Below are 56230 nucleotides of genomic sequence, written 5' to 3'. Positions count from 1 at the left end.
CGCCCTTCGCGGATCACCAGTTCCAGCCAATGGGTCGGCACGCTCTTGCGAAACCGCACCGGCGGGTTGCGCGGCCACAGTTCGGGCTCCTCGAGCAATCGCGCCTCAGCCGGCAATGTCGGCCCGTCATTGAGCTGCACACCGTCACGTAAACGCTGCAACTGCGCCTCGCTCGGCTCCCCCTCCACCTGCACCCAATAGGTCTTGGGCAGCTTGTGCCTGGGGTCGGCGATGCGCGCCTGCAATCGGCCATCGTTGGTCAACAGCAACAGCCCTTCGCTGTCGCGGTCCAGGCGGCCTGCTGGGTAGATGCCGGGAATGTCGATGTAGTCCTTGAGCGTCGCGCGCCCCTCGCCATCGCTGAACTGGGTCAGCACGTCGAATGGCTTGTTGAACAGGATCAGGCGGGGCTCGGCCGGCGGCGCCTTGGGCTGGCGACGCGGGCCGGCTGGCCGCGCCGAAGGGCGGCGCGGCTTGGAACGGGGAGGCAGGGGCATGGATCCTCAGCGGAACGGCGGCTCATCGAAGCTGCGTAGTTTACGCGAGTGCAACGAGTTGAGCTCGGTGCGCAGCAGGTCGAGAGCGGCGATGCCGATCTTCAGATGCTGGCTGACCGCGCGGTTATAGAACGCATTGGCCGAGCCCGGCAGCTTGATCTCGCTGTGCAGCGGTTTGTCCGACACGCACAGCAAGGTGCCGTACGGCACCCGCAGGCGATAACCCTGGGCGGCGATGGTGCCGCTTTCCATGTCCACCGCCACAGCACGCGACAGGTTGATCAGCGGGCGCTCCTGGGCCCAGCGCAGCTCCCAGTTGCGGTCGTCGTAGGTCAGCACGGTGCCGGTACGCAGGCGCTTCTTGAGTTGCTCGCCACGCTCGCCGGTCACCTGCGCCGCCGCCTCCTGCAAGGCCAACTGCACTTCGGCCAGGGCCGGGATCGGGATGTTCGGCGGTACCACCCGGTCGAGGATGCCGTCGCGGCGCATGTAGGCGTGGGCCAGCACGTAGTCGCCGATGGTCTGCGACTGGCGCAGGCCACCGCAGTGGCCGATCATCAGCCAGCAGTGCGGGCGCAGCACGGCCAGGTGGTCGGTGATGTTCTTGGCGTTGGATGGGCCAACGCCGATGTTCACCAAGGTGATGCCATCGCCGTCGTCGGCGATCAGGTGGTAGGCCGGCATCTGGTAGCGGTGCCAGACCACTCCGGCCACCAGTGCCTGAGCGACACCTTCGTCCATGCCTTTTTCGATGATCACGTTGCCGGGCAGGACCATGCGCACGAAGCGCGGGTCTTGCTGCAGCTGCTCCAGGCCATGGGCGATGAACTGGTCGACGTAGCGATGGTAGTTGGTCAGCAGGATCCAGGGCTGCACGTGATGCCAGTCGCTACCGGTGTAGTGCACCAGGCGCCGCAACGAGAAATCCACCCGGGCGGCATCGAACAGCGCCAGGGGCAACGTTTCGGCGTTGCCCCAGTCGTACAGGCCGTCGGCGATGTTGTCGGTGGCCGCCGACAGGTCGGTGCTGGGGAATACACGCGCCAGCTCAGCGGCAGTGATGCCGCTGCCGGCCAGCTCATCGCCCTGGTCGACCACATAGGGATACGGGATGTTCTGCTCGCTGACACCGACTTCCAGGGTCACGGTGTAGTCATGCATCAACGGACGCAACTGCTCCAGCAGATAACCGCGAAACGCAGCCGGCTGAGTGATGGTGACGCTGTAGGTGCCGGCGACCTGGACCTTGGCATAGGCACGGGTGGTGGCCGCGACTTCGCCATGGCTGTAGTAGGTCAGGCGCAGGGCCGGGTAGCGGAACAGTGCACGCTGGTCATCGTCCGGCTCGGTGCGGTCCTTGAGGTAGCGCTTGAGGGCCTGGCTGAGGGCGCCAGTGGCTTGTTCATGCAAGGCCGCCAGACGATCGACGGCCTGTTCGGGGGTATCAACGACTACAAACGCTTGGCTCACGCTGGGCTTCCTGTCTTCTGGCATGCATGACGTCCATCTTGCCTGCCTTCTGTTGCAATTACACCCCCACCGATCACCGCCCCTACAGGTGGACGGGTGAGGCGCGTGCGACCAGCGCCTGCACATCGACACCACGAGGCAAAGCGCCATAGACCCGACCGCCAGCCCCCAGCCGGCTGGCGATGAAGGCATCGCTGACTGTCGCATTGCCCGCCTCGAGCAGCAGCTTGGCCTGCAAGGCTACGGCGATGTCTTCGGTCAGTTGCCGCGCACGGTACTGGATATCGCCGGTATCGCTGAACGCCCCCTTGAGGTTGCCGATATGCGCCGCCAGACGCGGGTCGCCGTGGCCGTCGCCAAGTTCGGCGAACAGCGCATCGAGCACACCCGGCTCCTTGGACAGGGCGCGCAGCACATCCAGGCACTGCACGTTGCCCGAACCCTCCCAGGTGGAATTCACCGGTGCCTCGCGGTACAGCCGCGGCAGGATGCTGTCCTCCACGTACCCCGCGCCCCCCAGGCATTCGGCGGCTTCGTTGATCATGGCCGGCGCGCGCTTGCAGATCCAGTACTTGCCCACCGCGGTGACCAGGCGGGCGAAATGCGCCTGCTGCGGGTCGTCCAGCTGGTCCAGGGCCTGCCCCATGCGCAAGCTCAGGGCCAGCGCCGCCTCGCTTTCCAGGGCCAGGTCGGCCAGCACGTTCTGCATCAAGGGCTGTTCGTTCAGCACCCGGCCGCCGACCTTGCGATGGGCACAGTGGTGCGCCGCCTGGGTCAGTGCCTGGCGCATCAGGGCGCTGGAGCCGACCATGCAATCGAAACGGGTCATGGCCACCATCTCGATGATGGTCGGCACGCCCCGCCCCTCCTCGCCGACCATCCATGCCAGCGCGCCTCGGAACTCCACTTCGCTGGAGGCATTGGAGCAGTTGCCGAGCTTGTTCTTCAGGCGCTGGATGTAGAACTGGTTGCGGTTGTCGTCCGGTCGATGCCGCGGCAGCAGGAAGCAGCTCAGGCCCTTGTCGGTCTGGGCCAGGGTGAGAAACGCGTCGCACATCGGCGCCGAACAGAACCACTTGTGGCCGACCAGTTCGTAGGCCTTGCCAGGCCCAGGGGTACCGACCGGGTAGGCCCGGGTGGTATTGGCGCGCACATCGGTGCCCCCCTGTTTTTCGGTCATGGCCATGCCGAGGGTCACGCCCACCTTGTGCCGGTCACCGATGTTGCGCGGGTCGTATTCACGCGCAAGCACCTTGGGCAACCAATATTCGGCCAATTCCGGTTGCAGGCGCAGGGCCGGCACCGCAGCGAAGGTCATGGTCAACGGGCACCCCGTGCCGGCCTCCGCCTGGCTGTGCAGGTAGGTCATCGACGCCCTCGCCACGTGGGCGCCCGGGCGAGGTTCGGCCCAAGGCAAGGATGGCAGGCCATGCTCGACCGCCGTACGCATCAGCTCGTGATACGCCGGGTGGAACTCCACCAGGTCGATACGATGGCCATAACGGTCATGACTGCTGAATTCGGGCTTGTGGGCGTTGGCCAGAAACCCCGCCGCCATCAGAGGGCCACCGGCCAAAGCACCGTAGGCATCGATCCGCGACTCGGCCCAGCCGGCACCGAAGTACCGGGACCACTCCTGCAGCGGCAGATCGAGGCGGTACAGGTTGGCGCCATCGAGCGACGGCGGCTGGTTGGTGACTTCGTGGGTTTCAGCGAACTGGTGCAGGTTCATTGGGGGCTCCCTGGATCCGGTCATGCCTGAAAGCCCCAGTGAAGCACTCCTTCCCCATGAGTCAAAGTGGCAAAAACGCCTAACTCGACGTCCGGGGGAAACCCTAACGGCTTGACGCTTGGTTGGACGGCCGCTGCGCCTGGGCCACGGCCAGATTCAGCGACAGTTCGAAGCGGCTGCCCAGGCCCCGGTTCGACTCATGCACCAAACGAGCGCCGATCAGCTCGCCCAGTTGTCGACAAATCGACAAGCCAATGCCCAGGCCACCATAGCGACGGGTCATGGAACCATCGACCTGGAAGAAGCGCTGGTAGAGGATGGCTTGGTCCAGGTCATCGAAGCCGATGCCGCTGTCAATGACCGTGAAGCTCAACGCCACGCTGTCAGGTGCCAGCCAACGGCCTCGCACCTGGATCATCACGCCGCCCTGATGGGTGAACTTAAGGCCGTTGTCCACCAGGCAAGAAAGGCAACGCTGCAGCTTTGACGCATCGCCCATCAGCTCGTCGGGCAGATCGGCCGGGATATCCAGGCTTAGGTACAGCCCCTTGCCCAACGCTCGCCCAGCAAAACTGGCACGCAACGCCTGGAGTTGCTGGCGCAGGCTGAACGGCGCGGCCTGGGCGCGCAGGCGGCCGGCCTGCAATTCGGTGAGCACGAGAATATCGTCGACCATGGCCATCATGTCCTGCGCGGACCCGGTTGCCGTGCGATGGTACTGGGCTTGCTCGGCACCCATGGGCAGCGTGTGCATCAGCTCCAGCGAGCCGATCACGCCGTTCATCGGGGTGCGTAGTTCGTGGGTCACGGTGGCGAGGAATTCATCCTTCAGCTGATTGCTGCGGGCCAGTTGCTGGTTGAGCTGCTCCAGGGCACGGCCCGTCTCGCGCAAGGCCTGGGCCTGCTGCTCGCGCATGCTGTTGATGCGATCGGCCAGGGCCAGCGACAGCAGCGCCACTTCCAGCGCTGAGCCCAGTTGGCTGGCGTACATGGTCAGGAACATGTTCGGCAGATAGCCCAGCACCATCAGGGTGTTGACCAGCCCGCCCACGAGGAAGGCGGTCCAGGCGATGATGAACCAGCGCGCGACCCGCACCCCTCGCCACCAGGCGTACACCCCAGCGGCAAAGATGCTCACGGTGAACAGCAGCGCCAACAACGTAGCCATGCGCAGGGCAATACCATAGGGGGTCGTCACGGCCAGCGCCATGACCAACGCGCCACCGGCCATCAGTGCCAGCAGCAGCCAGTCGAAGCCACGGCTAAGTCGGCCAAGCTGCAGGAAATGCCGCGCGAACTGGCAGCCGAACAACCCTGCAGCGCCGATGAACAGCGGGGTGGCGGCATTGGCCCACCAAGGATTGTCCGGCCAGAAATAGGCGACCCCGGCGCCGTTGACCGACACCTGGTAGAGCCCGAACGAGGCGATATAGCAGATGTAGTACAGGTAGCTGACATCGCGCACGCCCAGGTAGATGAACAGGTTGTACACCAGCATCACCAGCAGCACGCCGTAGATCATGCCCAGCACATAAAGGCGCGTGGGCTGGTCTTCCAGGTAGGCCTCGAGCGACCACAACGCGACCGGTGCCTGCATCGAACCCTGGCTCTGCAGACGCAGGTAGGCCGTGGTCGCCTGGCCCGGTTGCAACGGGAGTTCGAACAGGTAGTCGTTCTGCCGGATCTGCCGGCTGGCATAGGGCCAAGCATCGCCGGTGCGCCGGACCAGGCGATAGACACCCTGGTCATCGGGCAGGTAGAGGTCCAGGTGGTCCAACGGGGGGTAGGCCAATTCCAGCAGCCATTGGCGGGGCGAAGCGGTCTCGGGGCTGGTGTTGCGCAGGTCGATCTTCAGCCAGAACACCGAGCTGGAATAGCCGGCATTGAGCACCGCCTCATGATGCTGGCGGAAATGGTGGGCGAAGGCCGGCGAGCTGACCTGGACGATGCTGGCGCTGCCATCAGGGTCTTCGTAGACCTGCATGGCCTTGCCCAAGGGAAGGTGACGCGTGGAATCGTCGAAATCGACCGCTCCGGCAAACAGGGGCAAGCAGCCCAGCAGCATTATCAGCAAATAGCGCATACAGCCCCAGCATGGCGTGTCCGGTCACGTCGTGGTGGTCTCCCTTCCCTTTGAGACGACGGCTTCCGACAGCGACCGTTTATCGAGTTATCCGAGCACTCTAGCATAGCCTTCCGCATGCCCCACGAGCCACTTTCGATTTCAAAGAAAAGGCTCTACATCAATACTTCCAGGCAATGCTGACATCGTTTTCTGACCATTCGATCAACAAAACCCCCATGCAGGGCGCTTCGCCCCAACAGGTTTGGTGGTAAGCTCGCCGACCATGAATACCTACAGCTCCCGCCCCGTTGTCCTCTGTCTCTCCGGCCACGACCCCAGTGGCGGCGCCGGCCTGCAGGCAGATATCGAAGCCCTGATCGCCCAAGGCTGTCACGCCGCACCTGCGGTGACCACCCTGACCGTGCAGGATACCGTCAACGTTTCCGATTTCCGGGTGCTCGACCGCGAGTGGGTCCTAGCCCAGGCCAATGCCGTGCTGGCCGACTCCACGGTGGCAGCGGTCAAGCTCGGCATGCTCGGCTCGATCGAAATGGTCGATACCGTCGCCGAACTGCTCGCCGCCCACCCGCACCTGCCGCTGGTCTGCGACCCGGTCCTGCGTGCTGGCGGCGGTGGCCGCCTGGGCAAGGACGAGGTCGGCTATGCGCTGCGTGAGCGCCTGCTGCCGCTGGCCCTGATCGCCACGCCGAACCTGCCCGAAGCCCGCATCCTCGCCGAGCTGCCCGAAGGCACCGCTGACGAATGCGCCGAGAAGCTTTTGCCGTTCTGTAGACATCTGCTGATTACCGGCGGTCACGGCGACGAAGCGCAAATCCACAACCGGCTCTATAGCCGCGATGGCCAGCAGCACACCTGGACCTGCGAGCGCCTGCCAGGCAGCTACCATGGTTCGGGCTGTACGTTGGCCAGCGCCCTGGCCGGTCGCCTCGCCCTCGGCGAACAGCTGGAAAGTGCCGTACGCAGCGCGCTGGACTATACCTGGCGCACCCTGCGCGATGCCGAGCAGCTGGGCAAGGGGCAGTTCGTCCCACGCCGGCTGCCCCTGGATTTCTGCTTCTGATCCACGAGGTCTTGCGATGAAGTTACGCGGTCTGTATGCGATCACCGACAGCCAACTGCTCGCCGGTCGCTTCCTGTCCTATGTCGAGGCGGCCCTGGCCGGCGGCGTGTGCCTGCTGCAGTACCGCGACAAGAGCGATGACGCAGCCCGCCGCCTGCGCGAAGCCGAAGCGCTGGCCAAGCTCTGCGAGCGCTACGGCACCCAACTGGTCATCAATGACGACGCCGAGCTGGCCGCACGCCTGGGCGTCGGCGTACACCTGGGCCAGACCGATGGCCCGCTGACCCCGGCCCGCGCCCTGCTCGGCCGTGACGCCATCATCGGCTCCACCTGCCACGCCCAGCTCGAACTGGCCGAGCAGGCTGCCGCCGAAGGCGCCAGCTACGTGGCCTTCGGCCGATTTTTCAATTCCGTGACCAAGCCCGGTGCACCGGCCGCCGACCTCGCCCTGCTGGGCCAGGCCCGCGCCCGCGTACAACTGCCGATCGCCGTGATCGGCGGCATCACCCTCGACAACGCCGCCCCGCTGGTCGCCCAAGGTGCCGACCTGCTGGCGGTGATCCATGGCCTGTTCGGTGCCGACAGCGCGCAGGAAGTCACCCGCCGCGCCCGCGCCTTCAACGCCCTGTTCGCTTCCTGATTCGAGAGAAACCCCATGTCCCGTTCCGAATCCCTGTTCGCCCAAGCCCAGAAGCACATCCCTGGCGGCGTGAACTCGCCTGTGCGCGCGTTCCGCAGCGTCGGCGGCACCCCGCTGTTCTTCAAACATGCCGAAGGCGCCTATGTCATCGATGAAGACGACAAGCGCTACGTCGACTACGTCGGCTCCTGGGGCCCGATGATCCTCGGCCACAGCCACCCGGACGTCCTGGCTTCGGTGCGCAAGCAGCTGGAGCACGGCCTGTCTTACGGCGCCCCGACCGCCATGGAAACCGAGATGGCCGACCTGGTCTGCTCGATCGTGCCGTCCATGGAAATGGTGCGCATGGTCAGCTCCGGCACCGAGGCGACCATGAGCGCCATCCGCCTGGCCCGTGGCTACACCGGCCGCGATGCGATCATCAAGTTCGAAGGCTGCTACCACGGCCATTCCGACAGCCTGCTGGTCAAAGCCGGCTCCGGCCTGCTGACCCAGGGCGTGCCGAGCTCGGCCGGCGTACCGGCGGACTTCGCCAAACACACCCTGACGTTGCCGTTCAACGACATTGCGGCGGTGGAGAAGACCTTGTCGGACGTCGGCCAGACGGTAGCCTGCATCATCGTCGAGCCGGTGGCCGGCAACATGAACTGCGTGCCGCCGGCACCGGGCTTCCTCGAAGGTCTGCGCGAGCAGTGCGACAAGCATGGTGTGGTGCTGATCTTCGACGAAGTGATGACCGGTTTCCGCGTGTCCCTCGGCGGCGCCCAAGGCCATTACGGCATCAAGCCGGACCTGTCGACCTTCGGCAAGATCGTCGGTGGCGGCATGCCGGTCGGCTGCTTCGGCGGCAAGCGCGAGATCATGGAGTGCATCGCCCCGCTCGGCCCGGTCTACCAGGCCGGTACCCTGTCGGGCAACCCACTGGCCATGGCCGCGGGCCTGACCACGCTCAAGCTGATCAGCCGCCCGGGCTTCCATGATGAAGTGACTGCCTACACCAGCCGCATGCTCGACGGCCTGCAACAGCGCGCCGATGCCGCTGGCGTACCGTTCGTCACCACCCAGGCGGGCGCCATGTTCGGCCTGTACTTCAGCGGCGCCGACGACATCGTCACCTTCGACGACGTGATGGCCAGCGACGTGGAACGCTTCAAGCGCTTCTTCCACCTGATGCTCGAAGGCGGCGTGTACCTGGCGCCGAGCGCGTTCGAAGCAGGCTTCACCTCCATCGCCCATGGCGACAAAGAGCTGCAGATCACCCTGGATGCCGCCGAACGCGCGTTCGCAGCCCTGAAATAAAGGGATGACCGAATCGCGGGACAAGTCGGACCGCCGCACCGCCGCTCCCACAGGGGGGGCGGCGCTAGCCGCTTGTTCTTTGTGCGACAGCGCAGCCCGGAGGGATGGGTGATCTCCCACAGGATCACGCCTCACGTGTGGGAGCGGGCTTGCCCCGCGATCGGTCGGTTCAGGCTGCCAGTCCCCGGGCGTGTGAACCTCGTCACAATCAAAGGCGCTGTCCCGCAGATGTAGAAAATCGAGTAAAACTTTGTAAGGTAGGCGCTGCTTATCCCATAATGTGCCACCAGAGACATTGGCCGCAGCTTTGCAGAGGTAAGTCGATCCCCATGAACCGCACCGGCCGCGCCCTCACCCTGGGCTGCCTGCTGCTACTTCAGCCCCTGCTGGCCCTGGCAGAGGGCGGCAACTCGTTGCTCATTCCAGCGACGGGACGCTGCACCCTCAACACCCAGCCAGAGGACCTGGAGAACGCCCTGAAGGCCTGCGAGCAGACGGCGGAGTCGGGGGATGCCCAGGCACAGTACGAGCTGGGCGAGTTCTACTACAGTGGCAACCAGGCCCCCAAGGACCTGAAAAAAGCCGTCAACTGGTTCGAGAAAGCCTCGCTGCAAGGCCAGGCCCAGGCCCAATACCGCCTGGGCGCCATGTTCTTCCATGGCGAAGGGGTCCCGGCCAACAACGTGCAGGCCTACATCTTGCTGAAGATGGCCGCGGTCAACGGTGACGAAGACGCCCTGGACATGGCCGACGAAGTCACCGAGCAGATGCCCCGCGACGAACTCGAGCATGCCACCCAAGTACTGGGCCAGATCTTCCGCAAATACCTCCTGGAACTGCAGAACGCCGAAGGGCGTACGCCGTTTTCCCCCCTGCCCTGACGGGCCGCCTACTTCTCCGGCATCGGCATCGGGAACGGCATCACGTTGCCACCCCCCTTGGCCTCGCTGATTTTCGCGGTGCCCAGGCGCTCCACCTCATCGATACGCACGATCGAATGCATCGGCACGAAGCTGCGCACCACGCCTTCGAACTGCGCCTTGAGCTTCTCTTCGCTGGGGTCGACCACCACCTGCGTGCGTTCGCCGAAGACGAATTCCTCGATCTCCAGGAACCCCCACAGGTCACTCTGGTAGATCTGCTTGGCGTACATCTCGAAAACCTGACCCTGGTTCAGGAAGATCACTTTGTAGATGGCGGGTTCGCGTTTGCTCATGATCGAAAGAAACGACACAAAGATAGGAAAAGGCCGGCATCATAGCAGACCGCCTGGCCTGTTAAGCACCCGGCGCGGTCTCTATAATGTGCGGCCCTTTAAGCACCCGCAGCAGATGATTCGCCATGGCCAAGAAGCTCTACATTGAAACCCACGGTTGCCAGATGAACGAGTACGACAGCTCGCGCATGGTAGACCTGCTGGGCGAATACCAGGCCCTGGAAGTGACCGAGCACCCCGATGACGCCGACGTCATCCTGCTCAACACCTGCTCGATCCGCGAAAAGGCCCAGGACCAGGTGTATTCCAAGCTCGGCCGCTGGCGCGCCCTGAAGGACCGCAACCCGGACATGGTCATCGCCGTGGGTGGCTGCGTCGCCAGCCAGGAAGGCGAGGCGCTGCGCAAGCGTGCGCCCTATGTCGACGTGGTGTTCGGCCCGCAGACCTTGCACCGCCTGCCCGAGATGATCGACGCAGCCCGCAGCACCCGCCTGCCGCAGGTCGATGTGTCATTCCCGGAAATCGAGAAATTCGACCACCTGCCCGAGCCCCGCATCGACGGCCCGACCGCGTTCGTCTCGGTCATGGAGGGCTGCAGCAAGTACTGCACCTTCTGCGTGGTGCCCTACACCCGCGGCACCGAAGTCAGCCGGCCGTTCGACGACGTGCTGGCCGAGGTCATCCACCTGGCCGAGAACGGCGTGCGCGAGATCACCTTGCTGGGCCAGAACGTCAACGGCTATCGCGGCCTGACCCACGACGGGCGCCTGGCCGACCTTGCCGAGCTGATCCGCGTCGTGGCAGCGGTGGAGGGTATCGAGCGGATCCGCTACACCACCTCGCACCCGCTGGAGTTCTCCGACAGCCTGATCCAGGCACATGCCGAGGTCCCGCAGCTGGTCAAGCACTTGCACCTGCCGGTGCAGGCCGGCTCCGACCGCGTGCTGGCGGCCATGAAACGCAACCACACGATCCTCGAATACAAGTCCAAGCTGCGCAAGCTCAAGGCCGCGGTTCCGGACATCTGCATCAGCTCGGACTTCATCGTCGGCTTCCCCGGCGAGACCGAAAAGGACTTCGAGCAGACCATGAAGCTGGTGGCAGAGGTCGGCTTCGATTTCTCCTTCTCGTTCGTCTACAGCGCCCGCCCAGGCACGCCGGCGGCGGAGCTGGCGGACGACACCCCCGAAGAGGTGAAGAAACAGCGCCTGCAACTGCTGCAACACCGCATCGACCAGCAGGGGTTCGAGATCAGCCGACGCATGGTCGGCAGCATCCAGCGCATCCTGGTCACCGACTTCTCCAAGCGTGACCCGGGCAAGTTGCAGGGCCGCACCGAGAATAATCGAATCGTCAACTTCCACTGCGATAATCCAGCGCTGATCGGCCAGTTGGTGGACGTACGCATCGAAGAGGCCAAGCCGCATTCGCTGGTCGGCTCGTTGATCCAATGACCCTTGTTGCTATTTGAAGGGCTGGGTGATCTCCCACAAGGTTCGACCAGCTCGACATGATCGATACCAGACCCTTGATCGTTTCAGTGCTTTCGCCACTGCCCTTCAAGGGTTATTCTTGAGTTCACATCCATTGCCGTCGAGCGGCTAAAAACGACCTTGAACGCACCCATACAACCCCATCGCTTCATCCTCGAACCCTTTGAGGCCCACCGCTTCGCCAACCTGTGCGGCCAGTTCGACGAGCACCTGCGCCTGATCGAACAGCGCCTGGCCATCGAAATCCGCAACCGTGGCAATCAGTTCGAACTGATCGGCGAGCCCAAGACCACCTCGGCTGCCGAACAGCTGCTGCGTCGCCTCTATCGCGAAGCCAAAGCCTCCGAGTTGTCGCCGGAAACCGTTCACCTGTACCTGCAGGAGTCGACCGTCGAGACCCTCGACAACCCGGCCGTCAACGAAGTCAGCGTCTCGCTGCGCACCCGCAAGGGCAACATCCGCCCGCGCGGTGTCAACCAGCAGCGCTACGTGAAGGAGATCCTGGCCAACGACATCAACTTCGGCATCGGCCCCGCCGGTACCGGCAAGACGTACCTGGCCGTGGCCTGCGCCGTTGACGCCCTGGAGCGCGAACAGGTGCGCCGTATCCTGCTGGTACGCCCGGCCGTCGAGGCGGGCGAGAAGCTCGGCTTCCTGCCTGGCGACCTGGCCCAGAAGATCGACCCGTACCTGCGCCCGCTGTACGACGCCCTCTACGAGATGCTCGGCTTCGAGCACGTAGCCAAGCTGATCGAGCGCCAGGTGATCGAGATCGCCCCGCTGGCCTACATGCGTGGCCGCACCCTGAATAACAGCTTCATCATCCTCGACGAAAGCCAGAACACCACCCTCGAGCAGATGAAGATGTTCCTCACCCGCATCGGTTTCGGCTCGACTGCGGTGATCACCGGCGACATCACCCAGGTCGACCTGCCACGTGGCACCAAGTCGGGCCTGGCCCATGTGATCGAGGTGCTCAAGGACGTGCCGGGCATCAGCTTCACCCATTTCCAGCCCAAGGACGTGGTGCGCCACCCCTTGGTGCAACGCATCGTCGAAGCCTACGACCGCTTCGACGCCCGCCAGGCCAAGCCCGAGGCACCTGCCAAAGATGCTTGAACTCGACCTGCAACGGGCCACCGATGCTGCCGCCCCCGATGACGCCGCCTTCCGCCGCTGGTGCGAGCTGGCCCTGCGCCAGCGCAGCGCCGACTCGGAAATGACCATTCGCCTGGTCGACGAGGCCGAAGGCCGCGAGCTCAACCACACCTACCGGCACAAAGACTACGCCACCAACGTGCTGTCGTTCCCGGCCGATGTCCCGGACGAACTGCTCGACATCCCGCTGTTGGGCGACCTGGTCATCTGCGTGCCGGTGGTCGAGCGCGAAGCCGCCGAACAGGGCAAGGCCCTCGAGGCGCACTGGGCGCACCTGGTCATCCACGGCTGCCTGCACCTGCTCGGTTACGACCACATCGAAGATGACGAAGCCGAGGAAATGGAAGCCCTGGAACGAACCTTGCTGGCGGAACTGGGTCATCCCGACCCGTACGCCGATGACGAAATCACTCCCCCCGCGACAAAGGATCACGAGTAACCGCCATGAGCGAAGACCGATCGAGCAATGGGCAGAAGTCCTGGCTGGGTAAACTGACCCAGGCTTTTGCCCATGAGCCGAAGAACCGCCAGGAGCTTCTCGAGCTGCTGCGCGAAGCCCATCAGAACAAGCTGCTCGACAGCGAAGCGCTGACCATCGTCGAAGGCGCCATCCAGGTCGCCGACCTGCAGGTGCGCGACATCATGGTGCCGCGCTCGCAGATGATCAGCATCAAGGCCAGCCAGTCGCCACGCGAATTCCTGCCGGCGGTGATCGACGCCGCGCACTCGCGCTACCCGGTGATCGGCGAGAGCCATGACGATGTGCTCGGGATCCTCCTGGCCAAGGACCTGCTGCCGTTGATCCTCAAGGAGAACGGCGACAGCTTCAACATCAAGGACCTGCTGCGCCCCGCCACCTTCGTGCCGGAGTCCAAGCGCCTGAACGTGCTGCTGCGCGAGTTTCGCGCCAACCACAACCACATGGCCGTGGTCATCGACGAATACGGCGGCGTGGCAGGCTTGGTCACCATCGAGGACGTGCTGGAGCAGATCGTCGGCGACATCGAGGACGAACACGACGTCGAGGAAGACAGCTACATCAAGCCGCTGCCCAGCGGTGACTTCCTGATCAAGGCCCTGACGCCGATCGAGAACTTCAACGAGTTCTTCGACTGCGAATTCTCCGACGACGAATTCGACACCGTCGGCGGCCTGGTGATGAGTGCCTTCGGCCACCTGCCCAAGCGCAACGAGACCACCGAGATCGGCGCCTACAAGTTCCGTATTCTCAATGCCGACAGCCGGCGGATACACTTGCTGCGCCTGACACCGATCACCCGTTAAGGACAAACATGCGTTGGATCACCCGCCCCGGCTGGCCCGGTAACCTGCTGGCCCTGGCGGCTGGCGCATCGACCCTCCTGGCGCTGGCGCCGTTCGACATCTGGCCGCTGGCGCTGCTGTCCATTGCCCTGCTCTACCTCGGCCTGCGTGAGCTCAGCCCACGCCAGGCCATGTGGCGTGGCTGGTGGTTCGGCTTCGGCCTGTACGGCGCCGGCACCTGGTGGATCTATGTCAGCATGAACACCTACGGTGGCGCCTCGCCGCTGCTGGCGGTGGCCCTGCTGGTGGCGTTCTTCGCCGCCCTGGCCTGGTTCTTCGCCCTGCCCACCTGGCTGTGGGCGCGCTGGCTGAGGCGCAACGAGGCCCCCCTGGCCGACGCCCTGTGCTTCGCGGCCCTGTGGCTGCTGCAAGAGGCCTTCCGCGGCTGGTTCCTGACCGGTTTCCCTTGGTTGTACGCCGGCTACAGCCAGCTCGACGGCCCGCTCGCAGGCCTGGCGCCGCTAGGTGGCGTGTGGCTGGTTTCCTTCGTCCTGGCGTTGAGCGCGGCGCTGCTGTGCAACCTGCCTCGCTTGCGGGCACGCCCATCGTTCCTGGCGGCGGGCGTGATACTGCTGGTGGCACCCTGGGGCGTCGGCATGGCCCTCAAAGGCCACGCCTGGACCATACCCTCCGGCGATCCACTGAAGGTCGCGGCCTTGCAGGGCAACGTCGAACAGGACCTGAAATGGGACCCGGCGCACATCGACGCGCAACTGACGCTGTACCGCGACATGAGCTTCACCTCCAAACCCGTGGATCTACTGGTGTGGCCGGAAACCGCCGTGCCGGTGCTCAAGGACCAGGCCCAGGGCTATATCGATGTGATGGGGCGCTTCGCCGCCGACCGCCATTCGGCGCTGATCACCGGTGTGCCGGTGCGTGAAGTGGTGCATCACCAGCGCCGCTACTACAACGGCATCACCGTGGCCGGCGAAGGCGACGGCACCTACCTCAAGCAGAAACTGGTGCCGTTCGGCGAGTACGTACCGCTGCAGGACATGCTTCGTGGGTTGATCGAGTTCTTCAACCTGCCGATGTCGGACTTCGCCCGCGGCCCGTCGGACCAGCCCTTGCTGCAGGCAAAGGGCTACCAGGTGGCGCCGTTCATCTGCTACGAGGTGGTGTACCCCGAGTTCGCCGCCGGCCTGGCAGCGCGTAGCGACCTGCTGCTGACCATCAGCAACGACACCTGGTTCGGCACTTCGATCGGCCCGCTGCAACACCTGCAGATGGCCCAGATGCGCGCCTTGGAAGCAGGCCGCTGGATGATCCGCGCCACCAACAACGGCGTGACCGCGTTGATCGACCCGTTCGGCAAGATCACGGCGCAGGTTCCGCAGTTCCAGCAGGCGGTCCTCTATGGAGAAGTGATACCGATGCAGCAGCTGACGCCCTATCTGCAATGGCGCTCATGGCCGCTGGCGATTGTCTGCGCCCTGTTGCTGGGCTGGGCGCTGCTGGCGGGGCGAATTGCCAGGACGGTGTGATTTTCGCGGCACAAGGCCGCGCCTTCAGAAAGGCGCAACCCCTGTAGGAGCGGCCTTGTGCCGCGAAAGGGCTGCACCGCAGCCCCCTACTCAATTCAATAAAACAACCGATAGCCCACCAACCCCACCGCCTCGTTGAGCAACTGCCCACTGCGCCAAACCGCCCGGCTATCGGGCAGCAAGCCGGCGAACGGCTGGGCATGGTCGCCCCCGAGGAACCCCACCGGCGCCGTTATCACCTCGAACCCTGCCCGCTCGAAGCTCCAGCGCGCACGCGGCATATGCCAGGCCTGGGTCACCAGCACCACCCGGCGAATACCCTGGGGCTGTAGGAGCCGCGCACTGAACTGGGCATTCTCCCAAGTGGTGCGGCTGGCCTCTTCCTTCCAGCGCACAGCAACGCCGAAGTCTGCCTGCAGCCGGTCAGTCATCAATTGCGCCTCACTCGGCGGCGTCCCATAGTGCAGCCCGCCACTGATCGCCAACGGCAGCCCCGAGGCCTTGGCCAACTGCGCGGCATAGCGCATGCGCTCCAGGGCCGTGCCGGTCGGCTGGTCCTGGCCGCCCCAGGCCGAGTCGCCACGCTCACGGCCAGCCCCCAACACCACGATGGCCTCGGCACGCCCGGCCAGGGCTGCCCATTGCCCCGGCGGCAATGGCGCTTCGGTTTCCAGCTGCCGGGCGGCCTGCTCCACCACCAGCGGCAGGCTCATCAACCACAGGCCACCCAGGCCCAGAACGAAGCAGGCCGCCGCCAGGCGCGGGCGCCGCGTGCGCAGCCACCAGGCAGCCAGCAGCAACAGGAACAGCACGCCAGGCGGCAGCAACCATTGTTTGATGAAGTAGCGAAGCGGCATGCACAGACCTCCAATGAAGGCGTGCAGCCTAAGAGGATCGACGCCGGGCAACAAGTGCGCGTCCGACGCCGATCATGAGCAGTTGTAAGAAAGAACCGGCGCAAGACGGTCTGCGCCTGGAACCCAGAACGGCTAGCGGGGCAGCGCCCGGGATCTTGCCATGCTGGCAGGGCGTTTCTTGTCCTTGAGCCAGACGATCTTCGCCAAAGTCGGCTCCGGTGGCGGGTAAGCTCCGGTGCTGGCAAAGCGACCTTCCGGGAGGGTTTCCAGGTAGGCCTTGATCACTTCGAACTCGGCGTGGCTCAAGCCACGCAGTTCCAGTTCGGCTGGCATCTCGTCGCGTAATCGTACGGAGGTCCTGGCCACTTCCAGAGCCAGGCCCAGGCGGTCGATCAAGCGTTCGTATAGCTCCGGTTTGATTGCGGGTAGCTGCGACTCTCCCATCCGTTCACCTCATTGAAGATAAGAATATCTCCCCCACAAATGAGCTTAGCGTCACTGCAAAAAGCAGCCGGATGCCGCGACCAACGGCCCGTGGGCCGCATTCAGGGTTTCCCACGATACACGACGCTCATGTATGCTACGGCGTTCACTCTACCGACACCGGAGTGCCGGACGCAGCGAGGTTCCGCTGCGGAAAACAGGGTCCCTATCTCTCTCAGCACAAAGTAGCCATGCACGAACAATACACGCCCCGTGATATAGAAGCCGCCGCCCAGACCTTCTGGGACGAGCAACAATCGTTCGCTGTCACCGAACAGCCAGGCAAGGACACCTACTACTGCCTGTCGATGTTCCCGTACCCGAGCGGCAAGCTACACATGGGTCACGTGCGCAACTACACCATCGGCGACGTGATCGCCCGCTACCAGCGCATGCAAGGCAAGAACGTGCTCCAGCCGATGGGTTGGGACGCCTTCGGCATGCCGGCGGAAAACGCCGCGATGAAGAACAACGTCGCCCCGGCCAAGTGGACGTACGAGAACATCGACTACATGAAGTCCCAGCTCAAGAGCCTGGGCCTGGCGATCGACTGGTCCCGTGAAGTCACCACCTGCAAGCCGGACTACTACCGTTGGGAGCAGTGGCTGTTCACCCGCCTGTTCGAAAAGGGTGTCATCTACCGCAAGAACGGCACCGTCAACTGGGACCCGGTCGACCAGACCGTCCTGGCCAACGAGCAGGTCATCGACGGCCGTGGCTGGCGTTCGGGCGCGCTGATCGAGAAGCGCGAAATCCCGATGTACTACTTCCGCATTACCGACTACGCCGACGAGCTGCTGGAAAGCCTCGACGAGCTGCCGGGCTGGCCTGAGCAGGTCAAGACCATGCAGCGCAACTGGATCGGCAAGTCGCGCGGCATGGAAGTGCAGTTCCCCTACGACCAGGCGAGCATCGGCCACGAAGGCGCCCTGAAGGTCTTCACCACCCGCCCGGACACCCTGATGGGCGCGACCTACGTCGCCGTCGCCGCCGAGCACCCGCTGGCCACCCAGGCTGCCCAGGGCAACCCGGCGCTGCAGGCGTTCATCGACGAATGCAAGAGCGGCAGCGTCGCCGAGGCCGACATGGCGACCCAGGAGAAGAAGGGCATGCCCACTTCCCTGTTCGTCCAGCACCCACTGACCGGTGAGAAACTGCCGGTTTGGGTCGCCAACTACGTACTGATGCACTACGGCGACGGCGCGGTGATGGCGGTCCCGGCCCACGACGAGCGCGACTTCGAGTTCGCCCACAAGTACAACCTGCCGCTCAAGGCGGTGGTACGCACCAGCGCCGGCGACGAAGTCGGCAGCGAGTGGCAGGCCGCCTACGGCGAGCATGGCCAGCTGATCAACTCCGGCGAGTTCGACGGCCTGGACTTCCAGGGTGCTTTCGACGCCATCGAGGCCGCGCTGATCCGCAAGGAACTCGGCAAGTCGCGCACCCAGTTCCGCCTGCGCGACTGGGGCATCAGCCGCCAGCGCTACTGGGGCTGCCCGATTCCGATCATCCACTGCCCGTCCTGCGGCGACGTGCCGGTGCCGGAAGACCAACTGCCGGTCACCCTGCCCGAGAACGTGGTACCGGACGGCGCCGGCTCGCCCCTGGCGCGCATGCCCGAATTCTACGAATGCACCTGCCCGAAATGTGGCACGGCGGCCAAACGCGAAACCGACACCATGGACACCTTCGTCGAGTCGTCCTGGTACTTCGCCCGCTACGCCTCGCCGAACTACGAAGGTGGCATGGTCGACCCGAAAGCCGCCAACCACTGGCTGCCGGTGGACCAGTACATCGGCGGTATCGAGCACGCCATCCTGCACCTGCTGTACGCGCGCTTCTTCCACAAGCTGATGCGCGACGAGGGCCTGGTCACCTCCAACGAGCCGTTCAAGAACCTGCTCACCCAGGGCATGGTCGTCGCCGAGACCTACTACCGCACCGCCAGCAACGGCGGCAAGGACTGGTTCAACCCGGCCGACGTCGAGGTCGAGCGTGACGCCAAGGCCAAGATCATCGGCGCCCGCCTGAAGACCGACGGCCTGCCGGTGGAAATCGGCGGCACCGAGAAGATGTCCAAGTCCAAGAACAACGGCGTCGACCCGCAAGCCATGATCGACGCCTACGGCGCCGACACCTGCCGCCTGTTCATGATGTTCGCCTCGCCGCCCGACATGAGCCTGGAGTGGTCCGACTCCGGCGTCGAAGGTGCCAGCCGCTTCCTGCGCCGTGTCTGGCGCCTGGCCCAGGCCCACGTCGCCCAGGGCCTGCCGGGCAAGCTGGATGTCGCTTCGCTGGACGACGCGCAGAAGACCATCCGCCGCGCCATCCATGCCGCGATCAAGCAGGCCAGCACCGACGTGGGCCAGTTCCACAAGTTCAACACCGCCATTGCCCAAGTGATGACCGTGATGAACGTGCTGGAAAAAGCTCCGCAAGCCACCGAACAGGACCGCGCCCTGCTGCAGGAAGGCCTGGAGGCCGTTACCCTGCTGCTGGCCCCGATCACCCCGCACATCAGCCATGCGCTGTGGCAGCATCTGGGCCACGACCAGGCGGTGATCGACGCCACCTGGCCGAGCGTCGACGAAAGCGCCCTGGTACAGGACAGCATCACGCTGGTGGTCCAGGTCAACGGCAAGCTGCGCGGCCAGGTCGAGATGCCGGCTAGCGCCAGCCGTGAAGAGATCGAAGCCGCCGCCCGCAGCAACGAGAACGTCCTGCGCTTCATCGATGGCCTGACCATCCGCAAGGTCATCGTCGTGCCGGGCAAGCTGGTCAACATCGTCGCCAACTGATGGCAACGCCCACCCGCGCACAGCGTGGGTGGGCGGAACAGGCCCACAAGGGAGCTACAACATGATCAAACGCAATCTGCTGGTAATGGGCCTGGCCGTCGTGCTCAGCGCCTGTGGTTTCCAGCTGCGCGGCACCGGCACCACCGAGCTGACCATCAAGGAAATGGACCTGCGCGCGCGCAACGCCTACGGCGAGACCGTGACCGAGCTGCGCGAGACCCTGGACCGCAACGGCGTCAACGTTCACGCCGGCGCGCCCTATCGCCTGGTGCTGACCGACGAGAAACAGACCCAGCGCGCGGCTACCTACAGCGGCGGCAACCGCTCGGTCGAGTACGAACTCACCACCGTGCTCAGCTATAGCATGCTGGGGTTGAATGACATTCCACTGCTCAGCGACAAGGTCGAGGTCCGCAAGATCTACGTGCATGACGGTGACAACATCACCGGCTCCGACCAGGAAGCCACCCAGGCTCGCGAAGAAATGCGCCGCGACCTGATCCAGGCCATGATGGTGCGCCTGCAGATGCTGACGCCGTCCCACCTGGACGAGCTGCAACGTGAAGCCGAGGCCCGCGCCAAGGCCGAAGCCGACGCCCTGGAAGCGGCCCGCCGCCAGCAGGACGAAACGCCGCAGCAATCCCCGATGGAAGTACCGGCCAACTGACACGAGGCCGAAGGGGCACCTGCCGGTGCCCCATTCCACACCATGAAGCTCTCTCCCGCCCAACTCAACAAACACCTGCAAGGTGCCCTGGCCCCGGTCTACGTGGTCAGCGGCGACGACCCGCTGTTGTGCCAGGAAGCTGCGGATGCCATCCGCACCGCCGCCCGCCAGCAAGGCTTCGACGAACGCCAGGTGTTCAGTGCCGACGCCAACTTCGACTGGGGCACCCTGCTCCAGGCCGGTGCCAGCCTGTCATTGTTCGCCCAGCGTCGCTTGCTGGAACTGCGCCTGCCGTCCGGCAAGCCGGGCGACAAGGGCGCCGCCGCGCTCATGGAGTATTGCGCCAACCCGGCCGACGACACCCTGCTGCTGATCAGCCTGCCCAAGCTCGACGGCAGCGCGCAGAAAACCAAATGGGGCAAGGCGCTGATCGAAGGCCAGCACTGCCAGTTCATCCAGATCTGGCCGGTGGACGCCCAGCAATTGCCGCAGTGGATCAACCAGCGCCTGGCCCAGGCCGGGCTCTGCGCCCAGCGCGATGCAGTCGATCTGATCGCCGCGCGGGTCGAGGGCAACCTGCTGGCCGCCGCCCAGGAGATCGAGAAGCTCAAGCTGCTGGCCGAGGGCAACCAGATCACGGTCGACACCGTCCAGGCTGCTGTCGCCGACAGCGCACGCTTCGATGTCTTCGGCCTGGTCGATGCGATCCTCAACGGCGAGGCCGGCCATGCCCTGCGCATGCTCGAGGGTCTGCGTGGCGAGGGGGTCGAGCCACCCGTGATCCTTTGGGCTCTGGCCCGGGAGCTGCGCCTGTTGGCGGGGCTGGCCCAACAGTTCAGCCAGGGCGTGCCCCTGGACAAAGCCTTCAGCCAGGCGCGCCCGCCAGTGTGGGACAAGCGCCGGCCCTTGGTCAGCAAGGCGTTGCAGCGGCTCTCGGCGCAGCGTTGGGCGCAACTGCTACAGGATGCGCAGCGCATCGATGCGCAGATCAAGGGCCAGGCCGAAGGCTCGCCCTGGACCGGGCTGGCGCGCTTGTCGTTGCTGATGGCCGGGCAGCGTCTGGCACTTCCTCCAGAATGACAGGGGGCCGCTTCGCGGCCCTTTCGCGGCACAAGGCCCTCCTACAGAGGCCGCGCTCATCGTCCATAAACACAATCAATTGGCCCCTCCCCCACCCCAGCCTTACAGTGCGCCCCGACATCCACCCAAACGGGGTAATCGCCATGAGCAAGAAGCCGAAAAAGCACGGCCCGAACAAGGCCAAGTCCATCGTCGCCCAGCCACTGTTCCGCTGCCGCCAGGAACGACCGAACAAGGGCAAAGGCAGCTACCGCCGCGAAGCCTTCCAATCGAGAGATTGGGAGGCTTCTTGCTTTTTGGCCGCATGAAGGCAGGAAGCGCCCAGTCATGATATGGTCGGCACCTGAACCGCAATTCTGGATCTGTGCATGCCCTTCCGTCTGTCCCTGCGCTGGCACCCACGCCAGCTGATCGCAGCCTCCAGCTTCATCCTGCTCGTCGCCTGCGCGGAAAAGCCCACCGCCGCCGACGCTTTGCCGCTGGCTCCCGCCCAGCCCACTGCAAACGTGACCCTGCCAGGCACCACACCTGACACCAGCAGCGAAATCCAGCCCCTGCAGACCTTCGCCCAATGGCAGGCGGGCTTCCGCCAACAGGCCCTGCAGGCCGGTATCAGCCCCAGCACGTTCGACCGCGCCTTCCTCGGCGTCACGCCCGATATGGACGTGATCAAGGCCGACCGCAGCCAACCTGAATTCGCCCGCCCGGTATGGGAATACCTCGACGGTGCCCTGTCGCCATTGCGCGTGCGCAACGGCAAGAAGCTGCTGGCACAGCACGCCGAGCTGTTGTCGCAGATCGAGCAGCGCTATGGCGTGGATCGCCAGGTTCTGGTCTCGGTCTGGGGCATGGAGAGCAATTTCGGCCAGTTCCAGGGCAGCAAGTCGGTGATTCGCTCCCTGGCCACCCTGGCCTACGAAGGCCGTCGCCCGACCTTCGCCCAGGATCAGCTGATCGCCGCCTTGCAGATCCTGCAGAACGGCGACATCCAGCCTGAGGCCATGCGTGGCTCCTGGGCCGGCGCCATGGGCCAGACCCAGTTCATCCCCACCACCTACAACACCCACGCCGTGGACTTCGACGGCGATGGCCGCCGCGACATCTGGAACAGCACTGCCGATGCCCTGGCCTCCACCGCCCACTACCTGCAAAGCTCGGGCTGGCAGAAGGGCCAGCCCTGGGGCTTCGAGGTGCAGGTGCCCGCAGGCTTCGATTATTGGTTGGCCGATGGCGCCCAGCGCAAGACCGTCAGCGAATGGCTGCAACTGGGCGTGACGCTGCCGACCGGTACCCAGCTGCCTGCGGGCAGCAACCAGCTCTCGGCCGCCCTGCTGCTGCCCGCGGGTGCCCGCGGCCCGGCGTTCCTGGTGCTGGACAACTTCCGGGCGATCCTGAAGTACAACAATTCGTCGTCCTACGCCCTGGCGGTCAGCCTGCTGGGGGATCGTTTCTCCGGCTGGGGCTTCATCGCCGGCGGCTGGCCCAAGGACGACCTGCCGCTGAGTCGCAGCGAGCGTATCGAGCTGCAGGACCTGCTCAATGCCCGCGGCCACGAGGCAGGCAATGCCGATGGCATCATCGGCGCCAATACCCGCAAGGCCATCCGTAATGCCCAGCAAGGGCTGGGGTGGCCGGCCGATGGCTATCCGACCCACAAGCTGCTCGACAGCTTGCGTCGGCAGTAATACTTCGCGGCTCAAGGCCGCTCCTACAGTGGGCCTGTAGGAGCGGCCTTGTGCCGCGAAAGGGCGGCAAAGCAGCCCTAGCTATCTCAAGCCTTGAACAGCCCCTGCTCCAGTACCAGTACCTGCTCCTGACTGTCCAACCGTACCCTGGCCCCCAGCGGCAGGCACAGGTTCGGATCGCAGTGCCCACTGCGCCACCCCGCCAATACCGGCACGCCCAGCGGCCCGAAGATATCCTTGAGCAGCGGCACCATCGCCGCCACGCTGATTCCGGCAAAGTCGCCCACCAGCACGCCTCGCACCCCATTCAGCTTGCCCGCCAGGCGCAATTGAGTGAGTAACCGGTCGACCCGGTACAACGGCTCGTTGACGTCTTCGATGAACAGGATGCTGCCCTGGCTGTCGATCTCGGCAGGCGTCCCCAGGGTGGCGCAGAGCAGCGACAGGTTGCCGCCCAATAACCGCCCGCTCGCCACGCCAGGCTGCACGCAGGTCAGCGGGTAGGCCTCAGGATGACGCAACACGTCCCCCTCGCCCAACTCGCCCCTGAGCTGGCTGAGCAGCGACGGCACGGTCGGCTCCAGTTTCTCCCCCAACAGGTCGGCATTGAGCATCGCACCGTGGAAGGTGATGAGCCCAGCGTAACGGTTGAGTGCGGTGTGCAAGGCGGTGATGTCGCTGTAGCCAACCAACGGTTTGGGGTGGCGGCGGATCAGGTCGAAGTCGAGCCGGTCGAGCAGGCGCATGCTGCCGTAGCCGCCGCGCATGCACAGGATGGCGTCGATGTCCGGGTCGGCAAACGCCGCGTGCAGGTCATCGAGGCGTTGCTGGTCGCTGCCGGCCAGGTAGCCCTGCGCCTGGCTGACCCCCGGATACAGCCGGCATTGCATGCCTCGGCTGGTGAACCAGCGGTGAGCCTTCTGCTCGTCCAGCCGCGCCGGGCCGGCCGGGGCGACGATGGCGAAACAGGCATCGGCCGGTATGGCGGCAGGCAATTGCATGTCGAGGGGTTCGGCGCAATTCATCGAGCAACTCCTAGCAGATACGGGCCGGCACGATCACGCACGGCCATGGCCCTGTCCAGGGGGAATCCCCCCGCAAACAAAAATGCCGATGGCGCCTACCGGCGCGCATCGGCATGGGTCACACAGCCAGGTTCAGAGCTTGATCTTGGCTTCGTGGGCTTGCTGGTCGGCGTGGTACGAGGAACGAACCAGAGGCCCGGAAGCGACGTTCTTGAAGCCCATCTTGTAGCCTTCCTCGGCGAACCAGGCGAAGGTGTCCGGGTGCACGAAACGCTGTACCGGCAGGTGGTTGCGCGACGGCTGCAGGTACTGGCCCAGGGTCAGCATGTCGATGTCGTGCTCGCGCATGCGGTGCATCACTTCGATGACTTCCTCGTCCGTCTCGCCAAGCCCCAGCATCAGGCCGGACTTGGTCGGCACGTGCGGCACCATCTGCTTGAACTTCTGCAGCAGGTCCAGCGACCAGTCATAGTCCGAACCGGGGCGCGCAGCCTTGTACAGGCGCGGTACGGTTTCGAGGTTGTGGTTGAACACATCCGGCGGGGTCTGCGCAGTGATTTCCAGCGCGACGTCCATCCGCCCACGGTAGTCCGGGACCAGGGTTTCCAGTTGCACGCCAGGCGACAGCGCACGAATCTCGCGGATGCAGTCGGCGAAGTGCTGGGCGCCGCCGTCGCGCAGGTCGTCGCGGTCCACCGAAGTGATCACCACGTACTTCAGGCGCAGGTCGGCAATGGCGATGGCCAGGTTCTTCGGCTCATCGACGTCCAGCGGCTTCGGCCGGCCGTGGCCGACGTCGCAGAACGGGCAGCGGCGGGTGCAGATGTCGCCCATGATCATGAAGGTCGCGGTGCCGCCCGAGAAGCACTCACCCAGGTTCGGGCAGGAGGCTTCCTCGCAGACGCTGTGCAGCTTGTGCTTGCGCAGCAGTTGCTTGATCCGGTCGACTTCCGGGGAAACCGGGATGCGCACGCGGATCCAGTCGGGCTTCTTCGGCAGTTCTTCGGTGGGGATGATCTTGACCGGGATACGCGCGACCTTGTCGGCGCCGCGCAGCTTGACGCCCGCCTCGACTTTCTTCGGCGCGGGGCGCGCGGTAGCTTCCGGGGTTGGCACGGTTTCTTGCACAGTTGTTGTCATATTCAGTCGATTCCGCCCGTGAGGGTCGTCTGCTCAGCATAGTCGAGGTGCTTGACCAGCTGTCCGCGCAGCCTTGTCCTGACCTCGGAGAGTTCGATCGGGCCTGCCAGGTCTCGCAGCTGGGTCATGGCCAGCCCCGCATACCCACAGGGGTTGATTCGGCGGAATGGCGCAAGGTCCATGTCCACGTTCAGAGCAAGGCCGTGGAAGGAACGACCGTTGCGGATTCGAAGGCCAAGGGAAGCGATCTTCGCGCCCTCGACATAGACACCCGGCGCATCGGGCTTGGCCATGGCCTGGACACCGTAGCTGGCGAGCAGGTCGATCAGCGTCTGCTCGATACGGCTGACCAGCTCGCGCACGCCAAACCCGAGGCGACGAACATCCAGCAGCAGGTAGGCCACCAGTTGCCCGGGGCCATGGTAGGTCACCTGGCCGCCACGGTCGGTCTGCACCACCGGGATATCGCCCGGTACCAGCAGATGCTCGGCCTTGCCGGCCTGGCCCTGGGTGAAGACCGCGGGGTGCTCGACCAGCCAGACTTCGTCCTGGCTGTCCGGGCCACGCTGCTCGGTAAAGCGACGCATGGCTTCCAGCACCGGTTCATAGGGCTGCAAGCCGAGATCGCGAAAACCGAGGCAGGGCGGCATCAGAGCACCATTTTCACGATGCCGGTCGCGCGCAGGGCGCTGTTGATATCGTGCAGCTGGTTCTCGCTTTCGGCAACGATGTGCAGCTGTACCGTGGTGTACTTGCCTTCCTTGCTCTGGCGCTCGGCCAGGGTGGACAGGTCGACCTTGGCATATTTGCTCAGGATCTCGATCACGGTGTCCTTGAAACCGACCACGGTATCGCCGATTACCTTGATCGGGTAATCGTCGCAAGGGAATTCGATCTTGTGCGACTTGACGTCAGGTTCGCTCATGGCGGAAACGGCCTCGTAAGCCGTGGCAACAACAACGCCCCCGCAGGATACGCGGGGGCATGCAGGTCACGTATCAGTTGAACAACCCGTAGAAGAACAGACGGATGCTATCCCACATACGGCGGAAGAAACCACCTTCCTCGACGCCGTCGAGGGCGATGAGGTCGGCGCTGTGAACCACTTTCTCGTCCAGTTTGACTTCCACTTTGCCGATCACGTCACCTTTGGCGATCGGTGCGGTGAGCTGCGGGTTCATGGTCATCGAAGCCTGGAGACGCTTCAATTGGCCTTTAGGCATAGTCAGGGTCAGGTCATTGGCAAGGCCTGCCTTCACCTGGCTGGTGGCGCCCTTCCAGACCGGGGCCTGGGTCAGCTCGGTGCCCTTCTGGTAGAAGGTCTGGGTTTCGAAGAAGCGGAAACCGTAGGTCAGCAGCTTCTGGGTCTCGGCAGCGCGAGACTGCTCGCTGTTGGTGCCGAATACCACGGCGATCAGGCGCTGACCGTCACGAACGGCCGATGCCACCATGCAGTAGCCGGCTTCGTCGGTGTGGCCGGTCTTCAGGCCGTCGACGGTCTTGTCACGCCACAGCAGCAGGTTGCGGTTGGGCTGCTTGATGTTGTTCCAGAAGAATTCCTTCTGCGAATAGATGGCGTAGTGGGCCGGGTCTTCGTCGATGATCGCGCGCGCCAGCACGGCCATGTCGTGGGCCGAAGAGTAGTGCTCCGGGTGCGGCAGGCCGGTCGGGTTCATGAAGTGGCTGTTGGACATGCCCAGGTCGGCAGCGGTCTTGTTCATCATGTCGGCGAAGGCGTCTTCGCTGCCGGCGATGTGCTCGGCCAGGGCCACCGAGGCGTCGTTGCCCGACTGGATGATGATGCCGTGCAGCAGATCGCTGACGCTGACTTGGCTGCCGACCTTGATGAACATGCGCGAACCACCCGTGCGCCAGGCATTTTCGCTGACGGTGACCGGGTCGTTCTCGCCGATCTGGCCACGGCGAATGTCCAGGGTGGCGATGTAGGCGGTCATCAGCTTGGTCAGGCTGGCCGGCGGCAGGCGCTCGTCACCGTTGTTCTCGACCAGCACGTTGCCGCTGGACGCATCCATGAGTACGTAGGACTTGGCAGCCAGCTGGGGTGGCGATGGCATCATCTGCTCCGCCGCGAAGGCAGCGGGCGTGATCATCAGCAGAACGGGCAGGCAAAGTCGTTTGGCAAGGTTGGTGATGTTCATCCGTCTCTCGAAAATCGCTAATGGTCTGATGTTTCGCGGGCCACATCGTGTGCCCGGCGCCAGTCAGGCTAGTTTTTTAGGCCGTCGGCCAGGCCCGCAAAATGCGGCGTTATGTCGCTACGGGCAAAAGCCGACATTGTACATGGCCATGGCCGGCAATTCATGACAAAACCGACAGTTTGGCTGTACACCCTCGTTGCCGGTGCACAACCTGTAGGAGCGGCCTTGTGCCGCGAAAGGGCTGCGCAGCAGCCCCAGCCAAAGGTTGGGTAATGCCCAAACCCAGGGGCCGCGTTGCGGCCCTTTCGCGGCACAAGGCCGCCCCTACGGAAAAGCCGGCGTCAGTCAGCCGTGACCAGCTTCGCCTGCCCCAGGTTGGCCAGGCGAATGCTGTCCTGCGCCTGCTGGATCTCGCCTTGGCTGGTGATCGGCCCCAGGCGCACGCGATGCAGGGTCTGCTGGTTACGCACGATGGAGCTGATGAACACCGGCGCACTGACCATGGTGCTGAGCTTGGCGCGCAGCAACTCGGCAGCGTCCGGGTTGGCGAAGGCCCCGACCTGCAGGAAGCTGCCGCCGTTGTTGGCCGGTACATTGTTGCCACCCACCTGCACCGGCACCACCGGCGCCGCATGCTGCTGGGGGGGCGGTGTCCATTGCTCGACCTTGCCGGTATTGGCCGGAATCGCCTGGGTCTGGGCCACCTGGGGCTGCTTGAGCACCATTGGCGCCGGCTGGCCACGCTCGGCCCACCACTGCTGCGGGTCGATCCCTTCGACGCGCACGCGGGCGGTGCCGATTTCGGCATAGCCGAGCTTCTTCGCCGCCGCGTAGGACAGGTCGATGATACGGTCGGAGTAGAACGGGCCGCGGTCGTTGACCCGCAGGATCACGCTGCGGCCATTGGCCAGGTTGGTCACCCGCACGTAGGCCGGCAGCGGCAGCGTCTTGTGCGCCGCGCTCATGCCGTAGAGGTCGTAGAGCTCGCCGTTGGCCGTGTTCTGGCCATGGAACTTGGTGCCGTACCACGACGCGGTGCCTTCGGCGCGGTAGTTGCGCGAGTCCTGCATCGGGTAATAGGTCTTGCCCAGCACCGTGTAGGGGTTGGCCTTGTAGGCGCCGGTATGCACGGTCGGCGTGGCGTCGGGGATCTTGTTGACGTCCACGTCCCACCATGGCGCGCCGTCCTTGTGGGCCCGGTTGATGTCCAGCCCGGGCTGGGTACGCACGACATTGCCGCCTTGCTTGGGCGCCGTGGTGCGATTGGAGGAGCAGCTGGCCAGGGCCAGGCCGACCGCGACGCAGCCCAGCAGCTTGAGGGAATGGGTGGAGAAAATTACGCGCATTACTTGACGCCCCGTGCTTGAACCAGCTGTTCCGAAAGCTGATGCACCGCCATGGCGTACATCACGCTGCGGTTGTAACGCGTGATCGCGTAGAAGTTTTTCAGGCCCATCCAGTATTCCGGGCCCTGCTCGCCTTCGAGCCGGAAGGCCGTGACCGGCAGATCATCGCGCAGCGCATCATGACTCGACCAGCCCAGGGCCCGCAACTCTCCGACAGTCTTGACCGGCTCGATGCCAGTGGTCAGGCCCTCGTCGGCGCGCTCGCCGACCACCAGGGCGCGGCTGACCACAGGCTCGCCGGCCACCCAGCCGTGACGCTTGAAATAGCTGGCGACGCTGCCGATGGCATCATCCGGGTTGTTCCAGATATTGATGTGGCCGTCGCCGTCGAAATCCACGGCGTAGCTGCGAAAGCTGCTCGGCATGAACTGCGGCAGGCCCATCGCGCCAGCGTAGGAACCCTTGAGAGTGAGCGGGTCGAGCTGCTCTTCGCGGGCCAGCAGGAGGAATTCACGCAACTCCTTGCGGAAGAACTCGGCGCGCGGCGGGTAATCGAAGCCCAAGGTGGACAGGGCGTCGATCACGCGGAAATTACCGGTGTTACGCCCGAAGAAGGTCTCCACGCCGATGATCGAGACGATGACCTGCGCCGGCACGCCGTACTCCTGCTCGGCGCGGGCCAGGGTCGCCTCGTGCTGGCGCCAGAAGTCCACGCCACGGGCGATGCGGGCATCGGTGATGAACATCGGCCGATAGTCCTTCCAGGGCTTGACCCGCTCGGCCGGACGCGAGATGGCGTCGAGGATCGACTGCTTGCGCTGCACCTCGCGGAACACGCCCATCAACTGTTCCTGGGCGAAGCCGTAGTCGCGGGTCATCTCGCCGACGAACTCGGCCACCTGGGGCGAGCGCTCGTAATCGCCGGCATTGGCCTGCTGGACTGCGCCGAACAAGCCCATTGCGCCAATCCAGGGCGCACAACGGGCAGCCCAGCCACGCACTGCTTGCATGAAATTCTTCACCTTATTCAAACCTGTGCAATCCATTTGCGGTGCGTATGGATCGACATCAAAACGCCAAACGCTGACAGCAGCGTCACCAACGAAGTTCCGCCATAGCTGATGAAGGGCAGCGGCACGCCCACCACGGGCAGAAGGCCGCTGACCATACCGATATTGACGAATACATATACAAAGAATGTCATGGTCAGGCTGCCTGCCAGCAGCTTGCCGAACAGGGTCTGGGCCTGGGCCGTGATCACCAGGCCGCGGCCGATCAGCAGCAAGTAGGTCAGCAGCAGCAGGCAGATGCCGACCAGGCCGAATTCCTCGCCGAGCACGGCGATGATGAAGTCGGTATGGCTTTCCGGAAGAAAATCCAGGTGCGACTGGGTGCCTAGCAGCCAGCCCTTGCCGAACACCCCACCCGAACCGATCGCCGCCTTGGACTGGATGATGTTCCAGCCGGTGCCCAGGGGGTCGCTCTCCGGGTCCAGGAAGGTCAGCACCCGCTGCTTCTGGTAGTCGTGCATCACGAAGAACCACATGGCCACCGCCACCGGCACGGCGGCGGCAACCACGCTGACGATCCAGCGCCAGCGCAGGCCACCCATGAACAGCACGAACGCGCCCGAGGCCAGGATCAGCAACGCCGTGCCCAGGTCGGGCTGGCGCACGATCAGGATGAACGGCACGCCGATCAGTACCAGGCTGATCGCCACGTGCTTGAGGTCTGGCGGCAAGGTGCGCTTGGACAGGTACCAGGCGATGGTCGCCGGCATGATGATCTTGAGAAACTCCGAGGGCTGGAAGCGGATCACGCCGGGGATGTTGATCCAGCGCGTGGCGCCCATGGCGTTGTGGCCCATGACGTCCACCACCACCAGCAACAAAACCCCGACCACATACGCCAGGGGCACCCAGCGTGCCATGAAGCGCGGCTCGAGCTGGGCGATGACGAACATCGACACCAGGCCCAGGCCGAACGAGCTGGCCTGCTTCATCAGCAGGTCCCAGTTCTTGCCGCTGGCCGAATAGAGAACGAACAGGCTGCCAGCCGCCAGGGTCAGCAGGATGACCAGCAAGGGGCCGTCGATGTGGATGCGCTGCAGGAAGCTTGCGCGTCGCCGCATCACGTCCTCGCTGGAGAGCATGCGATCGAAATTGTTCTTCACGGGGCCGATTCCTGAACGACGGTGGCAGGAGCGAATTCGGGTTTGAGGCGGCCGTTCTCGTCGAGCAGCCAGGCGTCCATCACCTGGCGAACCACTGGTGCTGCGACGCCGGAGCCGGACTCGCCGTTCTCGACCATCACCGAGACCACGATCTTCGGGTCTTCGGCCGGGGCGAAGGCGACGAACAGGGCATGATCGCGATGGCGCTCCTGGAGCTTGTTGCGGTCATATTTCTCGCCTTGCTTGATCGCCACCACCTGGGCGGTGCCGCTCTTGCCGGCAATGCGGTACTGAGCACCGAGAGCGGCCTTGCGCGCAGTACCGCGGGCGCCGTGCATCACCTGCTCCATGCCATGGGTCACCTTGGCCCAATCGGACTTGTCGCGCAGGACGATATCCTCCATGGGGTTCTCGTCCACCGGCGGCTTGCCTTCGATGGTCTTGGCCAGATGCGGGCGGTTCCACTTGCCCTTGTTGGCGATCAGCGCGGTGGCCTGGGCCAGCTGCAGGGGGGTGGCCTGCATGTAGCCTTGGCCGATACCGAGGATCAGCGTCTCGCCTGGGAACCAGGCCTGACGGCGGGTAGCGCGCTTCCATTCGCGCGACGGCATCAGGCCGGCCGACTCCTCGAACATGTCGAGGGAGACCTTCTGGCCGATGCCGAACTTGTTCATGTAGGCGGACAACCGATCGATGCCCATCTTGTGGGCAAGGTCATAGAAGTAGGTGTCGTTGGAGCGCATGATCGCGGTGTCCAGGTCGACCCAGCCGTCGCCGCTGCGGTTCCAGTTGCGGTACTTGTGGTCATAGTTGGGCAACTGGTAATAGCCCGGGTCGAACACGCGACTGCTGGCGGTCACCACGCCACTGTCAAGGCCGGCGATGGCCACCGCCGGCTTGATGGTCGAACCCGGCGGGTAAAGGCCGCGCAGCACGCGGTTGAACAGTGGCCGGTCGATCGAGTCGCGCAGTTCGGCGTAGGCCTTGAAGCTGATGCCGGTGACGAACAGGTTGGGGTCGAAGCTCGGCTGGCTGACCATGGCCAGCACCTCGCCGGTACGCGGATCGAGCGCGACCAACGCGCCACGGCGCCCGCCCAGGGCCTTCTCGGCCGCTTCCTGCAGCTTGATGTCCAAGCTCAGGACGATGTCCTTGCCCGGGATCGGGTCGGTGCGCTTGAGCACCCGCAGCACCCGGCCTCGGGCGTTGGTCTCGACTTCCTCGTAGCCCACCTGGCCGTGCAGCTCGGCTTCGTAGAACCGCTCGATGCCGGTCTTGCCAATATGGTGGGTGCCGCTGTAGTTGACCGGGTCGAGGGTCTTGAGCTCTTTTTCGTTGATCCGCCCGACATACCCCACCGAGTGGGCAAAGTGCGCCCCCTGCGGGTAATGGCGCACCAGCTGCGCGGCCACATCCACGCCAGGGAGGCGGAACTGGTTCACGGCAATGCGGGCGATCTGCTCCTCGCTCAGCTCGAACAGGATCGGCACCGGCTCGAACGGCCGGCGCCCCTGCTTCATGCGTTTTTCGAACAAGGCGCGGTCGTCCGGGGTCAGCCCCAGCACTTCGACGATGGTGTCGAGCACCTGGCGCCATTCGCCGGCACGCTCGCGGGTCATGGTCAGGCTGAAGCTTGGGCGGTTGTCGGCGACGATCACGCCATTGCGGTCGAAGATCAGCCCGCGGGTCGGCGGGATCGGCTGCACATGCACCCGGTTGTTCTCCGACAGTGTGGAGTGATAGTCGTACTGGATGACCTGCAGGTAGTACAGCCGGGCGATCAGCACGCACACCAGCAGCACGACCGCCACCGCGCCGACCACGACGCGGTTGCGCACCAGGCGGGCGTCTTTCTCGTGGTCCTTCAGACGAATCGGCTGCGACATCGGGCGGGCTTACAGGCTCATTTGTGGTAAGGGTGCCCGGACAGCACGGTCCAGGCGCGATAGATCTGCTCGCCGATCAGTATCCTTACCAACGGGTGCGGCAAGGTCAACGGCGACAGCGACCAGCGCTGTTCACTGCGGGCGCAGACTTCCGGCGCCAGCCCTTCCGGGCCACCCACCATCAGGTTGACCGTCCGCGCATCCAGACGCCAGCGGTCCAGCTCGGTCGCCAATTGCTCGGTACTCCAAGGCTTGCCATGGACCTCGAGGGTGACGATGCGTTCCCCCGGTTGCACCTTGGCCAGCATGGCTTCGCCCTCCTGGCGGATCAGGCGGGCGACGTCGGCATTCTTGCCTCGGGTGTTCAGCGGGATTTCCACCAACTCGAGCGACAGCTCCGGGGGCAGGCGCTTGGCATATTCATGCCAGCCTTCCTCGACCCAGCGGGGCATGCGCGAGCCGACCGCGATCAGGCGCAGGCGCACGACGTGTCCTCAGCCCCGGTCCTTGAGGTTTTCGGAATAGCTGTGGGCGTTCTCCGGGCTGTGGTGCTTGCCATCGGCGGAGCGGCTCTGCTCGGCACCCAGCCACAGGCGCTCAAGGTCGTAGAACTGGCGCGCAGCGGCGGTCATCATGTGCACGATGACGTCGTTGAGGTCCAGCAGCACCCAGTCGCTGTCACCTTTGCCTTCCTCGCCCAGGGGCTGCACGCCCTGCAGCTTGACGATTTCGCGAACCTTCTCGGCCATGGCGTTGATCTGCCGGTTGGAGGTACCGGTGGCAATGATCATGTAGTCGGTCAGGCTGTGCTTTTCACGTACATCGATGACTTGGATGTCCTGGGCCTTGACGTCTTCCAGGGCCGATTTGGCCAGGTTGACCAATTCTTCGCCGTTGATTTTCTGCTTGCTCATAAGAAACTCGTTCAATTCATGAATGAGGCGCCTGCCGGCGCCATCAGTGCGACGCACGGTAAAGGTCGTGCGCCTCGATATAGGCCAGTACTGCGTCCGGCACCAGGAACCGTACCGACTTGCCGCTGGCCAGCAGCTGTCGGATCTGCGTGGCGGACACCGCGAGCGGTGTCTGCCAGACGAACGAAATGTGCCCCGCCGGGCCGGACATGGCGGTGGGATCGCTCTCCGAGCGCGCCGCCAGCAGGTTGCGCAGCTCGTCAGTGGGTTCGACATCAGCATCCGGGCGTTGCAGCACCAGGATGTGACAGTGTTGCAATAGCTCTTCCCAGCGATGCCAGCCGGGCAGGCCGCAGAATGCGTCCCAACCCAGCACCAGGAACAACTGGTCGTCGGCGCCCAGCTCGGCGCGGATCGACTCGAGGGTATCGATGGTGTACGACGGCTTGTCGCGCGCCAGTTCGCGCGCATCCACGCTCAGGCGTTCGACGCCCGCCACGGCGCTGCGCACCATGGCCAGGCGGTCTTCAGGCGCCACCTGCGGGGTGTCGCGGTGCGGCGGCCGGGCGTTGGGCAACAGGCGCAGCTCATCGAGCCCCATGAACTCGGCCACCTCCAGCGCGCTGCGCAGGTGGCCGATGTGCACGGGGTCGAAGGTGCCGCCTAGAATGCCGACGCGCCGGACTGCCTGGGCCTTGCTCAACTCAGCAGGACTCCTGGCCGCGCAGCTGGCCGTCGCCGATCACCACGTACTTCTCGCAGGTCAGGCCTTCCAGGCCCACCGGGCCGCGGGCGTGCAGCTTGTCGGTGGAAATGCCGATCTCCGCGCCCAGGCCATATTCGAAACCATCGGCGAAACAGGTCGGGGTGTTGAGCATGACAGACGCCGAATCGACCTCGGTCATGAAGCGCCGGGCCTGGCCCTGGTGCTCGGTGATGATCGAGTCGGTATGGTGCGAGCCGTAGCGGTTGATGTGCTCGATGGCCTGTTCCAGGCCGTCGACGACGCGGATCGACAGGATCGCGTCGAGGTATTCGGTGTGCCAGTCGTCTTCGCTGGCTGCCTTGGCCTCGATGATCGCCCGGGTGCGCTCGCAACCACGCAGCTCGACGCCTTTCTCCTGGAAGCGGCGGGCCATTTCCGGCAGGAAGGCCTCGGCGACGCTGGCGTCCACCAGCAGGGTCTCCATGGCGCCACAGATGCCGTAGCGGTAGGTCTTGGCGTTGAAGGCAACGCGCCAGGCCTTGTCCAGCTCGGCGTGCTGGTCGACGAACACATGACAGATGCCATCCAGGTGCTTGATCACCGGTACGCGGGCCTCGCGGCTGATGCGCTCGATCAGGCCGCGCCCCCCGCGCGGGACGATGACATCGACGAACTCCGGCATGCTGATCAGCGCACCCACGGCTGCGCGGTCGGTGGTCTCGACCACCTGCACCACCGCCGCCGGCAGGCCGGCCTCGGCCAGGCCGCGCTGGATGCAGGCGGCAATGGCGCGGTTGGAGTGGATGGCCTCGGAGCCGCCGCGCAGGATGGTGGCGTTGCCGGACTTCAGGCACAGGCTGGCAGCATCGATGGTCACGTTCGGGCGCGACTCGTAGATGATCCCGATCACACCGAGCGGCACGCGCATCTTGCCGACCTGGATGCCCGACGGACGGTAGCTCATGTCGCGGATCGCACCTACCGGGTCCGGCAGGCTGGCCACCTGGCGCAGGCCGGTGATCATGCCGTCGATGCGCGCCGGGGTCAGGGCCAGGCGGTCGAGCAAGGCCGGCTCCAGGCCGTTGGCACGACCGGCGGCCAGGTCCTGTTCGTTGGCTGCGGTCAGCTCGGCACGGGCGGCGTCCAGAGCATCTGCGGCGGCCTGCAGGGCGCGGTTCTTCTGCGCGGTGCTGGCACGGCCGATCACCCGCGAGGCCTCACGGGCGGCGCGACCCAGGCGGGTCATGTAGTCAAGAACGGACTCAGTCATGGGCTCGGTGTCTTGGCGAAGGGGAAATCGGCTGATTATAACTGGCACGCTCCGGTACGCCCAGCGGCGGGTAACGGATGGTCAAAAATCTCTTGTCTGGCTGGGGTTCGCGGTGCCTGTGAGATACCCAAACCCAGCCACCTCCAAGCCCCACCCCACGTTCAGCCTCGATTAAGCCATTAATTGCTATCATTCGCGCTCCACAGACCGCGAACCACCAGCATGCAAGCACCCGCCCCCTGCCCGGCCCGAGCCTTGCCCGACAGTTTCTTCGACCGCGACGCCCAGACCGTTGCCCGTGAACTGCTGGGCAAGGTCATCCGCCATCGCCATGGCGACCTGTGGCTGGCGGCACGAATCATCGAGACCGAGGCCTACTACCTCACCGACAAAGGCAGCCACGCCTCCCTCGGCTATACGGAAAAGCGCAAGGCGCTGTTCCTCGACGGCGGTCACATTTACATGTATTACGCCCGTGGCGGCGACTCGCTGAACTTCAGCGCCCATGGGCCGGGCAATGCTGTATTGATCAAGTCCGCCTACCCCTGGGTAGATGCCATCTCCGACGCCAACAGCCTGGCGCAGATGCAACTGAACAATCCCGACGCCAGCGGCAACCTGCGCCCAGCCGAGCGCCTGTGCGCCGGCCAGACCCTGCTGTGCCGAGCCCTGGGCCTGAAGGTACCGCACTGGGACGCCAAGCGCTTCGACCCCGAGCGCCTGTACGTCGAAGACTGCGCGATTAGCGTCCCGCAGGTGATCCAGACCACCCGCCTGGGCATCCCCCACGGCCGCGACGAACACCTGCCGTACCGCTTCGTCGATGCCCAATTCGCCCGCTTCTGCACGAGGAACCCGCTGCGCCGGGGCCAAGTCGAAGGGCATGATTTCTTTATCCTGGAACAAGGAAGCTGACTCATGGGCCAATGGCTCGACAGCCTGACCGGCTGGCTCAGCGCCAACCCGCAGTGGCTTGGCCTGGCAATTTTCCTGGTGGCTTGCGTGGAATGCCTGGCCATTGCCGGCATCGTCGTGCCGGGCACCGTCCTGCTGTTCGCCGTAGCCGTGCTGGCCGGCAGCGGTGCCTTCAGCCTCGGTGAGACCTTGCTGCTGGGCTTTGCCGGCGGCCTGTTGGGCGACGCTATCTCCTACAGCCTGGGCAAGAAATTCCACCAGAACATCCGGCGCCTACCGCTATTGCGCCATCACCCGGAGTGGATTGGCAGCGCCGAGGCTTATTTCCAACGCTACGGCATCGCCAGCCTGCTGGTGGGCCGCTTCATCGGCCCGCTACGGCCGATGCTGCCCATGGTGGCGGGCATGTTCGACATGCCGTTGCCACGTTTCATCGCGGTGAGCCTGGTGGCCGGCGCCGGCTGGTCGGTGGCTTACCTGTTGCCCGGCTGGGCCACGGGCGCAGCCATGCGCCTGCCGTTGCCGGAAGGTTTCTGGCTCGATGCCGGCATCATCGCGGGTACCCTGGCCGTGCTGATCGGCCTGAGCCTGCACAGCAGCATTCGCGACCAGCGCCACGGCACCCGCCTGATCGCGGGCCTGAGCTTCCTGGCCCTGACGGCGGTGTTCATCGGCTGGCCGTACCTGCATGAATTCGACCAGGGCGTGATGACACTGGTCCAGGAACATCGCAGCGAGGCCATCGACGGCCTGGTGGTGGTCATTACCCGCTTGGGCGATTTCCGCACCCAACTGTGCCTCGGCGCCCTGCTCACCGGCCTTCTGCTGCTGGCCAGGCAGTGGCGCCACGCGCTGTTCGCCGGCGGCGCCCTGATGGGCACGGCGCTCGCCAACGGCACCTTGAAATGGCTGTTTGCCCGCGCCCGCCCGGAAGTGCTGACCGACCCGCTGACCAGCTACAGCATGCCCAGCGGCCACAGCTCGGCCTCCTTTGCCTTCTTCTTGGTGCTGGCCATACTGGCCGGGCGTGGCCAGCCGCCACGCATGCGCCTGACCTGGGTATTGCTGGGGTGCTTGCCGGCCCTGGCGATCGCGCTGTCGCGGGTCTACCTCGGTGCCCACTGGCCGACGGATATCATGGCCGGCGCCCTGCTGGCCTGCTGCGTGTGCGCCGCCAGCCTGACGCTGGTGCAATACCGCACGCCGCTCAATGCCCTGCCGTTGCGGGTGTGGTGGCTGGTGTTGCCGGCGTGCGTGGCGCTACTGGCATTCTTTGCCTTGTATGCCCTGCCCCAGGCGCTGTTGCGCTATCAGTATTGATGAATGCTGCAGCGGCCCTATCGCCGGCAAGCCGGCTCCCACAGGTGAACCATCTGCGCATTTGTGGGAGCCGGCTTGCCGGCGATAGGGCCGGTACACAGAGCGAGACGGATCAAGCAAACAACTCGCCCTGGATCCGCTCCAGCAGATCCTGGATCGCCTCGAGCCGCAGTTGCGGCGAGTCGATCGCCAGCAGGTCGAGCTTGTCCTCTTCCATGAACGGCAGCAGGTAGCCCAGCTGGTTGGCCAGGGACTGGCAGCCATCCACCGCGCGCGGCATGTCCAGGGCCGCCACCATGGGGTGCTCACCCAGGGCCTGAAGCAAGGCCAACAGGTCGTCGTCCCGCTCGGACAGGGCGCTATCCGCCAGCTCTGGCAGCCACTGCACTTCGCCGACCATCAACTGGTCCTTCTGCACCTCGGTCTGTTCCACGCGAAAACGCCGCACGCCCTCGACACGGATACCCAGCAGGCCGTTGTCCTGCTGCACGAAGTCGCGGATCATCGCCTCGCAACCGACCGAGGCGACCACCGGTGGCGCCTTGCCGACCTGCTCGCCTTCGAGGATGCACACCACGCCGAACCCACCGCCCTGCTTCATGCAGCGGCCGATCATGTCCAGGTAGCGCGCCTCGAAGATCTGCAGGTCGAGCAGGCAACCGGGAAACAGCACGGTATCGAGGGGAAACAGCGGTAGCGTCATCGTCCGTCCTCAAGCCACCAGGCTGACAGCCAGCGGCAGGAACACCGCCGTGGCCACGCCCATCAAGCTCATTGCCAGCGCGGCGAAGGCGCCGCATTCGTCACTTTCCTGCAAGGCCACCGAAGTGCCCACCGCATGGGCGGTCACGCCCAGGGACATGCCGCGGGCCTCGGGGCTGTGCACGCCAAAGCGGGTCAGCAACGCCGGGCCGAAGATCGCGCCGATCACCCCGGTGATCAACACGAATACCGCCGCCAGCGCCGCCACGCCGCCGATCTGCTCGGCCACCAGCATGGCGATGGGCGATGTCACCGACTTCGGCGCCATGGTCATCAGGATCATGTGCTCGGCACCGAACCACCAGCCCAGCAACAAACAGGCCACGGTAGCGAACAGGCCTCCGACTACCAGCGTAGTAAATGTCGGCCAGAACAGCTGGCGGATGCGCCGCAGGTTCAGGTACAGCGGCACGGCCAGGGCCACGGTGGCCGGGCCCAGGAGAATGGTCATGATCTCCGTGCTCTTGCGGTATTCGACATAATCGATGCCACAGGTCACCAGCACACCGATGACCACCAACATCGACACCAGCACCGGCTGCAGGAAGATCCAGCGGGTTTTCTCGTAGGCAGCCAGCACCAGCTGGTAGGCGCCGAGGGTGATGCCGATGCCGAACAAGGGGTGGTGGATGACGGCGTCGAGCGCGCCTTGCCAATCGAACATCATGCCTGCTCCTTGCGCTTGCCCTGGCGGTGGATGAGCTTTTGCATCAGCACGCCGACGAAGACCAGCGTCACCAGGCACGAGATCAGCAGCGCGCCAGCAATGGCCCAGAAGTCCGCGGCGATGTCCTTGGCATAAACCATCACCCCCACCGCCGGTGGCACCAGCAGCAGCGGCAGGTAGCGCAGCAAGCTGCTGGACGCCTCGTTCAGGGGCTTGCCGACTTCGCCCCGGATCATCAGGGTCACCAACAGCAGGAGCAGGCCGATGATCGGCCCGGGCAGAATGGGCAGGAACAGGTGATTGATCGCCGTACCCAGCAGCTGAAACAGCACCAGCCAGGTCAAACCACGCAACAGCATAAGCATCTCCTCCGGGCAGTGCGGCCATTATAAGCACGGCCTCAGGGCGTCTATAAGGCGATTTGCGGCGAAAAGATGACAACTTGACTGTATCGCAACGGCGTGCTCATCTTGCACCTTCGTACCAAGTCCGACTCATCGACGCGCAAGACAACCTGGAGAGTCACGATGCCCTACGTACCTGTTAGCGCGTTATCGAACTATGTCGGCAAATCTTTGGGGCGATCCGAGTGGCTGAAGATCGACCAGATGCGCATCAACCAGTTCGCCGAAGCCACCGGGGACTTCCAATTCATCCATGTGGACCCTGAAAAGGCGGCACGTACGCCGTTCGGCAGCACCATTGCCCATGGCTTTCTCACGTTGTCGCTGATCCCCAAGCTGATGGAGGATATCCTCGTGCTGCCCGAGGGTCTGAAGATGGCGCTCAACTATGGACTGGACAGCGTTCGGTTCATACAGCCGGTGAAGGTCGACAGCCGGGTACGGCTGAACGTCGAGCTGGCCGAGGCCACCGAGAAGAAGCCGGGGCAATGGCTGCTCAAGGTCACCGCCACGCTGGAGATTGAGGGCGAGGAGAAACCGGCGTACATCGCCGAACCCCTTTCGCTGTGTTTCGTCTGAACCGTCGCAGCTCCTTGAGGGGGCTTGCCCCGCGATTGGGCCGGGCCCGATATCACCGTCGCCTGGCAAGGGCTTCGCCCTTGATCGCGGGACAAGTCGGACCGCCGCACCGCAGCGCCCACAAAGGGAGGCTGCGCTAGCCGCTTGTTCGCTGCGCGACAGCGCAGCCCGAAGGGCTGGGTAAACGCTCACAGCAATTCACACTGCAACCAAGTGACACCAACCCCAGCTGTCTCCGCTTAGGCTTCTGCGGCATACTCGACGCATCGTTTGCCCGGAACCTGCCATGCGTGCCCTGCTGCCCCTGACCCTGACCCTGTTGCTCGCTGCCTGCGGCGAGGGCGAACCCTTGTCGCCGCCGGACGCCCGCCTGCCTGATGGCGGCCGCTACCGGGGCGAGGTAGTGGATGGCCTACTGCAAGGCGAGGGGCGCATCGACTACCCCAACGGCAGTTGGTATGCCGGCTCTTTCCAGAACGGCCAATGGCATGGCCAGGGCGAGTGGCATGGCAGCAATGGCGAGGTCTATCGTGGCCAGTTCGCCGAGGGCCTGTTCCATGGGCTGGGCGACCTGACCACCCCTGGCAGTCATTATGCCGGTACCTTCAAGCATGGCCGACGCGACGGCGAAGGCACCCTCAAGCAGAACGACCAGACCTACCGCGGTCAGTTCAAGGACGACCTGTACGAAGGCGCCGGCGAGCTCGAACTGGCCGACGGCAGCCGTTACCAGGGCCTATTCGCCAAGGGCAAACCCAATGGGGCCGGTGTGCGCAGCGATGCCAGCGGCAACCAGTTCAGCGGCCATTTCACCGACGGCCTGCTGCAGGGCAGCGGTACTTATGACAGCGTCGAAGGCGAGCAGTACATCGGCGAGTTCAAGGACAACCGCCTCGAAGGCCGCGGCCGTTACGAAAACGCTGAAGGCGACGTGTGGATCGGCGATTTCAAGGACGGCTCCCTGGACGGCCAAGGCGAAATGCTCGGCAGCGACGGCAGCCGCTACCGGGGCGGCTTCCGCGAATGGCGCTTCCATGGCCAGGGCCGTCTGCAACTGGCTGACGGCAGCCAGTACATCGGCGGCTTCGAGAACGATGCCTACCAGGGCGAAGGCCGGCTGATACAGGCCAACGGCAAGGTGAGCAAGGGGCATTGGGCCAACGGTGTGCGCGTGCGCGATGCCAAGGGCCGCCTGCTCCCCGACCCGCTTGACCTGGCCCTGCTCAACCAGGGCCGGCTGCTGGAACAGGCATTGGCGGCGGTGCCGCCCAGTCAGGCGCCCATCGAGCTGTACAGCCTGGTGGTGGCGGGTGATGGCCAGCAAAGCGTATTCCTGCGCGAGGCCGATTATGTCAGCAACATGCTCAAGGTACGCTTCGGCGCCCATGGCCAGGTAACCCTGGTCAACCACCGTGACCACATGGCCGATCGCCCCATGGCCACCCGCGAGAACCTCACCCGCGCCGCCCGCACCCTGGCCGAGCGCAGCGGCCCCGAGGACCTGGTGTTCATCTACCTGACCAGCCACGGCAGCCACGACCACCAACTGGTGCTCGACCAGCCACGCCTGCAATTGGCCGACCTCGCCGCCGACGAACTGGCCAGCGCCCTGGCCCCGCTCAAGGACCGTGACAAGGTCATTGTCATCTCGGCCTGCTATTCCGGTGGCTACATCGCCCCGCTCAAGGATGAGCGCACTCTGATCATGACCGCGGCGCGTCCGGACCGGGTGTCCTTCGGCTGCTCGGAAGAAGCTGACTTCACCTACTTCGGCGACGCCCTGTTCGCCGAGGCGCTGAACCAGACCGACGACCTGAAACAAGCGTTCGAACTGGCCCGCGCCAGTGTTGCCGAACGAGAAAGGAGAGAAGGCTTCGAAGCCTCCGAGCCGCAGCTCTGGGCACCACCGCCGGTGCTTGCACACTGGCAGCGCCTACGCCGGCAGCAGGCCGAAGAAGCCTTGCGCAATGAAGCCCAGCCAGCGGTGGGTGAACAGGAAAAATCACCTGCCACCCACTAAGCTGTGTGTAACAAGGGAGAGACATCATGTACTTGACGCCTCAGCATGTATTACTTGCCGGAGCAACAGGCCTGACGGGTGAACACCTGCTCGACCGGCTGCTCAACGAACCCACCATCAGCCGGGTGCTGGCCCCTACCCGTCGGCCCCTGGCCGAGCATCCGCACTTGGAAAACCCCGTGGGCGACCCGGCCGTGTTTCTCCCGCAACTGGCCGGCCGCGTCGATATCGCCTTCTGCTGCCTGGGCACTACGCTCAAGCAGGCCGGATCGGAACGGGCTTTCCGCGCCGTCGACCTGGACATGGTCGTGGCCTTCAGCAAGCGCGCCCGGGAAATGGGCGCCCGTCATCTGCTGGTGGTCAGTGCGCTGGGGGCCGACCCCAAGTCGTCGATCTTCTACAACCGGGTCAAGGGCGAAATGGAAGAAGCGCTCAAGGCCCAGGACTGGCCGCAGCTGACCATCGTCCGGCCTTCGCTGCTGCTGGGCGAGCGCCTGGAGCCGCGGATGGGTGAGCGCCTGGCAGCGCCGTTCTCGCGCCTGATACCTGGCAAGTACCGGGGGATCGAGGCCTGCACCTTGGCCCGGGCCCTGTGGCGCCTGGCGCTGGAGGAAGAAGATGGGGTGCGGATCGTCGAGTCCGACGAGTTGCGCAAGCTGGGCAAGAAATAACCCATGCATACCTTCCAGCCCCAAATCGCCGGCACGCCGGCTCCCACACAGACCCAGTGGGAGCCGACTTACCGGCAATTTGGGCTCATAGCCCGCCGCTAGCCTGGAAACCAACCCCCAACGCCGTCAGCAACGACAACGGCAGCAACAGGGTATCGAGCAACGCGCTCCCCGGCAGGTCCAGGCCAGGATGCGCTGGTGCCTTGGCCCCGAAACGATCCTCTGGGCAACATCCCCCGTTCATCGCATACAGGTCCAGCCGCGTCCCGGCATACACCACCGGCGCGCCCGGTTTGTTGGCATCCAGGGTTCGCACGGTCGCGCAGCCACCGAGCAGGGCCAGCACCAACAGCCCCGTCAGTGCGCGCCTCAATCGTCTACCCCGAAGTGATGCTCGCCCCAGCGTGGCAGCATGTCCTGCGGGATGCTCATCAGATTGAGGATACGCGCCACCACGAAATCGACGAGGTCGTCGATGGTCTGGGGCTGGTGATAGAAGCCCGGCGCCGCCGGCAGGATCACAGCACCCATCTGCGACAGCTTGAGCATGTTCTCCAGGTGGATGGTCGAGAACGGCGCCTCGCGCGGTACCAGGATCAACTGGCGCCGCTCCTTCAAGGTCACGTCCGCGGCTCGTTCGATCAGGTTGTTGCAGGCACCTGTGGCGATGGCCGACAAGGTGCCGGTGGAACAGGGCACCACCACCATGGCCGCAGGCGCGCCGGAGCCCGAGGCTACCGGCGCCATCCAGTCTTCCTTGCCGTACACGCGGATCTGCCCGTCGGCAGCACCGGTGTACTCGGTCAGGAATGCCTGCATCGCCTGGGGCTTGGCCGGCAGCACTACGTCCGTCTCGGTGGCCATCACCAGCTGCGCCGCCTTGGAGATGAGGAAATGCACCTCGCGATCCTCACGCACCAGGCAGTCGAGCAGGCGCAGGCCATACTGCGCCCCGGAGGCGCCGGTCATGGCCAGGGTAATGCGTTCCGGCCCGCTCACTTGAGGGCCTCGGCCAGTTTGCCGTGCAGGCCGCCGAAGCCGCCATTGCTCATGATCACCACATGCGTGCCTGGGCGGGCCTGGCCCTTGACCCGCTCGATGATCGCCTCGAGGCTGTCGGCCACCACGGCCGGTACCTTGCATTGCGCTGCCGTGGTCGCCAGGTCCCAGCCCAGGTTGGGCGGTGCGTACCAGATCACCTGGTCGGCGTCGTCGACGCTGTCCGGCAGGCCATCGCGGTGGGCACCGAGCTTCATGGAGTTGGAACGCGGTTCGATGACCGCGATCACCGGCGCCTCGCCGACACGCTTGCGCAGGCCGTCGAGGGTGGTGGCAATGGCCGTCGGGTGGTGGGCAAAGTCGTCATAGATGGTGACGCCCTGAACTTCGGCCACTTTCTCCATGCGCCGCTTGACGCTTTTGAAGGCGCTCAGGCCTTCAATGGCCATGGCCGGGGCCACGCCTACATGGCGGGCCGCCGCCAGGGTCGCCAAGGCATTGGCCACGTTGTGCTGGCCGGTCAGCGCCCACTCGACCACACCCTGCACCGCGCCCTCGAACAGCACCTCGAAGTGCGAACCATCGGCGCTGAGCAGCCGGGCCTGCCATTGACCGCCTTCTCCGGTCGTCTGAACCGGCGTCCAGCAACCCATGCCGATCACGCGCTCCAGGGCTTGTTCGGTGGTGGGGTGGATGACCAGGCCTTCGCTGGGGATGGTTCGTACCAAATGATGGAACTGCCGCTCGATGGAGGCAAGGTCCGGGAAGATGTCCGCATGATCGAACTCAAGGTTATTGAGAATCGCTGTGCGTGGATGGTAGTGGACGAACTTGGAGCGCTTGTCGAAGAAGGCGCTGTCGTATTCATCGGCCTCGACCACGAAGAACGGAGTGTCGCCCAGGCGGGCCGACACGGAGAAATTCTGCGGCACGCCGCCGATCAGGAAGCCCGGGCTCATGCCGGCATGCTCCAGAACCCAGGCCAGCATGCTGCTGGTGGTGGTCTTGCCGTGGGTCCCGGCGACAGCCAGCACCCAGCGCCCCTGCAGCACGTGGTCCGCCAGCCACTGCGGGCCGGAGACGTAGGGCAGGCCTTTGTTCAGCACGTATTCCACCGCAGGGTTGCCCCGGGACATGGCGTTGCCGATCACCACCAGGTCGGGGGCCGGCTCCAGCTGAGCCGGATCATAACCCTGGGTCAACTGGATGCCCTGGGCTTCGAGTTGGGTGCTCATCGGGGGGTAGACGTTGGCGTCCGAGCCGGTGACCCGGTGGCCCAGCTCCTTGGCCAGCACCGCCAGCGAACCCATGAAAGTGCCGCAAATACCGAGAATGTGAATGTGCATGATCGACCTCGCAAAACGTCGAGGCAGGGTAGCCCAGGGCGAGGGAAATCGCACTCGCTGTTTCGTTCAGCCGACCTTCGAGATGCCGTGCTTGCGCAGTTTTCGATACAAGGTATTGCGGCTGATGCCCAGATGTTCAGCGACCTGAGTCATGTGCCAACGCCTTTCTTCGAGCACCGCCAGTAACGTGGCCCGTTCGGCCTCCTCGAGCGTGGCCGGCTCCCTGTGGGAGCGGGCTTGTCCCACGATTGGGCCGGGCCCGATATCACCGTCGCCTGGCAAGGGCTTCGCCCTTGATCGCGGGACAAGCCCGCAAGCCGCTTGTGCTCCGCGCGACGGGTGATCTTCCACAGGGTTGGCGACTGCTCTGACGATGGAGGGAAGGTCGGAAAACTCAATGCGATTGCCTTCGCACAGCGCTACCAGGGTTCGCAGCACATTGCGCATCTGTCGCACGTTGCCGGGCCAGGCGAAGTCCAGCAAAGCCTGACGTGCGGGCGGTGCGAGGTCGATGGCCTGGCCGTTGGCTTCCTGGCGCAGCAGGAAGTCCAGCAACTGCGCCTTGTCGCTGCGCTCACGCACCGCCGGCAAGGCCACTTCCAGGCCATTGAGCCGGTAATAGAGGTCTTCACGGAACGTGCCCTCCTGCACCCGCTCCAGCAGGTCGCGATGGGTCGCGCTGATGATGCGCACATCGACCGCCTGGGGCTCGCCTCCGATCGGCACCACCTGGCGCTCCTCCAGTACCCGCAGGAGGCGAGTCTGCAACGCCAGTGGCATGTCACCGATTTCATCGAGCAGCAAGGTGCCACCGTCGGCCTGCAACAGCTTGCCGCGCATGCCTTCTTTGCGGGCTCCGGTGAAGGTGCCGCCGCGATAGCCGAACAGCTCGCTCTCGATCAGGCTCTCGGGGATCGACGCGCAGTTGATGGCCACGAACGGCTTGTGCCGACGCTGACTGGCCTGGTGCACGGCCTGGGCGAACGCCTCCTTGCCGCAACCGGTCTCGCCGCACAACAGCAGCGGTACGTCACGCTCGAACACGCGCACGGCGCGGTGCAGATCCTGCGCCAGCGCCGGGTCCAGCAGGCAGATGCCCGCAGGCGTCTCGCGCCGGACCTCAGGCAGGCTCGCAGGCACCGCCCACGTCGAAGTACGCCCCTGGCCGCGCAGACTGGCAAAGACCTGGCGACCGTCGCGGGTATGCAACGGCCAGGCAGTACTGCCCTGGGGCGTGGCGCGGCCGAACAGCTCGTCGAGACTGCAGGCGAAGAACATTTCCACCGGCTTGCCGAGCATCCCGCCACGGATGGTGCCCAGCAAGTTAAGAGCACTCTGGTTGACCGCGCAGATCCGCCCGTTACCGTCGAAGGCCACCAGCCCTTCGCTGAACAGCCCAACCGATTCGGCCTGCAAATGGAAACGCAGCAGCCATTGATTCTCGAAATGACGCAGGAAGTAGCAGCTCTCGATCATTTTTGCCGAAAGATTGACCAGCGCCATGGTGTGGAACTGGCTCTGACGCGAGACATCCGGGCGCGCCGAAGACACATCGAGCACCGCCAGCAACTCGCCGTGCGGGTCGAACACCGGGCTGGCCGAACAGGTCAAGCCAGTGTGCCGGCCGCGAAAGTGCTCGCCCTGGTGGATGGTCAGCGCCTGGCGCTCGACCAGGCAGGTGCCGATGCCGTTGGTGCCTTCACTGGCCTCGCTCCAATCGGCGCCCAGCCACAACCCGGCACGCTCGAAGATACGCCGCTCGGTAGGGGCAGTAACGCAGTTGAGGATCACCCCGCGGGCATCGGTCAGCAACACCGCATGGCCGGCACCGGACAGCTGCTGGTGCAGGCTGTTCATTTCCGTGTCGGCGATTTGCAGCACCTGGCGCAGGCGCTCGCGGCTTTCCAGCAGGCGGCCATGCTCCAGCACGACGGGTGCCTGGGCCAGCGCCGGGTCCAGATGGTAGTCCTCCAGGCAGCGCAGCCAGGAGCGGGCGATCGACGGGTCGCTGCCCGGCCCGCTGGCCTGGCCACGGGCGACCGTGAGGACCTGGTGGGCGTGGCGGCTGAAGGCGTTGCTCTGCATCGTTCTTGTTCTCCGCAGATAGAGCGTCCCGCCAGCATCCTCCACCCATCGATGCATTGCAATGGCGCACTGACCGGCGAGTCATGGGTTGCGCCAACAGCGGTACAAACTGTCACACAGGGCGTGCCACAGTTGTCACACAAACCACTGCGCCAGCCATCGAGCACCGGCCAACCCCTTGATTTTCAAGGGTGCGACGGCACTGGCCCGACCTTTGCTCTACGCTTTTGAACTCCGCAACAAACACAATAGCCAGGAGACACACCATGCGTTACGCACATCCGGGTACCGAAGGCGCGAAAATCTCCTTCAAGAGCCGCTACGGCAACTACATCGGCGGTGAGTTCGTTCCTCCGGTCAAGGGTGAGTACTTCACCAACACCTCGCCGGTGAACGGCCAGCCGATCGCTGAATTCCCCCGTTCCACCGCCGAGGACATCGACAAGGCCCTCGACGCCGCCCACGCCGCCGCCGATGCCTGGGGCCGCACCTCGGTGCAGGACCGCTCGAACGTGCTGCTGCGCATCGCCGACCGCATCGAACAGAACCTGGAAATCCTGGCCATCACCGAAACCTGGGACAACGGCAAACCGATCCGCGAAACCCTCAACGCCGACATCCCGCTGGCCGTGGACCACTTCCGCTACTTCGCCGGCTGCATCCGCGCCCAGGAAGGCGGCGCCGCCGAGATCAACGAAAGCACTGTGGCCTACCACATCCACGAGCCGCTGGGCGTGGTTGGGCAGATCATCCCGTGGAACTTCCCGCTGCTGATGGCCGCCTGGAAGCTGGCCCCGGCCCTGGCCGCCGGCAACTGCGTGGTGCTCAAGCCTGCCGAGCAGACCCCGCTGGGCATCACCGTGCTGCTCGAGCTGATCGGCGACCTGCTGCCCAAGGGCGTGCTCAACGTGGTGCAAGGCTTCGGTCGCGAGGCCGGCGAGGCCCTGGCCACCAGCAAGCGCATCGCCAAGATCGCCTTCACCGGCTCCACCCCGGTGGGCTCGCACATCATGAAGTGCGCGGCCGAGAACATCATCCCGTCCACCGTGGAGCTGGGCGGCAAGTCGCCGAACGTGTACTTCGAGGACATCATGAAGGCCGAGCCGGCCTTCATCGACAAGGCCGCCGAGGGCATGGTGCTGGCCTTCTTCAACCAGGGCGAGGTGTGCACCTGCCCATCGCGGGCGCTGGTGCAGGAGTCGATCTACGACGAATTCATGCAGGTGGTGATGAAGAAGGTCCTGCAGATCAAGCGTGGCGACCCGCTGGACACCGACACCATGGTCGGCGCCCAGGCCTCGCAGCAGCAGTTCGAGAAGATCCTCTCTTACCTGGAGATCGCCCAGAAGGAAGGCGCCGAGCTGCTGACCGGCGGCAAGGTGGAAAAACTCGAAGGCAGCCTGGCCACCGGCTATTACATCCAGCCGACCCTGCTCAAGGGCAACAACCGCATGCGCGTGTTCCAGGAAGAGATCTTCGGCCCGGTGGTCAGCGTCACCACCTTCAAGGACGAAGCCGAGGCCCTGGCCATCGCCAACGACACCGAGTTCGGCCTCGGCGCAGGCGTATGGACCCGCGACATCAACCGCGCTTACCGCATGGGCCGCGGCATCAAGGCAGGCCGCGTGTGGACCAACTGCTACCACCTGTATCCGGCCCATGCCGCGTTCGGTGGCTACAAGAAGTCCGGCGTGGGCCGTGAAACCCACAAGATGATGCTCGACCACTACCAGCAGACCAAGAACCTGCTGGTGAGCTACGACATCAATCCATTGGGCTTCTTCTAAACGGGCCATTGGGGCTGCTTTGCAGCCCTTTCGCGGCACAAGGCCGCTCCTACAAGGGGCAGCACGATCCCTGTAGGAGCGGCCTTGTGCCGCGAAAGAGCCGCGCAGCGGCTCCAACCCATCTGGCCCATTTCATGCAAAACCGATCACCACAGACCGCCCCTGCCGGTCATCAAGAAGAAAAAAGGTGAACACCATGCCAAGCGATCATTCCGGCAGCGCGCCGGCGAGCTCCTCCGTTGACTTCGAAAAAGTCGACGCGGACTATTTCCAACACCGACAACTGAAGAAAGGCGCCGCCGGCTGGGTCCTGCTGGTGGGCCTGGGCGTGGCCTACGTCATCTCCGGCGACTACGCCGGCTGGAACTTCGGCCTAGCCCAAGGCGGCTGGGGCGGCATGTTCCTGGCCACCTTGCTGATGGCCACCATGTACCTGTGCATGTGCTTCTCGTTGGCCGAACTGTCGTCGATGATCCCGACCGCCGGCGGTGGCTACGGCTTCGCCCGTAGTGCCTTCGGGCCCTGGGGCGGATTCCTCACTGGCACGGCGATCCTCATCGAGTACGCCATCGCACCCGCAGCCATTGCCACCTTCATCGGCGCCTATTGCCAATCGTTGTTCGGCATCGGCGGCTGGATGATCTACTTGGCCTTCTATATCGTATTCATCGGCATCCACATCTTCGGCGTCGGTGAAGCCCTCAAGCTTATGTTCATCATCACCGCCATCGCCGCGATCGCCCTGGCAGTGTTCCTGGTGGCCATGGTGCCCCATTTCGATGCAGCCAACCTGTTCGACATCGCCCAGACCGATGCCGCCGGCGCCAGCAGCTTCCTGCCGTTCGGCTATGTCGGTATCTGGGCGGCGATTCCCTACGCCATCTGGTTCTTCCTGGCCGTCGAAGGTGTGCCCCTGGCCGCCGAGGAAACCAAGAACCCACGCCGCGACCTGCCGCGCGGCCTGATCGGCGCCATGCTGGTACTGGTGGCCTTCGCCCTGCTGATCCTGGTGGTCGGCCCTGGCGGCGCGGGCTCCGAAGCTCTCAAGGCCTCGGGCAATCCGCTGGTCGAGGCACTGGCCAAGGCCTACGGCGGTTCCACCTGGATGGGCAGCTTCGTCAACCTGGTGGGCCTGGCCGGCCTGATCGCCAGCTTCTTCTCGATCATCTACGCCTATTCACGGCAGATCTTCGCGCTGTCCCGTGCCGGCTACCTGCCGCGCAAGCTCTCGGAAACCAACAAGAGCAAGGCTCCCGTGCTGGCCCTGGTGATCCCTGGAATCATTGGCTTCGCCCTGTCGCTGACCGGCCAGGGCGACCTGCTGATCCTGGTCGCCGTGTTCGGTGCGACCCTCTCCTACGTGCTGATGATGGCCGCGCATATCACCCTGCGCATCCGTCGCCCCAAGATGGAACGCCCCTACCGTACGCCGGGCGGCATCTTCACCTCGGGCCTGGCCCTGGTGCTGGCTTGCGTGGCCGTGGTCGCAGGCTTCCTGGTCGACCCCCGCGTGGTGATTGGCGCTGCGGTGATCTATGGGGTATTAATTGCCTACTTTGCTTTCTACAGCCGTCATCACCTGGTGGCGGGGACGCCGGAAGAGGAATTCGCCGCGATCCAGAAGGCCGAAGAGGCCCTGCACTGATCGCCGACTTACGCCGCGGGCAGACCCGCGGCGCTCTGGAGATTCTGTATGGCAAGTTTCGTACACACGGTGGGCAACCAGGTCTACCGCTTCGACAGCCTCAAGGACGTGATGGCCAAAGCCAGCCCGGCACGTTCGGGCGACTTTCTGGCCGGTGTCGCGGCCAGCAACGACGGCGAGCGGGTCGCCGCGCAGATGGCGCTGGCCGATATCCCGCTCAAGCACTTCCTGAGCGAAGCGCTGATCCCCTACGAAAGCGATGAAGTCACCCGGCTGATCATCGATACCCACGACGCCCAGGCATTCGCCCCGGTCAGCCACCTGACCGTCGGCGGGCTGCGCGACTGGCTGCTGAGCGAACAGGCCAACGAGGACAGCCTGCGCGCCCTGGCCAAGGGCCTGACCCCGGAAATGGCCGCGGCGGTGTCGAAGATCATGCGCGTCCAGGACCTGGTGCTGGCGGCACAGAAGATCCGCGTGGTCACCCAGTTCCGTGGCACCATGGGCCTGCGCGGACGCCTGTCGACCCGCCTGCAGCCCAACCACCCCACCGACGAGCCGGCCGGCATCGCCGCCAGCATTCTCGATGGCCTGCTCTACGGCAATGGCGACGCCATGATCGGCATCAACCCGGCCACCGATAGCATCGCCTCGATCTGTGCCCTGCTGGAAATGCTCGACGCCATCATCCAGCGCTACCAGATCCCCACCCAGGCCTGCGTGCTCACCCACGTCACCACCTCGATCGAAGCGATCAATCGCGGCGTGCCGCTGGACCTGGTGTTCCAGTCCATCGCCGGAACCGAGGCGGCCAACGCCGGCTTCGGCATCAATCTCAATGTGCTCCAGGAAGGCTACGAGGCAGGCCTCTCGCTCAAGCGCGGCACCGTCGGCCAGAACCTCATGTACTTCGAGACCGGCCAGGGCAGTGCGCTGTCGGCCAATGCCCACCATGGCGTCGACCAACAGACTTGCGAAACCCGCGCCTATGCCGTGGCCCGGCATTTCAACCCGTTCCTGGTCAACACCGTGGTCGGTTTCATCGGCCCGGAGTACCTGTACAACGGCAAGCAGATCATCCGCGCGGGCCTCGAGGACCATTTCTGCGGCAAGCTGCTGGGCGTGCCCATGGGCTGCGACATCTGCTACACCAACCATGCCGAGGCCGACCAGGACGACATGGACACCCTGCTGACTTTGCTGGGCGTGGCCGGGATCAACTTCATCATGGGCATTCCGGGCTCGGACGACATCATGCTCAATTACCAGACCACCTCGTTCCACGACGCGCTCTATGCACGTCAGACCCTGGGCCTCAAGCCCGGGCCGGAATTCGAGGCGTGGCTCGAACGCACCGGCATCTTCACCCAGGCCGATGGCCGGGTACGCTTCGGCGACAATCTGCCGCCAGCCTTCCGCCAGGCCCTGGCGCAGCTTGCATAGGGATGACCATGGACCGACCTACCACCACGCCTGAAAACCCTTGGCTGGCCCTGCGCAACCTGACCCCGGCGCGCATCGCCCTGGGCCGCACCGGCATCAGCCTGCCGACCGGCGCCCAGCTGGACTTCCAGTTCGCCCACGCCCAGGCCCGCGATGCCGTGCATCTGCCGTTCGACCATGCCGGCCTGCGCCAGCAACTGGCTGACCGTGGCCGCGAAAGCCTGCTGCTGCACAGCGCCGCCAGCGATCGCAACCAATACCTGCAACGCCCCGACTTGGGCCGGCGCCTGAACGACGCATCGGCCCAGCGCCTGCGCGAGCATGCCCAGGCCAACCCGGGCGGCATCGATGTGGCGATCGTGGTCGCCGATGGCCTGTCGGCCCTGGCCGTGCACCGCCATACCCTGCCCTTCCTGGCCCGTTTCGAGGAGCAGGCCGCCGCCGACGGCTGGACCAGCGCACCGGTGGTACTGGTGGAACAAGGCCGCGTCGCGGTGGGTGACGAGGTGGGCGAACTGCTCGGCGCACGCATGACCGTGATGTTGATTGGCGAGCGCCCGGGCCTGAGCTCACCCGACAGCCTGGGCCTGTACTTCACCTACGGCCCCAAGGTCGGCCTGACCGACGCCTACCGCAACTGCATCTCCAACGTGCGCCTGGAGGGCCTGAGCTACGGCATGGCCGCCCACCGCCTGCTGTACCTGATGCGTGAGGCCTGCCGTCGGCAGCTTTCCGGGGTGAACCTCAAGGATGAAGCCGAGGTGCACAGCATCGAGACCGACGGCGCCCCCGGCAAAAGCGGCAATTTCCTGCTCGGGGAAGGGTAAGAAACCTGTAACACCCGGCGGATTGCGCTTTACGCAGGCTTTGGGGCAGCATGCAATCAACGCCGTGGCAATCCGCTGTATCCCCAAATGGACTCTGAGGGCCGCACATGCGCATCATCAAGGCAACCCTGGAACACCTCGACCTGCTGACGCCCTTGTTCGTGAAATATCGCGAGTTCTATGGGCAACTGCCTTACCCGGACAGCTCGCGCAGCTTCTTGGAAAAACGCCTCAAGCGCGATGAGTCAGTGATCTACCTGGCCCTGCCGGACGACGATGACAGCCGCATCCTTGGCTTCTGCCAGCTCTACCCGAGCTTCTCATCGCTGTCGCTCAAGCGCGTGTGGATCCTCAACGACATCTATGTGGCCGAAGACTCCCGGCGCATGCTGGTGGCCGATCACCTGATGCGCGAAGCCAAGAAGATGGCCAAGGCCACCAATGCCGTGCGCATGCGCGTCTCCACCAGTAGCGACAACGACGTGGCGCGCAAGACCTACGAGTCGATCGGCTTTCGCAAGGACACCGAGTTCGAGAACTACATACTGCCGATCACCCAGGACTGACACGCCTGTAGAAGCGGCCTTGTGCCGCGATCGGGCGCGAAGCGGCCGTAGATTCTGCCATCTCGTTTTGCCAGGTACTCCGCGATTGCCGATTTTGCGGCCGCTTCGCGCCCGATCGCGGCGCAAGGCCGCTCCTATACGAACAGGGTGTGCCACGCCGAAACCCGCCGCTACAAACTCCCCGGGCACATTCCTGACATCGCCGTATAATGCCCCCTCCTGTCATGTGTGAAAATTTACCCACCCGCAGGTAATCAAACCTACGCCCTTGGCACAGTCCGTCATCGTGCGCCCGTAGTCGCGGGTCAGAACACAGGTGTTGTACATGGAATTCAACCCGCTGGACCTTATCCTGCATCTCGATGCCTACCTCGATCTGCTGGTCACCAACTATGGCCCTTGGATCTACGCGATCCTCTTCGCAGTGATCTTCTGCGAGACTGGCTTGGTGGTCATGCCCTTCCTGCCCGGCGACTCGCTGCTGTTCATCGCTGGCGCCGTGGCCGCAGGCGGCGGCATGGACCCGGTCCTGCTGGCTGGCCTGTTGATGGCCGCCGCGATCCTCGGCGACAGCACCAACTACGTCATCGGCCGCACCACCGGCGAGCGCCTGTTCCGCAACCCGAACTCGAAGATCTTCCGCCGCGACTACCTGCAACGCACCCACGACTTCTACGAACGCCATGGCGGCAAGACCGTGACCATGGCGCGCTTCCTGCCGATCCTGCGCACCTTCGCACCGTTCGTCGCCGGCATCGCGCACATGCACTACCCGCGCTTCCTGGCCTTCAGCGTGGCCGGCTCGCTGTTGTGGGTGGGTGGTCTGGTGACCCTGGGCTACTTCTTCGGCAACGTGCCGTTCATCAAGCAGCACCTGTCGCTGATGGTGGTCGGGATCATCATCCTGTCGCTGGTGCCGATGATCCTCGGCCTGCTGCGCAGCCGCCTGGGCCGCACGGCCAAGGCCCACTGAACGGCCATGTGGTCATTGCGCGCCTGGCGGCGCCGGCGCACCCTGGCCCGCTACCCGGTCGACCCACAGCTGTGGCAGGCCGTGCGCGAGCGCCTGCCGCTGCTCGACGGCATCAGTGACGAAGAAGACCGCAGGCTACGCGAAGCCTGCGTACTGTTCCTGCACGACAAGCACCTGACGGCCCTGGACGGCGTCGAGCTGGACGACGAACAGCGCCTGTTTCTCGCCGCCCAGGCCCAACTGCCGCTGCTGCATCTGGGCGACCTGGATTGGTACCAAGGCTTTCACGAAATCATCCTCTACCCCGACGACTTCCTCAGCCCCCAGCGCCATCGCGACGCCAGCGGCGTGGAGCACACCTGGGACGCCGAGCACAGCGGCGAGGCCTGGCAACAGGGCCCGGTGATCCTGGCCTGGCCCGGGGTACTGGCCAGCGGCGGCTGGGAGGCCTACAACCTGGTGATCCATGAGCTGGCCCACAAGCTCGACATGCTCAACGGCGACGCCAACGGCCTGCCGCCGCTGCACAACGGCATGTCTGTGCAAGCCTGGGCCGATGCCATGCAGCAGGCCTTCGATGACATGAACCGGCAACTGGATGCCGACCCCGACACCGAGACGGCCATCGACCCCTACGCCGCGGAAAACCCCGCGGAGTTCTTCGCCGTCACCAGCGAGTACTTCTTCAGCGCCCCCGACCTGCTGCAGCAGGCTTATCCACAGGTGTACCGGCAACTTTCGCTGTTCTACCGGCAAGACCCGCTGGCGCGCCTGGAGCAGTTGCAGGCCGAGCACCCGCTATACCGCGAAACCCACGCCTGACGGGCCCGCACATCCGGCCGGGCGTGGCATGCCCGGTAGGAATGTGCCTATAATCGCCGCCACTTTTTGGTCAAACACGGGGGCACTGCCCAATGAGCTACAGCAAGATTCCGGCGGGCAAGGACCTGCCGAACGACATCTACGTCGCCATCGAGATCCCGGCCAACCACGCGCCGATCAAATACGAGATCGACAAGGACAGCGACGCCCTGTTCGTCGACCGTTTCATGGCCACCCCGATGTTCTATCCAGCCAACTACGGCTACATCCCGAACACCCTGGCCGACGACGGTGACCCGCTGGACGTGCTGGTCGTGACCCCTTACCCGGTCGCCCCAGGCTCGGTCATCCGCGCCCGTCCGGTCGGCATCCTGAACATGACCGACGACGGCGGCGGCGATGCCAAGGTCGTCGCAGTGCCTCACGACAAGCTGTCGCAGCTGTATGTCGACGTGAAGGAATACACCGACCTGCCGGCCCTGCTGATCCAGCAGATCGAACACTTCTTCGAGAACTACAAGGATCTCGAGAAGGGCAAGTGGGTCAAGATCGAAGGCTGGGAAGGCGCCGACGCCGCCCGCGCCGCGATCACCAAGTCGGTTGCCGCCTACAAAGGCTGATACCGAACTGAAGAAAAGCCCTGCTCCGGCAGGGTTTTTTTTGCCCGGAATTTGATCGGTGGGCATTTGCGCCCCATCGCCGGCAAGCCGGCTCCCACAAAAAAACGGAGCTACTGGTGGGAGCCGGCT

Annotated in this window: 54 protein-coding genes (1 of these 54 cut by a window edge); 27 read left to right on the top strand and 27 right to left on the bottom strand. The window is 64.8% G+C overall.

The annotated features are described in order from the left end of the window. From IRZ56_RS18315 to IRZ56_RS18300, 4 genes are all read right to left on the bottom strand, one after another. Nucleotides 1-497, bottom strand: partial view of a pseudouridine synthase gene (locus IRZ56_RS18315; RefSeq protein WP_230390443.1) — the 5' portion only. It extends 133 nt beyond the left edge of the window; only the first 497 of its 630 coding nucleotides appear in the window; it begins with the start codon at nt 495-497; its stop codon lies off the left edge, out of view. Between the two features lie 6 nt (nt 498-503). Next, nucleotides 504-1991, bottom strand: a complete 1488-nt coding sequence (gene amn, locus IRZ56_RS18310; RefSeq protein WP_172402964.1) for an AMP nucleosidase — start codon at nt 1989-1991, stop codon at nt 504-506. A 58-nt stretch (nt 1992-2049) separates the two neighbouring features. Next, entirely contained in the window at nt 2050-3699 is a 1650-nt protein-coding gene (locus IRZ56_RS18305; RefSeq protein ID WP_196146225.1) for an acyl-CoA dehydrogenase family protein, read from the bottom strand. Between the two features lie 103 nt (nt 3700-3802). Beyond that, complete coding sequence (locus IRZ56_RS18300) at nt 3803-5782, bottom strand: sensor histidine kinase (protein WP_196146224.1); 1980 nt, start codon at nt 5780-5782, stop codon at nt 3803-3805. A gap of 265 nt (nt 5783-6047) precedes the next feature. On the opposite strand from IRZ56_RS18300, the gene IRZ56_RS18295 reads away from it, so the two are divergent. The 4 genes from IRZ56_RS18295 to IRZ56_RS18280 all read left to right on the top strand — a co-directional run bounded on the left by IRZ56_RS18295 (nt 6048) and on the right by IRZ56_RS18280 (nt 9665). Beyond that, a complete protein-coding gene (locus tag IRZ56_RS18295; RefSeq protein WP_196146223.1) occupies nt 6048-6845 on the top strand; it encodes a hydroxymethylpyrimidine/phosphomethylpyrimidine kinase in 798 nt (265 codons plus the stop codon). A gap of 16 nt (nt 6846-6861) precedes the next feature. Then, nucleotides 6862-7485, top strand: a complete 624-nt coding sequence (thiE, locus tag IRZ56_RS18290; protein WP_196146222.1) for a thiamine phosphate synthase — start codon at nt 6862-6864, stop codon at nt 7483-7485. A 15-nt stretch (nt 7486-7500) separates the two neighbouring features. Continuing rightward, a complete protein-coding gene (gene hemL / locus IRZ56_RS18285; RefSeq protein ID WP_196146221.1) occupies nt 7501-8784 on the top strand; it encodes a glutamate-1-semialdehyde 2,1-aminomutase in 1284 nt (427 codons plus the stop codon). A gap of 329 nt (nt 8785-9113) precedes the next feature. Beyond that, nucleotides 9114-9665, top strand: coding sequence for a tetratricopeptide repeat protein (locus tag IRZ56_RS18280; RefSeq protein ID WP_196146220.1), 552 nt, complete (start codon nt 9114-9116; stop codon nt 9663-9665). A gap of 8 nt (nt 9666-9673) precedes the next feature. Here IRZ56_RS18280 and IRZ56_RS18275 read toward each other — a convergent pair whose 3' ends face one another. Then, nucleotides 9674-10000 (bottom strand): DUF1820 family protein, encoded by a 327-nt coding sequence (locus IRZ56_RS18275; protein WP_043211213.1) that lies wholly within the window; start codon nt 9998-10000, stop codon nt 9674-9676. A gap of 125 nt (nt 10001-10125) precedes the next feature. Here IRZ56_RS18275 and miaB point away from each other — a divergent pair, with 125 nt between their 5' ends. The 5 genes from miaB (at nt 10126) to lnt (ending at nt 15461) form a co-directional block, all read left to right on the top strand. Further along, complete coding sequence (gene miaB / locus IRZ56_RS18270) at nt 10126-11454, top strand: tRNA (N6-isopentenyl adenosine(37)-C2)-methylthiotransferase MiaB (protein WP_196146219.1); 1329 nt, start codon at nt 10126-10128, stop codon at nt 11452-11454. Nucleotides 11455-11613: 159 nt separating this feature from the next. Further along, entirely contained in the window at nt 11614-12612 is a 999-nt protein-coding gene (locus IRZ56_RS18265) for a PhoH family protein (protein ID WP_196146218.1), read from the top strand. Continuing rightward, nucleotides 12605-13090 (top strand): rRNA maturation RNase YbeY, encoded by a 486-nt coding sequence (ybeY, locus tag IRZ56_RS18260; protein ID WP_196146217.1) that lies wholly within the window; start codon nt 12605-12607, stop codon nt 13088-13090. Before IRZ56_RS18265 ends, ybeY begins: the two co-directional genes overlap by 8 nt. Nucleotides 13091-13095: 5 nt before the next feature. Next, nucleotides 13096-13935 (top strand): HlyC/CorC family transporter, encoded by an 840-nt coding sequence (locus IRZ56_RS18255; RefSeq protein WP_196146216.1) that lies wholly within the window; start codon nt 13096-13098, stop codon nt 13933-13935. Between the two features lie 8 nt (nt 13936-13943). Beyond that, a complete protein-coding gene (gene lnt, locus IRZ56_RS18250; RefSeq protein ID WP_196146215.1) occupies nt 13944-15461 on the top strand; it encodes an apolipoprotein N-acyltransferase in 1518 nt (505 codons plus the stop codon). Between the two features lie 95 nt (nt 15462-15556). On the opposite strand, the gene IRZ56_RS18245 is transcribed toward lnt, so the two are convergent. Further along, nucleotides 15557-16318 (bottom strand): YdcF family protein, encoded by a 762-nt coding sequence (locus IRZ56_RS18245; RefSeq protein WP_196146214.1) that lies wholly within the window; start codon nt 16316-16318, stop codon nt 15557-15559. A 132-nt stretch (nt 16319-16450) separates the two neighbouring features. Then, nucleotides 16451-16762 carry a hypothetical protein gene (locus IRZ56_RS18240; RefSeq protein WP_196146213.1) on the bottom strand — a complete coding sequence of 104 codons (312 nt, stop codon included), beginning with the start codon at nt 16760-16762 and terminating at the stop codon, nt 16451-16453. 230 nt (nt 16763-16992) lie between these two features. On the opposite strand from IRZ56_RS18240, the gene leuS reads away from it, so the two are divergent. From leuS to IRZ56_RS18215, 5 genes are all read left to right on the top strand, one after another. Next, nucleotides 16993-19599 carry a leucine--tRNA ligase gene (gene leuS, locus IRZ56_RS18235; protein WP_196146212.1) on the top strand — a complete coding sequence of 869 codons (2607 nt, stop codon included), beginning with the start codon at nt 16993-16995 and terminating at the stop codon, nt 19597-19599. A gap of 61 nt (nt 19600-19660) precedes the next feature. Then, entirely contained in the window at nt 19661-20266 is a 606-nt protein-coding gene (gene lptE, locus IRZ56_RS18230) for an LPS assembly lipoprotein LptE (RefSeq protein ID WP_196146211.1), read from the top strand. A gap of 42 nt (nt 20267-20308) precedes the next feature. Beyond that, nucleotides 20309-21346: a DNA polymerase III subunit delta gene (gene holA, locus IRZ56_RS18225; protein WP_196146210.1), complete on the top strand. Its 1038-nt coding sequence runs from the start codon at nt 20309-20311 to the stop codon at nt 21344-21346. 143 nt (nt 21347-21489) lie between these two features. Then, on the top strand, nt 21490-21654 hold the full coding sequence (gene arfA / locus IRZ56_RS18220; protein WP_196146209.1) for an alternative ribosome rescue factor ArfA: 165 nt from the start codon (nt 21490-21492) through the stop codon (nt 21652-21654). A gap of 60 nt (nt 21655-21714) precedes the next feature. Continuing rightward, entirely contained in the window at nt 21715-23031 is a 1317-nt protein-coding gene (locus IRZ56_RS18215; protein WP_196146208.1) for a lytic murein transglycosylase, read from the top strand. A gap of 86 nt (nt 23032-23117) precedes the next feature. Here the strand turns inward: IRZ56_RS18215 and IRZ56_RS18210 are convergent, their stop codons facing one another. The 13 genes from IRZ56_RS18210 to IRZ56_RS18150 all read right to left on the bottom strand — a co-directional run bounded on the left by IRZ56_RS18210 (nt 23118) and on the right by IRZ56_RS18150 (nt 35650). After that, complete coding sequence (locus tag IRZ56_RS18210) at nt 23118-24056, bottom strand: S66 peptidase family protein (protein WP_196146207.1); 939 nt, start codon at nt 24054-24056, stop codon at nt 23118-23120. A 132-nt stretch (nt 24057-24188) separates the two neighbouring features. Then, nucleotides 24189-25196, bottom strand: a complete 1008-nt coding sequence (lipA, locus tag IRZ56_RS18205) for a lipoyl synthase (RefSeq protein WP_230381270.1) — start codon at nt 25194-25196, stop codon at nt 24189-24191. Between the two features lie 2 nt (nt 25197-25198). Then, nucleotides 25199-25846, bottom strand: coding sequence for a lipoyl(octanoyl) transferase LipB (lipB, locus tag IRZ56_RS18200; protein WP_196146206.1), 648 nt, complete (start codon nt 25844-25846; stop codon nt 25199-25201). Beyond that, nucleotides 25846-26121, bottom strand: a complete 276-nt coding sequence (locus IRZ56_RS18195) for a DUF493 domain-containing protein (RefSeq protein ID WP_043211184.1) — start codon at nt 26119-26121, stop codon at nt 25846-25848. The genes lipB and IRZ56_RS18195 overlap by 1 nt, the downstream gene beginning before the upstream one ends. Nucleotides 26122-26194: 73 nt before the next feature. Further along, on the bottom strand, nt 26195-27355 hold the full coding sequence (locus IRZ56_RS18190; protein ID WP_084855550.1) for a D-alanyl-D-alanine carboxypeptidase family protein: 1161 nt from the start codon (nt 27353-27355) through the stop codon (nt 26195-26197). A 341-nt stretch (nt 27356-27696) separates the two neighbouring features. Then, a complete protein-coding gene (locus IRZ56_RS18185; protein ID WP_196146205.1) occupies nt 27697-28701 on the bottom strand; it encodes a septal ring lytic transglycosylase RlpA family protein in 1005 nt (334 codons plus the stop codon). Next, nucleotides 28701-29711 carry a lytic murein transglycosylase B gene (gene mltB, locus IRZ56_RS18180; RefSeq protein ID WP_196146204.1) on the bottom strand — a complete coding sequence of 337 codons (1011 nt, stop codon included), beginning with the start codon at nt 29709-29711 and terminating at the stop codon, nt 28701-28703. The genes IRZ56_RS18185 and mltB overlap by 1 nt, the downstream gene beginning before the upstream one ends. Before the next feature lie 17 nt (nt 29712-29728). Beyond that, nucleotides 29729-30832 (bottom strand): rod shape-determining protein RodA, encoded by a 1104-nt coding sequence (rodA, locus tag IRZ56_RS18175; RefSeq protein WP_196146226.1) that lies wholly within the window; start codon nt 30830-30832, stop codon nt 29729-29731. A 38-nt stretch (nt 30833-30870) separates the two neighbouring features. Then, nucleotides 30871-32760 (bottom strand): penicillin-binding protein 2, encoded by a 1890-nt coding sequence (gene mrdA, locus IRZ56_RS18170; RefSeq protein ID WP_196146203.1) that lies wholly within the window; start codon nt 32758-32760, stop codon nt 30871-30873. A 17-nt stretch (nt 32761-32777) separates the two neighbouring features. Continuing rightward, nucleotides 32778-33245 (bottom strand): 23S rRNA (pseudouridine(1915)-N(3))-methyltransferase RlmH, encoded by a 468-nt coding sequence (rlmH, locus tag IRZ56_RS18165; protein ID WP_084855554.1) that lies wholly within the window; start codon nt 33243-33245, stop codon nt 32778-32780. A gap of 9 nt (nt 33246-33254) precedes the next feature. Continuing rightward, on the bottom strand, nt 33255-33674 hold the full coding sequence (gene rsfS, locus IRZ56_RS18160; protein ID WP_043211169.1) for a ribosome silencing factor: 420 nt from the start codon (nt 33672-33674) through the stop codon (nt 33255-33257). Nucleotides 33675-33717: 43 nt separating this feature from the next. Further along, nucleotides 33718-34377, bottom strand: a complete 660-nt coding sequence (nadD, locus tag IRZ56_RS18155; RefSeq protein WP_196146202.1) for a nicotinate-nucleotide adenylyltransferase — start codon at nt 34375-34377, stop codon at nt 33718-33720. Between the two features lies 1 nt (nt 34378). After that, nucleotides 34379-35650 (bottom strand): glutamate-5-semialdehyde dehydrogenase, encoded by a 1272-nt coding sequence (locus tag IRZ56_RS18150; protein WP_196146201.1) that lies wholly within the window; start codon nt 35648-35650, stop codon nt 34379-34381. A gap of 222 nt (nt 35651-35872) precedes the next feature. Here IRZ56_RS18150 and IRZ56_RS18145 point away from each other — a divergent pair, with 222 nt between their 5' ends. Next, the gene (locus IRZ56_RS18145; RefSeq protein ID WP_196146200.1) at nt 35873-36565 is read left to right on the top strand and encodes a DNA-3-methyladenine glycosylase; all 693 of its coding nucleotides are present in this window, start codon (nt 35873-35875) and stop codon (nt 36563-36565) included. A gap of 3 nt (nt 36566-36568) precedes the next feature. Next, nucleotides 36569-37885: a bifunctional DedA family/phosphatase PAP2 family protein gene (locus IRZ56_RS18140; protein ID WP_196146199.1), complete on the top strand. Its 1317-nt coding sequence runs from the start codon at nt 36569-36571 to the stop codon at nt 37883-37885. A 112-nt stretch (nt 37886-37997) separates the two neighbouring features. Here IRZ56_RS18140 and IRZ56_RS18135 read toward each other — a convergent pair whose 3' ends face one another. The 3 genes from IRZ56_RS18135 to IRZ56_RS18125 are packed head-to-tail and all read right to left on the bottom strand — an operon-like array spanning nt 37998 to nt 39673. Further along, nucleotides 37998-38588: an LON peptidase substrate-binding domain-containing protein gene (locus IRZ56_RS18135; RefSeq protein WP_196146198.1), complete on the bottom strand. Its 591-nt coding sequence runs from the start codon at nt 38586-38588 to the stop codon at nt 37998-38000. Nucleotides 38589-38597: 9 nt separating this feature from the next. Further along, the gene (locus IRZ56_RS18130) at nt 38598-39314 is read right to left on the bottom strand and encodes an LrgB family protein (protein ID WP_196146197.1); all 717 of its coding nucleotides are present in this window, start codon (nt 39312-39314) and stop codon (nt 38598-38600) included. After that, entirely contained in the window at nt 39311-39673 is a 363-nt protein-coding gene (locus IRZ56_RS18125; RefSeq protein ID WP_084855562.1) for a CidA/LrgA family protein, read from the bottom strand. Before IRZ56_RS18125 ends, IRZ56_RS18130 begins: the two co-directional genes overlap by 4 nt. 168 nt (nt 39674-39841) lie before the next feature. Here IRZ56_RS18125 and IRZ56_RS18120 point away from each other — a divergent pair, with 168 nt between their 5' ends. The 3 genes from IRZ56_RS18120 to IRZ56_RS18110 all read left to right on the top strand — a co-directional run bounded on the left by IRZ56_RS18120 (nt 39842) and on the right by IRZ56_RS18110 (nt 42988). Then, entirely contained in the window at nt 39842-40297 is a 456-nt protein-coding gene (locus tag IRZ56_RS18120; protein ID WP_196146196.1) for a MaoC family dehydratase, read from the top strand. 286 nt (nt 40298-40583) lie between these two features. Further along, nucleotides 40584-42317, top strand: coding sequence for a C13 family peptidase (locus IRZ56_RS18115; protein ID WP_196146195.1), 1734 nt, complete (start codon nt 40584-40586; stop codon nt 42315-42317). A gap of 26 nt (nt 42318-42343) precedes the next feature. Continuing rightward, nucleotides 42344-42988 (top strand): oxidoreductase, encoded by a 645-nt coding sequence (locus tag IRZ56_RS18110; RefSeq protein ID WP_196146194.1) that lies wholly within the window; start codon nt 42344-42346, stop codon nt 42986-42988. An 85-nt stretch (nt 42989-43073) separates the two neighbouring features. On the opposite strand, the gene IRZ56_RS18105 is transcribed toward IRZ56_RS18110, so the two are convergent. From IRZ56_RS18105 to IRZ56_RS18090, 4 genes are all read right to left on the bottom strand, one after another. Beyond that, nucleotides 43074-43361, bottom strand: a complete 288-nt coding sequence (locus IRZ56_RS18105; RefSeq protein ID WP_196146193.1) for a YceK/YidQ family lipoprotein — start codon at nt 43359-43361, stop codon at nt 43074-43076. Beyond that, entirely contained in the window at nt 43358-43987 is a 630-nt protein-coding gene (ubiX, locus tag IRZ56_RS18100; protein WP_084855567.1) for a flavin prenyltransferase UbiX, read from the bottom strand. The genes IRZ56_RS18105 and ubiX overlap by 4 nt, the downstream gene beginning before the upstream one ends. Next, nucleotides 43984-45333: a UDP-N-acetylmuramate:L-alanyl-gamma-D-glutamyl-meso-diaminopimelate ligase gene (gene mpl, locus IRZ56_RS18095; protein WP_196146192.1), complete on the bottom strand. Its 1350-nt coding sequence runs from the start codon at nt 45331-45333 to the stop codon at nt 43984-43986. The genes ubiX and mpl overlap by 4 nt, the downstream gene beginning before the upstream one ends. A 66-nt stretch (nt 45334-45399) precedes the next feature. Then, nucleotides 45400-47418 carry a sigma-54-dependent Fis family transcriptional regulator gene (locus IRZ56_RS18090; protein ID WP_196146191.1) on the bottom strand — a complete coding sequence of 673 codons (2019 nt, stop codon included), beginning with the start codon at nt 47416-47418 and terminating at the stop codon, nt 45400-45402. A 266-nt stretch (nt 47419-47684) separates the two neighbouring features. Between IRZ56_RS18090 and IRZ56_RS18085 the strand changes: the two genes are divergently transcribed. The 8 genes from IRZ56_RS18085 to ppa all read left to right on the top strand — a co-directional run bounded on the left by IRZ56_RS18085 (nt 47685) and on the right by ppa (nt 56101). After that, complete coding sequence (locus IRZ56_RS18085; protein ID WP_196146190.1) at nt 47685-49205, top strand: aldehyde dehydrogenase family protein; 1521 nt, start codon at nt 47685-47687, stop codon at nt 49203-49205. Between the two features lie 196 nt (nt 49206-49401). Continuing rightward, nucleotides 49402-50850: an ethanolamine permease gene (eat, locus tag IRZ56_RS18080; RefSeq protein WP_196146189.1), complete on the top strand. Its 1449-nt coding sequence runs from the start codon at nt 49402-49404 to the stop codon at nt 50848-50850. 48 nt (nt 50851-50898) lie between these two features. Then, the gene (locus tag IRZ56_RS18075; protein ID WP_196146188.1) at nt 50899-52293 is read left to right on the top strand and encodes an ethanolamine ammonia-lyase subunit EutB; all 1395 of its coding nucleotides are present in this window, start codon (nt 50899-50901) and stop codon (nt 52291-52293) included. 8 nt (nt 52294-52301) lie between these two features. Then, complete coding sequence (eutC, locus tag IRZ56_RS18070) at nt 52302-53120, top strand: ethanolamine ammonia-lyase subunit EutC (RefSeq protein WP_196146187.1); 819 nt, start codon at nt 52302-52304, stop codon at nt 53118-53120. 107 nt (nt 53121-53227) lie between these two features. Beyond that, on the top strand, nt 53228-53686 hold the full coding sequence (locus IRZ56_RS18065; RefSeq protein ID WP_196146186.1) for a GNAT family N-acetyltransferase: 459 nt from the start codon (nt 53228-53230) through the stop codon (nt 53684-53686). A 325-nt stretch (nt 53687-54011) separates the two neighbouring features. Beyond that, the gene (locus IRZ56_RS18060) at nt 54012-54659 is read left to right on the top strand and encodes a DedA family protein (RefSeq protein WP_196146185.1); all 648 of its coding nucleotides are present in this window, start codon (nt 54012-54014) and stop codon (nt 54657-54659) included. A gap of 6 nt (nt 54660-54665) precedes the next feature. Continuing rightward, entirely contained in the window at nt 54666-55481 is an 816-nt protein-coding gene (locus IRZ56_RS18055; RefSeq protein ID WP_196146184.1) for a zinc-dependent peptidase, read from the top strand. 92 nt (nt 55482-55573) lie between these two features. After that, nucleotides 55574-56101: an inorganic diphosphatase gene (gene ppa / locus IRZ56_RS18050; RefSeq protein ID WP_084857414.1), complete on the top strand. Its 528-nt coding sequence runs from the start codon at nt 55574-55576 to the stop codon at nt 56099-56101. Nucleotides 56102-56230 lie beyond the last annotated feature (129 nt).

The organism is Pseudomonas guariconensis, from assembly GCF_015680235.1.
Taxonomy (GTDB): domain Bacteria; phylum Pseudomonadota; class Gammaproteobacteria; order Pseudomonadales; family Pseudomonadaceae; genus Aquipseudomonas; species Aquipseudomonas guariconensis_A.
This window is presented reverse-complemented; position numbering and strand designations above follow the sequence as displayed.

Coding starts and splice junctions, on each gene's coding strand:
- amn (WP_172402964.1), bottom strand. CDS start 1,991: ATGCCAGAAGACAGGAAGCCCAGCGTGAGCCAAGCGTTTGTAGTCGTT.
- IRZ56_RS18305 (WP_196146225.1), bottom strand. CDS start 3,699: ATGAACCTGCACCAGTTCGCTGAAACCCACGAAGTCACCAACCAGCCG.
- IRZ56_RS18300 (WP_196146224.1), bottom strand. CDS start 5,782: ATGCGCTATTTGCTGATAATGCTGCTGGGCTGCTTGCCCCTGTTTGCC.
- IRZ56_RS18295 (WP_196146223.1), top strand. CDS start 6,048: ATGAATACCTACAGCTCCCGCCCCGTTGTCCTCTGTCTCTCCGGCCAC.
- thiE (WP_196146222.1), top strand. CDS start 6,862: ATGAAGTTACGCGGTCTGTATGCGATCACCGACAGCCAACTGCTCGCC.
- hemL (WP_196146221.1), top strand. CDS start 7,501: ATGTCCCGTTCCGAATCCCTGTTCGCCCAAGCCCAGAAGCACATCCCT.
- IRZ56_RS18280 (WP_196146220.1), top strand. CDS start 9,114: ATGAACCGCACCGGCCGCGCCCTCACCCTGGGCTGCCTGCTGCTACTT.
- IRZ56_RS18275 (WP_043211213.1), bottom strand. CDS start 10,000: ATGAGCAAACGCGAACCCGCCATCTACAAAGTGATCTTCCTGAACCAG.
- miaB (WP_196146219.1), top strand. CDS start 10,126: ATGGCCAAGAAGCTCTACATTGAAACCCACGGTTGCCAGATGAACGAG.
- ybeY (WP_196146217.1), top strand. CDS start 12,605: ATGCTTGAACTCGACCTGCAACGGGCCACCGATGCTGCCGCCCCCGAT.
- IRZ56_RS18255 (WP_196146216.1), top strand. CDS start 13,096: ATGAGCGAAGACCGATCGAGCAATGGGCAGAAGTCCTGGCTGGGTAAA.
- lnt (WP_196146215.1), top strand. CDS start 13,944: ATGCGTTGGATCACCCGCCCCGGCTGGCCCGGTAACCTGCTGGCCCTG.
- IRZ56_RS18245 (WP_196146214.1), bottom strand. CDS start 16,318: ATGCCGCTTCGCTACTTCATCAAACAATGGTTGCTGCCGCCTGGCGTG.
- IRZ56_RS18240 (WP_196146213.1), bottom strand. CDS start 16,762: ATGGGAGAGTCGCAGCTACCCGCAATCAAACCGGAGCTATACGAACGC.
- leuS (WP_196146212.1), top strand. CDS start 16,993: ATGCACGAACAATACACGCCCCGTGATATAGAAGCCGCCGCCCAGACC.
- lptE (WP_196146211.1), top strand. CDS start 19,661: ATGATCAAACGCAATCTGCTGGTAATGGGCCTGGCCGTCGTGCTCAGC.
- holA (WP_196146210.1), top strand. CDS start 20,309: ATGAAGCTCTCTCCCGCCCAACTCAACAAACACCTGCAAGGTGCCCTG.
- arfA (WP_196146209.1), top strand. CDS start 21,490: ATGAGCAAGAAGCCGAAAAAGCACGGCCCGAACAAGGCCAAGTCCATC.
- IRZ56_RS18215 (WP_196146208.1), top strand. CDS start 21,715: ATGCCCTTCCGTCTGTCCCTGCGCTGGCACCCACGCCAGCTGATCGCA.
- IRZ56_RS18210 (WP_196146207.1), bottom strand. CDS start 24,056: ATGAATTGCGCCGAACCCCTCGACATGCAATTGCCTGCCGCCATACCG.
- lipA (WP_230381270.1), bottom strand. CDS start 25,196: ATGACAACAACTGTGCAAGAAACCGTGCCAACCCCGGAAGCTACCGCG.
- lipB (WP_196146206.1), bottom strand. CDS start 25,846: ATGCCGCCCTGCCTCGGTTTTCGCGATCTCGGCTTGCAGCCCTATGAA.
- IRZ56_RS18195 (WP_043211184.1), bottom strand. CDS start 26,121: ATGAGCGAACCTGACGTCAAGTCGCACAAGATCGAATTCCCTTGCGAC.
- IRZ56_RS18190 (WP_084855550.1), bottom strand. CDS start 27,355: ATGAACATCACCAACCTTGCCAAACGACTTTGCCTGCCCGTTCTGCTG.
- IRZ56_RS18185 (WP_196146205.1), bottom strand. CDS start 28,701: ATGCGCGTAATTTTCTCCACCCATTCCCTCAAGCTGCTGGGCTGCGTC.
- mltB (WP_196146204.1), bottom strand. CDS start 29,711: ATGCAAGCAGTGCGTGGCTGGGCTGCCCGTTGTGCGCCCTGGATTGGC.
- rodA (WP_196146226.1), bottom strand. CDS start 30,832: ATGCGGCGACGCGCAAGCTTCCTGCAGCGCATCCACATCGACGGCCCC.
- mrdA (WP_196146203.1), bottom strand. CDS start 32,760: ATGTCGCAGCCGATTCGTCTGAAGGACCACGAGAAAGACGCCCGCCTG.
- rsfS (WP_043211169.1), bottom strand. CDS start 33,674: ATGAGCAAGCAGAAAATCAACGGCGAAGAATTGGTCAACCTGGCCAAA.
- IRZ56_RS18150 (WP_196146201.1), bottom strand. CDS start 35,650: ATGACTGAGTCCGTTCTTGACTACATGACCCGCCTGGGTCGCGCCGCC.
- IRZ56_RS18145 (WP_196146200.1), top strand. CDS start 35,873: ATGCAAGCACCCGCCCCCTGCCCGGCCCGAGCCTTGCCCGACAGTTTC.
- IRZ56_RS18140 (WP_196146199.1), top strand. CDS start 36,569: ATGGGCCAATGGCTCGACAGCCTGACCGGCTGGCTCAGCGCCAACCCG.
- IRZ56_RS18135 (WP_196146198.1), bottom strand. CDS start 38,588: ATGACGCTACCGCTGTTTCCCCTCGATACCGTGCTGTTTCCCGGTTGC.
- IRZ56_RS18130 (WP_196146197.1), bottom strand. CDS start 39,314: ATGATGTTCGATTGGCAAGGCGCGCTCGACGCCGTCATCCACCACCCC.
- IRZ56_RS18125 (WP_084855562.1), bottom strand. CDS start 39,673: ATGCTGTTGCGTGGTTTGACCTGGCTGGTGCTGTTTCAGCTGCTGGGT.
- IRZ56_RS18120 (WP_196146196.1), top strand. CDS start 39,842: ATGCCCTACGTACCTGTTAGCGCGTTATCGAACTATGTCGGCAAATCT.
- IRZ56_RS18115 (WP_196146195.1), top strand. CDS start 40,584: ATGCGTGCCCTGCTGCCCCTGACCCTGACCCTGTTGCTCGCTGCCTGC.
- IRZ56_RS18110 (WP_196146194.1), top strand. CDS start 42,344: ATGTACTTGACGCCTCAGCATGTATTACTTGCCGGAGCAACAGGCCTG.
- mpl (WP_196146192.1), bottom strand. CDS start 45,333: ATGCACATTCACATTCTCGGTATTTGCGGCACTTTCATGGGTTCGCTG.
- IRZ56_RS18090 (WP_196146191.1), bottom strand. CDS start 47,418: ATGCAGAGCAACGCCTTCAGCCGCCACGCCCACCAGGTCCTCACGGTC.
- IRZ56_RS18085 (WP_196146190.1), top strand. CDS start 47,685: ATGCGTTACGCACATCCGGGTACCGAAGGCGCGAAAATCTCCTTCAAG.
- eat (WP_196146189.1), top strand. CDS start 49,402: ATGCCAAGCGATCATTCCGGCAGCGCGCCGGCGAGCTCCTCCGTTGAC.
- IRZ56_RS18075 (WP_196146188.1), top strand. CDS start 50,899: ATGGCAAGTTTCGTACACACGGTGGGCAACCAGGTCTACCGCTTCGAC.
- eutC (WP_196146187.1), top strand. CDS start 52,302: ATGGACCGACCTACCACCACGCCTGAAAACCCTTGGCTGGCCCTGCGC.
- IRZ56_RS18065 (WP_196146186.1), top strand. CDS start 53,228: ATGCGCATCATCAAGGCAACCCTGGAACACCTCGACCTGCTGACGCCC.
- IRZ56_RS18060 (WP_196146185.1), top strand. CDS start 54,012: ATGGAATTCAACCCGCTGGACCTTATCCTGCATCTCGATGCCTACCTC.
- IRZ56_RS18055 (WP_196146184.1), top strand. CDS start 54,666: ATGTGGTCATTGCGCGCCTGGCGGCGCCGGCGCACCCTGGCCCGCTAC.
- ppa (WP_084857414.1), top strand. CDS start 55,574: ATGAGCTACAGCAAGATTCCGGCGGGCAAGGACCTGCCGAACGACATC.